This window comes from Streptomyces sp. NPDC051183 (assembly GCF_040682455.1).
In the GTDB taxonomy this organism is placed as follows: Bacteria; Actinomycetota; Actinomycetes; order Streptomycetales; family Streptomycetaceae; genus Streptomyces.
Genome location: NZ_JBFBBA010000029.1, coordinates 1 through 56364, shown reverse-complemented (window position 1 = coordinate 56364; position 56364 = coordinate 1). Strand labels below are relative to the sequence as shown.

The following is a 56364-nucleotide window of genomic DNA, read 5'->3' as shown; positions in this document are numbered from 1 at the left end:
CATGGACGGCAGCACCCGGGCCCGCTGCTCCGCCGTCGCGTGGTCGAAGAGGGTCGGCGCGAGCAGGTTGATGCCGTTCTGGGAGACCCGGCCCGGCGCGCCCGCCGCCCAGTACTCCTCCTCGAAGACCAGCCACCGCTCGATGTCCGCGCCCCGGCCCCCGTACTCCTCGGGCCAGGACACCACCGACCAGCGGTCGGCGTGCAGCAGGGCCTCCCATTCCCGGTGGGCCGCGAAGCCCTCCGCGGTCTCCAGGGAGGGCAGGGGCGTGGCGGGCACGTGCGCGGCCAGCCAGGCCCGCGCCTGCTCCCGGAAGGCCTCCACTTCCGCCGAATGGGTGAGGTCCATCAGGTGTTCGCCTCCTTCAGGGCGGCGATGCCGACGCCGCCGAGCGAGTCCGCGGCCGTCTCCGCGTTGTGCGCGTGCGCCAGGTGGTGCAGGGCGAACACCGAGTCCATGCCGGTGTGCATCCCCTGGAGGTCCTCGGCCTGGTTGACGGCCCGCTTGGTCAGCGCCAGCCCGAAGTCCGAGTGGTCCCACCACAGCCCGGCCCGCCGCTCGAAGGGCAGGTGGGCGTCGCGCGCGGGAGTGCCGATGTCGTGGCCCGCCGAGAAGTGCCCGCCGGCCCCGGCGAGGACGGCCACCTTCACCTCGGGGTCGCCGGCGGCCCGGTAGAAGGCGTCGTCCAGGGCGTAGGTCATCGCGCCGTTCTGCGCGTTGCGGTAGCGCGGCCGGTTCATGGTCACGTACGCGACCGGCCCGCGGCGCTCGTAGAGCACCACGGGGGCCTCGTCGTCGGCGGGGGGAGCGGGCATGCGCACATCCTTCCCTAACAAGTGTTTGGTAGGTTAACGTACGGCCATGAGCAGCGTCGAGGACCAAGGAGGTACGGGCATGAACCCGCCCGAGTACACCGCCGGGCACGGCCTGCTGACGGGCCGCGCGGCCGTCGTCACCGCCGCCGCCGGCGCCGGGATCGGCGGAGCCACCGCCCGCCGATTCCTGGAGGAGGGCGCCCGCATCGTCATCGGCGACGCGCACGCCCGGCGCCTGAAGGAGACCGAGGACGCGCTCGCCGCGGAATTCGGCGCCGACCGCGTCACCTCCCTGCCCTGCGACGTCACCGACGAGGAACAGGTGCGGGCCCTGTTCGCACTCGCCGAACAGACCCACGGCGGCCTCGACATCGTCGTCAACAACGCCGGACTCGGCGGGACCGCCGACCTCGTCGACATGACCGACGAACAGTGGGGCAAGGTCCTCGACGTCACCCTGAACGGCACCTTCCGCTGCACCCGCGCCGCACTGCGCTCCCTGAAGGCGTCCGGCCGGGGCGGAGTCGTCGTCAACAACGCCTCCGTCGTCGGCTGGCGCGCCCAGACTGGCCAGGCCCACTACGCGGCCGCCAAGGCCGGGGTGATGGCACTGACCCGCTGCGCGGCGCTGGAGGCGGCCGAGTTCGGCGTACGGGTCAACGCCGTCGCCCCGAGCCTGGCCATGCACCCGCACCTGGTGAAGGTCACCAGCGAGGAACTGCTGCGCGAACTGACCGCCCGTGAGGCCTTCGGCAGGTACGCCGAACCCTGGGAGGTCGCCAACGTCATCGTCTTCCTGGCCAGCGGCTACTCGTCGTACATGACGGGCGAGACCGTGTCGGTCAGCAGCCAGCGCGCGTAGGCCGAGAATGGACGCGTGCCAACCAACGAGCCGATGCAGAAGAAGAAGCCGCAGGTGACGGCCTCGCCCGAGCGCCGTCGAGAACTCCTCGCCACCGCCGCCGAGGTCTTCGCCGCGCAGGGCTACAACGCCACCACCGTCCGCAAGATCGCAGACGCCGCCGGCATGCTCGCCGGCAGCCTCTACTACCACTTCGATTCCAAGGAATCGATGCTCGACGAGATCCTCTCGGCCTTCCTGAACGAGCTGTGGCAGGGCTACGACACCGTCCTCGCCGCGGGCCTCGGCCCCAGGGAGACCATCGAGGCCCTCGTCACCGAGTCCTTCCGGGAGATCGACCGGCACCGCGCCGCCGTCGCGATCTACCAGAAGGAGTCCCGGCACCTGTCGGTCCAGCCCCGCTTCCACTACCTCTCCGACTCGCAGCAGAAGTTCGAGAAGGCGTGGCTGGGGACGCTGGAGCGAGGGGTCGCCGCCCAGGTCTTCCGCGCCGACCTCGACATCCGCCTCACCTACCGCTTCGTGCGCGACACGGTGTGGGTGGCGGCGTCCTGGTACCGGCCGGGCGGCCGGCACAGCCCCGAGGAGATCGCCCGCCAGTACCTGTCGATGGTGCTGGACGGGATCGCCGTACGCACCTGACCCGGAAACCCCGAGGAGTCCCGATGCCCGAGGCCTACATAGTCGAAGCGGTACGCACCCCCGTGGGGCGGCGCAAGGGGGGCCTGTCGGCGGTCCACCCGGCCGACCTCGGCGCGCACGTCATGAAGGCGCTGGTCGAGCGGTCCGGAGTGGACCCGGCCGCGGTGGAGGACGTGGTCTTCGGCTGCCTCGACACGGTGGGACCGCAGGCGGGCGACATCGCCCGCACGGCCTGGCTGGCGGCGGGCCTGCCGGAGGAGGTGCCCGGGGTCACCATCGACCGGCAGTGCGGGTCCTCGCAGCAGGCGGTGCACTTCGCGGCGCAGGGCGTCATGTCCGGCACGCAGGACCTGGTGGTCGCGGGCGGCACCCAGAACATGTCGATGATCCCGATCGCCTTCGCGTCGAGGCAGGCGGCGGAGCCGCTGGGCTTCACGCAGGGCCCGTACGCGGGGTCGGCGGGCTGGCGGGAGCGGTATGGCGACGCCCCGGTGAACCAGTTCCACGGCGCGCAGCTCATCGCCGAGAAGTGGGGGATCACCCGGCAGGACATGGAGCGGTTCGCGCTCTCCAGCCACCGGCGGGCGATCCGCGCGATCGACGAGGGCCGTTTCGAGCGGGAGATCGTGCCGTACGGGGACATGACGGCGGACGAGGGCCCGCGCCGGGACACCACCCTCGAAAAGATGGCGACCCTGAAGCCGGTCCTCGAAGGCGGCACCATCACGGCGGCGGTCTCCTCCCAGGTCTCGGACGGCGCGGCGGCCATGCTGCTGGCCTCCGAGCGGGCGGTACGGGAGCACGGCCTGCGCCCGCGCGCCCGCATCCACCACCTCTCGGTGCGCGGCGAGGACCCGATCCGCATGCTGTCGGCGCCGATCCCGGCCACGGCGTACGCGCTGAAGAAGACGGGCCTGTCCCTGGCCGACATCGACCTGGTGGAGATCAACGAGGCCTTCGCCCCGGTGGTCCTGGCCTGGCTGAAGGAGACCGGCGCGGACCCGGAGCGGGTGAACGTCAACGGCGGCGCGATCGCACTCGGCCATCCGCTGGGCGCGACGGGGGTGAAGCTGATGACGACGCTGCTGCACGAACTGGAACGCACGGGCGGCCGCTACGGCCTCCAGACCATGTGCGAGGGCGGCGGCCAGGCCAACGTGACGATCATCGAGCGCCTGTAGCCCCCGGCGGGAGCGACGCCCGGCGGGCGGCGGCCGGAAGCCGCCGCAGGTCGACGAAGCCCGTGAGGCCCCCGGGCCGAGTGGTGCGAGTGGCCCGCCGCCGCGCCCGCTGCGGTCAGGGGAGCAGGGCGAAGCCGAGCAGGACGGCGGCCTCGACGCGGACCGAGCCCGGGGAGAGGGTGCCGTCCTCCTCGGGATCCCCGCCCGTGCGGCGGCCGTGGCTGCGGCTGCCCATCGACTCCGGGTCGACGTCCTCGATGTGGATCACCGGGCCCAGCCGGATCCCGCACGCCTCCGCGTAGACCTCGGCCTTGCGCCGCGCGGCCCCGACCGCCCGGCGCCGGGCCTCGTCGCGCATCGCGGGCTTGTCCTCGACCTCGAATCGCACGGCGTCGACGCGGTTCGCGCCGGCCGCGACCGCGTCCTCGATCAGCAGGTCGAGCCGGCCGAGGGCCGCCGTCTGCACGGTGTAGGTGGCCTCGCAGCCGTAGCCGCGGAAGGTGCGATCCGCGCCATATCCGTTGTACTGCGACGTCAGCGCCAGCCGTGAGCCGGAAACGTCCGAGTCGGGTATGCCGTGCTCCCGCAGGGTGGCCCGCAGCCGGGCCACCGCCGCGCCCGCTTCGGCGAAGGCCTCCTTCGGGGTCGGGGCGACGAGGTCGACCGCCAGGTCCACGTGGGCGAGTCTGGGTTCGGCGGACACACTGCCCGCCCCGAGCACACTGAGCCCCCAGGGCTCCTTGATCGCTGCCATGCGCGGATTCAATCACCCGTTCCCGGCGGCCGACGGGCGGCTGCTGCGTCGGATCGCCCGCGAGGGCCTCGCGAACGCCGCCACATACGCCCCCGGCTCCGCCGTCCGGGTGAATCTGCACACCGATGACGGGGAGGCGGCTGGACGTGGTGAACACCGCCCCGGAGGGGGAGCGGATCGTCCTCGACCCGGGCGGGACGGGCCTCCCCGGGCTCCGCGCCGCCCTCGCCGAGGTGGGGGGCACGTTGCGGGCCGGAGCCGCTGGGGACGGAGGTCACATACTCGCCGCCACCCTCCCCGACCGACGTGTGCTAGCTTAGAGGCGTTGCAGTTGTGGTACCCATGAACTTTATGTGCGCCTGACGGGAATGTTCCTCAGGCGCTTTTATTGTTTTGCCGGAATCTCCGGATGGGGCCCTTTGCCGCCTATTCAGGAGATTTAAAATGGCACTTGGCACCGTGAAGTGGTTCAACTCGGAAAAGGGCTTCGGCTTCATCGAGCAGGACGGCGGCGGCCCGGACGTCTTCGCCCACTACTCGAACATCGCCACCCAGGGCTTCCGTGAGCTCAACGAGGGCCAGCGCGTGTCCTTCGACGTCACCCAGGGCCAGAAGGGCCCCCAGGCGGAGAACATCCTCCCCGCCTAAGGCATTCCACACGCCGGGGTCCGCACCGAACAGGTGCGGGCCCCGGCGTGTCTGCTGTTTCGACCACTTGTTTTACCTGCCGGTTTCAGGAGGGCTTTCTCGCATGACCAGCTCCAGCTCCGCACGACCCAGCCGCCGCCCCACCCGGGGTCGAGGTGCGGCCCAGGGGCGTCCGAAGGCTGGCGCGGGACGGCAGAAGTCCGCGCCCGTGGCCAGGCCCCAAGAATTCACCATGCCCGAACCGCTGACCCCGGCCCTGCCGCCGGTCGCCGCGTTCGAGGACATGGACATGCCCGAGGCGCTGCTGAAGACCCTCGCCGCCCAGGGCGTCACCGAGCCGTTCCCGATCCAGGCCGCGACGCTGCCGAACTCGCTCGCCGGCCGTGACCTGCTCGGCCGCGGCCGTACCGGCTCCGGCAAGACCCTGGCCTTCGGACTGGCCCTGCTGGCCCGTACCGCCGGCCGCCGCGCGCAGCCCAAGCAGCCCCTCGCGCTGGTCCTCGTACCGACCCGCGAGCTCGCGCAGCAGGTCACCGACGCCCTGGCCCCCTACGCCACGTCCGTCAACCTGCGCATCGCGACCGTCGTCGGCGGCATGTCGATCAACCGGCAGTCCGGCGCCCTGCGCCGCGGCGCCGAGGTGCTCGTCGCCACCCCCGGCCGCCTGAAGGACCTCATCGACCGCGGTGACGCCGACCTCTCCCAGGTCGCCATCACGGTCCTCGACGAGGCCGACCAGATGACCGACATGGGCTTCATGCCGCAGGTCACGGCGCTGCTCAAGCAGGTCGAGGCCGACGGCCAGACCATGCTGTTCTCGGCGACCCTCGACAAGAACATCGACAAGCTCGTCAAGATGTTCCTGACCGACCCGGTCGGCCACTCCGTCGACCCCTCGGCCGGCGCGGTCACCACCATGGAGCACCACGTCCTGTACGTCATGGACGAGACCGACAAGAAGGCCGTGGCGACGCGTATAGCCGCTCGCGACGGCCGGGTGATCATGTTCGTCGACACCAAGCGCGGGGTCGACCGCATGGTCAAGAAGCTCCTCGCGGACGGCGTCCGCGCCTCCGGCCTGCACGGCGGGCGCTCGCAGCCGCAGCGCAACCGCACGCTGGACTGGTTCAAGACGGGCGAGGTCACCGCGCTGGTCGCCACCAACGTGGCCGCCCGCGGCATCCACATCGACGACCTCGACCTCGTCGTCAACGTGGACCCGCCCACCGACCACAAGGACTACCTGCACCGCGGCGGCCGTACCGCCCGCGCCGGCGAGTCCGGCAGCGTGGTCACCCTGGTGCTGCCCGACCAGAAGCGCGACATGACCCGTCTGATGTCGGACGCCGGGATCTCCCCGCGCACCGCGCAGATCAAGTCCTCCGACGAGGAGCTGTCCCGGCTGACCGGCGCCAAGGAGCCCTCGGGCATCCCCGTGGTCCTGGACGTGCCGCAGCCGACCCCGCCGCGCCAGCGCTCCGCCGGCCAGGCCGGTGGCGGCTCCGGCGGCGGCGCCCGCCGCCGCTCGGGCGGTCCGCGTACGGGCTCCGGTACGGGCGCCGCCCCGGCCGCCGGCGGTGGCCGCGGCCGCCGCTCCGGTGGCGGCAGCGCCGGGCAGGCCCCCGCGTCCGGGTCGGGCCAGGCCCGCCGGGGCCAGGCCGGCCAGGGTGGCGGGGCCGCGGGCTCCGGCGAGCGCGGCCGGCGTACCGGTGGCGCCCCCTCCGGCGGTGCGGCCGGGGCTTCGGCCCGCAGCCGCGTCGGCCAGGCCGGCCAGGGCCGCCGCCGCTCGGCCTGACGGCACGCGGCCGTAGCGGCCAGTAGCAGACACGGAGGACGCCGGGCAGCGCACATGCGCCGCCCGGCGTCCTCGTGTGTGCGGGGACGGTCAGCGGACCATCTTGTCCTGGAGCTTCGCCAGGGTCCGCAGGTCCAGGCCGAGGCCGTTCGTCAGGTAGCCGTAGAAGCTGCCGTAATCGGCCTCGATCTGCGCGGTCGCCGCGTTCAGGTAGTCCTGGCGGACCTCCTGGAGCGGGATCAGCAGGTCCGGGTTCTGCATCCGGCCGGACTGCTTCAGCCCGGCCCGCACCTGGGCGTCGTAGGCGGCGCGGAAGGTGTTCGACGCCAGGTAGTCGCCCGCGGCCGCGCTCTCGGGGACGGCCAGGGAGCGCAGCAGTACGTAGCTCATCCACCCGGTCCGGTCCTTGCCGGAGGTGCAGTGGTAGAGGAGCGGCCCCTGCCGGCCGTCCGCGGCCTCCCGCACGGTGGCCGCGAACTGCGCCCGGTTCTCGGGGCTGGTCACGAAGGTGCGGTAGATGTCGCGCATGTAGGCCTCGGCGCGGCCGCCGCCGAGCATCTGCTCCTGCTTCACGGGGTCGGCGCTGGAGATCGCCCCGACCAGGGTCCCGTACAGGCCGAGGTCGCTGATCGGGCGGGAGGCGGGGGCCAGGCCGGCCGGCAGCCGGTCGGCGCCGTCGTACTGGAGCTCCATCGGGATGCGGAAGTCGACGACCTTCGTGAGGCCCAGACCGGAGACGGCTGTGATGTCCGCCGGGGTCAGCTTGCTCAGCGCGTCGGAGCGGTAGACCAGCCCCTGGCGGACCTGACCGCCGGTCCAGGTGCGGTATCCGCCCAGGTCGCGGACGTTGACCGCGCCTTGGAGGGGGATCTGGCGAATCGTTTCTGCTTGCTGGTGGTACCGGGCGGCGGGCACGGCCGCGGGCGCGGGCGCGGCGGACGCGGCGGCGGGCAGCGCCCCGATGGCGAGGGCGGAAGCGAGCACCGCGGTCGCCAGGCGGATTCGGACACGGCTCATCGGTGGCAACTCCTGTGGCGGAGAAGGGGGATCACCCTGCTGGTGGCAGGGTGCGGAACGCGTGCAGTGCTTCGAGTGCCTGTTGTGCCTCGGCCATGACGCGGCTGACGAGCTCCGCACAGGAAGGCAGATCCTCGATCACCCCCGCGACCTGGCCCGATGCCATGACGCCGAGGTCCGTACGGCCCTCGACCATGGACGCCTTGAGGAGCATCGGGGTGTTCGCGGCAAGCAGCACCTGGCTCCACGACAGGTCCTTGCCGTGCTTCATCGCCAGCCCCTCGCGGACCATCCGCGACCAGGTCAGCCCGGAGATCCGGCGGAAGCCGGACGCGTGCCGCACCGCGCGCAGCAGCGCCCGGGCGCGGCCCGCCCGCTCCAGCGACTCGACCAGTTCGCTGCGCAGCATCCGGTGCGGCAGCCCGTCCACGGCCGTCGTCACCATCACGTCCTTGACCGTGGCCCTGAGGTACTCGGCCTTGACCGACTCCGGGACGGTGGAGTCGGAGGTCAGCAGGAACCGCGTGCCCATCGCGATGCCGGCGGCCCCGTACGCGAGCGCCGCCACCAGGCCGCGCCCGTCGCAGAACCCGCCGGCCGCGACCACCGGGATGTCCACCGCGTCCACCACCTGGGGCAGCAGCACGGTCGTGGCCACGTCCCCGGTGTGGCCGCCGCCCTCGCCGCCCTGCACGATCACCGCGTCGGCGCCCCAGGCCGCGACCTTCTCCGCGTGCCGCCGGGCCCCGATGGACGGGATCACGACCACGCCCGCGTCCTTGAGCCGTGCGATCAGCTCCCTGGACGGGGCCAGGGCGAAGGAGGCGACCCGTACGCCCTCGTCGATGATCAACTGCGCCCGCTCGGCCGCGTCCCCGGCGTCCGCGCGCAGATTGACCCCGAAGGGGGCGTCCGTACGGGACTTGACCTCCCGGACCGCCGAGCGCAGCTGCTCCGTGGTCATCGTGGCCGAGGCCAGGATGCCGAGCGCGCCCGCGCCCGCCGCCGCGGACACCAGCCGGGGGCCGGCGACCCAGCCCATGCCCGTCTGCACGATCGGGTAGCGGGTCCCGACCAGCTCGGTGAATGCCGTCTCCATGGCCTCAGACCCGCACTTCGCGCTCGCGCAGGCCCTTGGGGTCGATGACCTCGCGGATCAGCCGCAGCTCCTCGGCGGTCGGCTCGCGGGTGTACGGGACCTCCTCCGCGACGGCCAGTTCGAAACCGGTGGCCGCCCGGACCTGCTCGACCGTGACCCCCGGATGCACGGACGCGAGCCGCATGCAGTGGCCGGGGCCGGAGAAGTCGAAGACGCCCAGATCGCTGACCACCCGCGGCAGCCGGTGGAAGCGGGTCACCCCGGCCGTCTCGGCGCGGTCGTGGCCCACCCCGCTGACCATGTCGACGCGCTCGACGAAGACCCGGGTGGAGTGCTTGGGGATCCAGTAGCTCACCGGGTTGTTGAGGGTGTTCACCGGAGCCCCGCGCACCCCCAGGAGCTGACGGGCCGGCCGCTCCCAGTCCCCGATGCAGGAGATGTTCTGGTTGCCGAACCGGTCGATCTGGCTGGCGCCCATCATCACGTGCCGCCGCCCGCCGGTGACCATCGTCAGGTGCCGCCGGTACGGGAGCCAGCCCTCGGCCGTACCGTCGAGCCCGACCAGCATGGCCTCGCCGTCGGTCAGCAGCAGGTCGGGGGAGAAGGTCCGCTTGGCCAGCCGCGCCCCGAAGGAGGGCACCAGGCCCATCGGGCTGGCCAGCACCTCGCCGTTGTCGCGCCAGGCCTCGGCGCAGGCGATCACGCAGTACTCCGCACGGCTGGTCACTGCTGCTCCTCGTGCCAGGCCCGGACGGCCTGTTGGTAGTCGTGCTCGCCCGCGCCGGAGAGGAAGCGCCCGGCGAACTCGGGCCAGGGGGTGGTCGCGTACAGCTTCTGGAAGGCCTCGTCGCGCTCGTAGTCGGGGACGCAGGAGGTGAAGTGCGCCCCGTTCGGGGTCTCCACGACGCCGGTGACGGTGTGCCGGCTGACCAGGAGGGACTGCGGGGGGCCGGACTTGGAGAGCTCGGCGGTCTCCACGAGCTGCTCGCAGGAGACGTACGCGGCATCGGCGGCCTCGCAGAACAGGTCGTCGAAGTAGGGGTCCGGGCCCAGGTACTGGGCGTTGCCGAGCCGGTCGGCGCGGTTGAGGTGGACCAGGGCGGCGTCCAGGCGCAGGGCCGGGACCGCGACGAACTCCTCGCCGTCGGCGTAGGGGGAGGTGACGGTGCGCAGTTCGGGGTTGACCCGCATGACGTCGGAGCCGAGGCCGGCGCGGACGGGGAGGAAGGGGAGCCGGTTCGCGGCGGCGTGCAGGCCCCACATGAACATGGCCTCGTCGAACTCGGTGAGGGTGAAGGCGGCGCGCTCGCGCGCGGCCCGGAAGTGCGGCTCCAGGGGGATGGAATCGAGCGTCGCGAAGGGGGCGACGAGCTTTCGGATCCGGCCCGCGGCGGCGAGCAGCCCGACGTCGGGGCCGCCGTAGGAGACCACGGTGAGATCGGTGATCTCGGAGCGGAGCAGTGCCCGCACCAGGGCCATGGGCTTGCGCCGGGACCCCCAGCCGCCGATGCCGATGGTCATGCCGCTGCGCAACTGGCCGACCACCTCTTCGGGGGTCATGGTCTTGTCCGTCATGCCGTGTCTCCCTGTCCCTTCCCGAAGGTGTCGCGGACCCGGTCGGCGACACCGCTGAGGTTGGCCTCGAAGGTGAAGCCCTGCTCGAAGCGGTAGCTGCGGCGTACGTCGACGGGGTCGATGCCGTTGATGGCCGCCTTGGCCAGCCTCAGCAGGTAGCCGTCCTTCTTCGCGATCTCGGCGGCGAGTTCCAGGGCGGCGGGGCGCAGTTCCGCGCGCGGGACCACCTTCCACACCGAGCCGTGGGCGTGCAGTTCGGCGGCGGTCGCGGTGCGCGAGGTGTAGTAGAGGGTGCGCATCAGGTGCTGGGGGACAAGGCGGGCCAGGTGGGTGGCGGCGCCGAGCGCGCCCCGGTCCAGCTCGGGCAGCCCGAAGGTCGCGTCGTCGGAGGCCACGATGGCGTCGGCGTTGCCGACCAGGCCGATGCCGCCGCCCAGGCAGAACCCGTTCACGGCCGCGACGACCGGCACCTCGCACTCGTAGACGGCGGCGAAGGCCTCGTAGCAGCCCCGGTTGGCGCCGATGAGCGAGGCGTGGCCGGTGTCGCGCTGCATCTCCTTGATGTCGACGCCGGCGTTGAATCCGCGGCCCTCGGCTGCCAGGACGACGCACCGGGTCTCGGGGTCGCGGCCGGCGGCGCGCAGTGCGTCGGCGAGGTCGTACCAGCCCTGTACGGGGAGCGCGTTGACGGGCGGGAAGTCGACTGTGACGAGGGCGATGCCCTTGTCGGGGCTTGAGGTGGAGACACCCATGAGAGGATCAGCTACCTTTCCACCAAACATTTGTTAGGTGAGGAAGGTAGCAGCCGATGGAGCTCAACGGGAGGGTTGTCGTCGTCACCGGCGGAACCCGGGGCGTCGGCGCCGGGATCGCGAAGTCGTTCCTCGCGGCGGGGGCCCGGGTCGTGGTCTGCGCCCGGCGGCCACCGGAGGCGCCGGTGGCCGCCGAGGGCCGCGAAGCCTCCTTCGCGGCCGTCGACCTGCGCGATCCGGCCGCCGTGCAGGGGTTCTTCGAGGGGGTCGCGGCCCGGTACGGGCGGCTCGACTGCCTGGTGAACAACGCGGGCGGGACCCCGTACCGACTGCTGGGGGAGGGCGGGGCCGAGCGGCACGCACGGGTCGTCGAGCTCAACCTGCTCGCCCCGATGACGGCCTCGCTGGCCGCCTACCCCTGGCTGCGCGGGGCCGGCGGCTCGGTGGTGATGATCGGCAGCGTCAGCGGCACCCGGCCCTCGCCGGGCACGGCGGCGTACGGGGCGGCCAAGGCGGCCCTGGAGAACCTGGCCCGCTCCATGGCCGTGGAGTGGGCCCCCGAGGTACGGGTGAACTCGCTGGTCCTGGGCATGGTGCGGACCGAGCTGTCCCACCTGCACTACGGGGACGAGGCGGGCGTCGCGGCGGTCGGTGCGACCGTCCCGCTGGGGCGGCTGGCCGAGCCCTCGGACATCGGCGCCGCGGCGGTGTTCCTCGCCTCCGACCGGGCGGCGTACGTGAGCGGGGCGAGCCTGCTGGTGCACGGGGGCGGGGAGCGCCCGGCGTTTCTGGATGCGGCAACTGTGAACAGGGAGAGCTGACATGGGCATTGCTGAAGGCCGGGTGGTCGTCGTGACGGGCGCGGGGCGGGGGCTGGGCCGGGCCCACGCCCTGGCCTTCGCGGCGCAGGGGGCGCGGGTCGTCGTCAACGACCTCGGGGTCGGCCTCGACGGGCTTCCGGGCCCGGACGGCCCGGCGGCGCAGGTCGCCGCCGAGATCCGGGCGCTGGGCGGCGAGGCGGTGGCGCACGGCGGGGACATCGCGACCACCGAGGGTGCGGCCTCCCTCGTGGCGGCCGCCCTCGACGCCTACGGCCGGCTCGACACCCTGGTCAACAACGCGGGCTTCCTGCGCGACCGGATGCTCGTCAACCTCGACGAGGACGACTGGGACGCGGTGATGCGGGTCCACCTCAAGGGGCACTTCCTGCCGCTGAAGCACGCGGCGGCCTGGTGGCGGGCGGAGGCGAAGGCGGGCCGCCGGGCGGCGGCCCGGGTCGTCAACACTTCCTCCGGGGCCGGACTGCTGGGCTCCGTGGGGCAGGGCAACTACAGCGCGGCCAAGGCCGGCATCCTCGGCATGACCCTGGTCGCCGCCGCCGAGATGGGCCACTACGGGGTCCAGGTCAACGCCATCGCCCCGGCGGCGCGGACCCGGATGACCGAGCGGACCTTCGCGGAGACGATGGCGGCGCCGGCCCCGGGCGCGTTCGACGCGATGGCCCCGGAGAACGTGTCCCCGCTGGTGGTCTGGCTCGGCTCCGACGCCTCGGCCGGGGTCACCGGCCGGGTCTTCGAGGCGGAGGGCGGCCGGATCACGGTGATGGAGGGCTGGCGCCCGGGCCCCACCACCGACCGGGGCGCGCGGTGGACCCCGGCGGAGGCGGGGGAGGCGGCGGCGAAACTCCTCGCGGCGGCCGAGCCTCCGCACCCGGTGTACGGGGCGCGCTGATGCCCTGACCGGGGAAAGGCGCCGGGCCCGGCCCCCTGGCGAGGGGTCGGGCCCGGATCCCTGACTCGTGCGATGGGGTATCACTACCCACTGCGTGCACTCGCTGAACCGCAGTAACCCGGCCGCGTCTGCGGAGGAGTGCGTTCCGCCCCGCCGCGCCGGGCGTACGAGCCGGGCACACGGGCCCGGCATGCGAGCCGGGCGCACGCACGAGCCGGTTCGCTCAGGAGAGCTTGCCGCCGTAGTCCGGGAGCTTGACGGTGCGTTCGGCGTGGCCGCCGACGAGGTCGCTCTCGTTGTTGCCGATGTTCGCGATGATCGTGTAGCCGCGCGCCTCGATCTCGGCCCGCTTGGCCGTCTTGTACGCGCTGACCTGGCCGAACAGCGCGGGCAGGTCCCGGACGTAGAGCCCCGAGACCGGGTAGCCGACGGCCTTGAGGTTGCGCTCGGTCAGGGAGTACACGATCCCGGGCCGGGCGGTGACGAAGAAGATCGCCACCCCGCGGTCGTTCGCGTACCGGGTCAGCTCGCGCACCTTGGCGATGGCGGGGGTCGGGAAGGTCCAGAACCAGTGGAAGTCCGTCTCAAGCGACGAGTTGTCGATGTCGAGGACGATGGCGGGCCGCTCGCCGGCCGGCGCGGCGGCGATGCGCGCCTCGATCGCGGGGCGGGCCGCGTCGATGACGGTCGCGACGTCGCGCTGCCAGGTGGCGTAGTCGATGCCGAGTATCGCGGCATTGCCGCCGGGGGCGGACGCGCTCGCGCTCACCCCGGCGGACGTGGCGGCGGGGGCTGCGGCGGGTGCGGCCTGGGCGGCGGCGGCCGGGACCAGCGCCAGGACGGCGGCCGCGGTGGCCACGGCGGTGGCGGTACGGGTCGAACGGGTGCGGCGGGTGCTGCGCATGGGGGGACGCTCCTCGGTCACGTATTGGCATGTACGCGACCAGACTGGGCAATGGCCGACCCTATGTCTACTGGCTGGTAAGTAACTTTTCGTGGCCGGGTGGTGAACCCCCGCTACCGGGACTAGTCGCAGTGCATCGGGCTTTGGCCCGGTGGTGAAGCGATTCTCAGGACTGCTCTGACCCGCGCGTCACGGCGGGCGATTCTGCTGCTCGATGTACTGATGGACCATCGACAACGGGGCCCCGCCGACTGACCCGGCAAAGTACGAGCCGGACCAGAGTCGTTGTGCCCGCCAGTAGTGGCGGACGAGGTCGGGGAACTCCTGGCGGAGTCGGCGGGAGCTGACGCCCTTCAAGCTGTTGACCAGCTTGGACAGGGCGACCTTCGGCGGGAGGTTCACCAGGAGGTGGACGTGGTTGTTCTCGCCGTTGAACTCGACCAGCTCGACCTCGAAGTCTGCGCAGACGCTGCGCATGATCTCTTCGCACCGTGTGAGGTGCTGGTCGTTGAAGACCTCGTGCCGGTACTTCGTCACGAAAACCAAGTGGGCGTGGAGGATGAAAGTGCAGTGCCGACCTGTGCGAATGTTCTGATACTCAGTCATAAACCAACCGTAGTACGATCGTTGGTATGCAGCTGCGGTACTCCTTCCGCGTGTACCCGCACGCCACCCAGCGCACGGCGTCGGCAAGGGCGTTCGGGTGCGCCCGCGTGGTCTGGAACGACGGGCTGCGTCTGCGGCAGGACGCCTACAAGCAGGGCCTTGACCGGCCGAAGGCGGCACAGCTGTCGAAGCGGTTCGTCACCGAGGTGAAGAAGACCGAGGGACGTGCCTGGCTGTCCGAGGTGTCGGCCGTGGTCCTCCAGCAGTCCCTGCGGGACCTGGAGACCGCGTACTCCAACTTCTTCGCCTCGAAGAACGGCACCCGCAAGGGCCCGAAGACGGGGCCGCCGAAGTTCAAGAAGAAGTCCAGCCGCCAGGCGGTCCGCTTCACCATGAACGCCCGGTTCTCCATCACCGCCGACCGCAAGCTCCGGCTCCCGAAGATCGGCGATGTCAAGGTCCGCTGGTCCCGTGAGCTTCCCTGCGCCTCGTCGTGCGTGACCGTGATCAAGGACGCCTCGGGCCGGTACTTCGCCTCGTTCGTGGTGGAGGCCGAGGACGAGTCGTTGCCCGAGCTGGACCTGGACACGACCGAGACCGGTATCGACCTGGGCCTGTCCACGTATGCGGTCCTGCGCGGCCGGAAGATCAGCTCGCCGAAGTTCTTCCGCCGCCAGGCCAAGAAGCTCAAGCGGGCGCAGCGCAAGCTGTCCCGTGCCAAGAAGGGCTCGAACAACCGGCGCAAGGCCAAGCTCGCCGTAGCGAAGGTCCATGCCCGCGTCGCTGATCAGCGACGCGACTTCATCGAGCAGGAAACCACCCGGATCACGCGCGAGAGCCAAGCCGTGTACGTGGAGGACCTGAACGTGAAGGGCATGGGGGGCGCATCGTGGCCGAGGGACGCCCGGACACGTAAAACGCCTGCGGAGCCCACGTAAGACCCGGCATGCCGGGCAGCGGGTGATGAAACAGGAACCACCACGCACCCGCTGGAAACAGCGGCGGCACGGTGGGAATCTCCCGCCTTCAGGCGGGATGAGCGTCAAGTATCGCATTCCAGGACGGTGCGGCACAGCCCGCACCGGGCCCGGACGGGGCCGCGCACCGGCAGGCGCAGCCGCTGCTCGCACACCGGGCAGCAGAAACTCACCCGCAGCCCGGGGCCGTGCCCCTCGAAGCGGTACGCCGCCCCGCCCCCCGGGGCGGATGCGGCGGACGCCTCGGGCGCCACGGTCGCGGCCGCCCGACGGTCCCTGGCGTAGCGGCGGCGCTCGATGCGGCCCGCCGCGGCCAGCGGAGCCCGGCGCAGGTCCCGGGCGGCCAGTGCGCGGCCGCGCACGTAGGCCTCGTACGCCTGCGGGCTGGTGAACCAGGCGGAGAGGTCCTCGCCGAACAGGCTTCCGCGCTTGGCCAGGACGTAGCCGAACTCCTCCGGGGTGAGGTAGCCGAGCTTCTGGTGGGTGAGCGCGTCCTCGCGGTACGCGTCGAGCAGCAGCCAGCCGACGCCGAGGTAGGCGGCGGCGGTGTCGGTGAGGATCTCGTCGGCCGCGGTCGTGGGCAAGCGCAGATCCAGCCGGTGCAGCAGGACGTGCGTGGCCTCGTGGGCCAGGGCGGCGGCCAGGTCGCGGCGGTGGGTGCGGAAGCGGTTGTTGACCTCGACGAAGTACTCCGGCCCGGCGGCCAGTTCCACGGTCGCCGCCTCCGCCATCGGCCGGAAGCCGACCACCATGCGGGCGTCGGGCAGCCGTAGCGCGCGGACCATCGCGGAGGCCACCCGGTGCGCGCCGAGGTGGAGGTCCTCGGTGTCGTCGAAGGCCGCGTCGGCGGGGGCGAAGGGGGTCGCGTAGGCGAGGACGCCCTCGTAGGAGAGCCGCCGCAGCAGCGTGGTGATCGAGGTGCGCACGGCGTCCAGGTGCGGAAATCCGTGCTGGATCGGGCTGCCCTGCCTGCCGTTCTCCGTCATGCGAGCCTCCTCGCGGCAAACCCTGGCGCCGGCGCCCGAAGTTGTCCGAAAACGCGTTCTTGTTCTCCCGTGCGCGGGCGGTGTGACATGGACGCGTCATTTACCCGATGACGCGCACGGCCCAACCCCCCACGAAAGGCAGTGTGTCGACTGTGTCCACCCTTGCCCGATTCCTCAAGCGCACCCTCGCCGTCGGAGCGGTCGCCCTCGCAGCCGTCAGCCTCCAGCCCGCGGGCGCCACGGCCTCCCCGGTACCCGTCGTCGGCGGCACCCGCGCCGCCCAGGGCGAGTTCCCCTTCATGGTCAGGCTCTCCATGGGCTGCGGCGGCGCCCTCTACACCCAGCAGATCGTCCTCACCGCCGCGCACTGCGTCAGCCGCTCCGGCAACAACACCTCCATCACCGCCACCGCCGGAGTCGTCGACCTCCAGAGCTCCAGCGCCATCAAGGTCAAGTCCACCAAGGTGCTCCAGGCCCCCGGCTACAACGGCACCGGCAAGGACTGGGCCCTGATCAAGCTCGCCAAGCCCATCAACCTGCCCACCCTCAAGATCGCCGAGACCAAGCAGTTCGACAACGGAACCTTCACCGTCGCAGGCTGGGGCGCCACCCGCGAGGGCGGCGGCCAGCAGCGGTACCTGCAGAAGGCCACCGTCCCCTTCGTCTCGGACGCCGACTGCCAGGCCGCGTACGGCAGCTCCCTCGTCCCCGGCGAGGAGATCTGCGCCGGCTTCCTGGACCAGGGCGGCGTCGACACCTGCCAGGGCGACTCCGGCGGCCCGATGTTCCGCCGCGACAGCACCAACGCCTGGATCCAGGTCGGCATAGTCAGCTGGGGCGAGGGCTGCGCCCGGCCCGACTACCCCGGCGTCTACACCGAGGTCTCCACCTTCGCCGCCGCGATCAAGAGCGCGGCCGCCGGGCTCTGAGCCCGTCTCGTCCTTCCGGCCCACGCGATCCGGGCCGGAAGGACGAGGTGCCGTGCCCCGAATGTACGTAAGGTCTGATGCAGTACCGCGAGGCTGGAACACCGCTGTCCCCGCCTCGCAACACCCCTCCGACGGCCCGCGGTGCGGTTGCGGGCCGACGCGCGCGCAGGTCCCATGGGAAGAACCCACCGGGTGGGGAAGCGCAGGCAGCGGGCGACAGTGGGGCAGGCAGCGCATGACGATCAGAGTGGTCATCGCGGACGACCAGGAAATGGTCAGGACCGGATTCCGGATGATCCTCGAAAGCCAGCCGGACATCGAGGTCGTCGCCGACGTGATCGACGGCGAAGCCGCGCTCGCGGCCGTCGCCGCGCACCGGCCGGACGTACTCCTCCTCGACATCCGCATGCCGAAGCTCGACGGACTCGAAGTCACCCGGCGACTGTCCGGGCAGGAAAGCCCGCGCATCGTCATCGTCACCACCTTCGACCTCGACGAGTACGTCCACGCCGCACTCCACGGTGGCGCGTCCGGCTTCCTCCTGAAAGACGCGAGCCCGGCCATGCTGGTTGAAGCGGTCCGGGCGGCGGCCGTCGGCGACTCGCTCGTCTCTCCCGCCATCACGGTCCGGCTGCTGCGCGAGATGGCACCCCGCATCCCCGCCGCCCAGGCCGCCCGCCGGCCCGTCGAACCCCTGACCGACCGGGAACGCGAGGTCGTACGCTGCCTCGCGCGCGGCCTGACCAACGCGGAGATCGCCGGCGAGCTCTTCGTCTCCCTCTCCACCGTCAAGACCCACCTGGCCAACGTCCAGGCCAAGCTGGACGCCCGCAACCGCGTCGAAATCGCCGCCTGGGCCTGGGAAAGCGGCCTGGCCGCCAGCCCGGCGTGACCCCCACCCCCGACGCCGCCGCCGCCGGCCGGGCCCGGCCCCGCCGCCGCGCCCGCGCGATTGGCGGCGCCCGCCGGATCCGGCCCCGCGGGGGTGTCGGCCCCGCCGCGGGTCCCCCTGCGGGGGGCTGTGCGGGCACGGGCCACCGCTGCGCGGGCCGCACCCGCGGGGGCCGAGCCTGGTGGGGCCGCTGCGCGCACGCTTCCTGGGGCTCCGCCCCAGACCCCGCGCCTCAAACGCCGGCGGGGCTGGATTCGGCTGATGCCACCGAGTGCGCGGGTGCCGCCCGCGCCGCTGCGGCCGGTACCCGTACAGCCCCCCGCGGGGGCGCGGCCGGTATCCGCACAGCCCCCCGCGGGGGCGCGGCCGGTACCCGTACAGCCCCCCGCGGGGGCGCGGCCGGTATCCGCACAGCCCCCGGCAGGGGGACGGCCGGTATCCGCACAGCCCCCGGCAGGGGGAGCGGCGGGGCCGGCCTATGAGCCCCCTCGCGACATGGGCCCGCCGCCACCCCCAGGCCGCGGACTGGATCCGCCTCCTCCTCTCCCTCGTCCTCCTCGCCCTCGTCACCTTCGAAGGCGTCGTCCTGGCGCGCCAGCCCAGCGCGCCCCACGCCGCCGTGTGGGTCTCCGGCATCCTCGTCTGCCTCAGCGCAGCGCCCTGGCCCGGCATCCCCCTCCTCGGCCGCGCCTGGTTCGCCGCCGCCGTCACCTGGACCGTCACCCTCCTCCTCGTCTTCAGCAACCACCCGGTCGTCGTCTGGGGCGGCGGCGAAGCCATCGCCCTCCTCGTCCTGCTCTCCCAGGTCCTGCTCCGCGCCCCCGCCCGCACCGCCGCCGTCCTCGGCCCGCTGCTCGGGCTCGGCTGCATGGCCGTACCCGTCCGGGACACCGACCCCGGCCGGTTCACGCTGCTCTTCTCCGTGCTGACCGTCGTCGTCGCCGCGTACTCGCTGCTCCTGCGCCTCCAGTCCGTCCAGCGCGTCCGCGACCTGCGCGCCGTACGCACCGCGGAACGCCTGGAACTGGCCCGCGAGCTCCACGACCTCGTCGCCCACCACGTCACCGGCATCGTCGTCGAGGCACGCGCCGCCCGCTTCACCAAGGTCTCCGCCGAGCGCGCCGAGGAGATCTTCGGCCGCATCGAGACCGCCGGCGACGAGGCCCTCGGCTCCATGCGCCGCCTCGTCAAGATCCTCCGCGAGGACGACGGCGCCGGCGCCGCAACCGCCCCCGTCGCCGGCCTCGCCGACATCCGCGTACTCACCCAGCGCTTCGCCGTCACCGGGCCGCCCGTCGTCCTCTACATCCAGGAAGACCTCGCCGAACGGCTCCCCGCCCACGTCGCCGCCACCGCCCACCGCATCGTCCTCGAAGCCCTCACCAACATCGGCAAGCACGCCGCCACCGCCACCGCCGTACGGATCGGCCTGCGCACCGTCCCCGTCGGCCTGGAGGTCCGCATCGCCGACGACGGCGGCCGCCCCGCCAAACTCTCCGACCAGGCCCGCGGCGGCGGCTACGGCCTCGCCGGCATGGCCGAACGCGCCGAGGCCCTCGGCGGCTCCCTCACCGCCGGCCCGGCCCCCGAAGGCGGCTGGCTCATCACGGCGATCCTGCCGCTGTAACCGGCCGACCGGCGGCGCGGGAGGAGGAAGCACAGGCTCCGGGGCGGGTTCCGGCCAGGTTCCCGTCTCACTGGCCGACTGGCCGAAGAACCATCGCGGACCTCCGCGTATTCTCGGGGACCATGAACAACAGCGACATCGACGAGAACGCCGCCGCCGAGCTGGTACGTCTGCGGGACAGCATCGACAACATCGACGCGGCCGTGATCCACATGCTCGCCGAGCGCTTCAAGTGCACGCAGCAGGTCGGCTACCTCAAGGCCCAGCACCACCTGCCCGCCGCCGACCCGAGCCGCGAGGCCCGGCAGATCGCCCGGCTGCGCGAGCTCGCCGAGAACGCCAAGCTCGACCCCGCATTCGCCGAGAAGCTCCTCAACTTCATCATCGCCGAGGTCATCCGCCACCACGAGACGATCGCTGCCGGCGAAGAGTAGGCCCCTGGGGCCCCGCGCCGTTTTCCGGCAGCATGAGCCCCATGTCCGCACTGACGCGCAACGAAGCGCAGCTCCGAGCCCAGTTCCTCGACGTCCGGCACTACGCCGTCGCCCTCGACCTCACCGGCGGTGAGGAGACCTTCGACTCCACCACCGTCATCCGGTTCGCCACGCGCACCGCCGGAGACACCTTCGTCGAACTGAAGCCGGACGAACTGCACTCCGCGGAACTCGACGGCAACCCCGTCGACCCGGCCACCCTCACCGGGAACCGCCTCCCGCTCACGGGCCTCACCGAAGGCACCCACGAGCTGCGGATCCACGCCCGCATGCACTACTCCCGCACCGGCGAAGGACTGCACCGCTTCACCGACCCCGCGGACGGGGAGGCGTACGTCTACACCCAGATGTTCATGGACGACGTCCAGCGGGTCTTCCCGGCCTTCGACCAGCCCGACCTCAAGGCCGTCTTCGAGTTCACCGTCACCGCCCCCGCCCACTGGACCGTCCTCGCCAACGGCGTCACCACGCGCACCGGCGACCGCGACAGCGACGGCGCCGGCATCTGGCGGTCCGCCGCCACCCCCGTCATCTCCACCTACCTCGCCGCCGTCGCCGCCGGCCCCTGGCACAGCATCCGCACCGAACACGCCGGACTGCCCTTCGGCATCCACTGCCGGCAGTCCCTCGCCCCCCACATGGACGCCGACGCCCAGGAGATCCTCTCCATCACCACCGACTGCTTCGACCGGTACCACGAGAAGTTCACCGAGCCCTACCCCTTCGACTCCTACGACCAGGCGTTCGTCCCCGAGTTCAACGCCGGCGCCATGGAGAACCCGGGCCTGGTCACCTTCCGCGACGAGTTCATCTACCGCTCCGCCGTCACCGACACCGAGCGCCAGACCCGCGCCATGGTCATCGCCCACGAAATGGCCCACATGTGGTTCGGCGACCTCGTCACCCTGCGCTGGTGGGACGACATCTGGCTCAACGAGTCCTTCGCCGAATACATGGGCTACCAGACCCTCACCGAAGCCACCCGCTTCACCGAGACCTGGACCGACTTCGCCGTCACCCGCAAATCCTGGGGCTACGACGCCGACCAGCGCCCCTCCACCCACCCCGTCGCGCCCGACCCCGACGCCGTGCCCGACACCGCCTCCGCCCTCCTCAACTTCGACGGCATCTCCTACGCCAAGGGCGCCTCCGCCCTGCGCCAGCTCGTCGCCTGGCTCGGCGAGAAGGACTTCCTCGCGGGCATCAACACCCACTTCGCCCGCCACAAGTTCGCCAACGCCTCCCTCGCCGACTTCGTCGACTCCCTCGCCGCGCACACCGACCGCGACGTCCACGCCTGGGCCGACAGCTGGCTGCGCACCACCGGCATCGACACCCTCACCCCCCGGATCGAGGAGAGCACGGCCGACACCGAAGCCGCCGCCGGCTGGACCCTCACCGTCGACCGCCGCGGCAGCCGCCCCCACCGCATCGCCGCCAGCCTCCACGACCACGCCCCCGACGGCGCCCTCGAACTGCGCGAGACCCTCGAACTCGACGTCCCGAGCGACGAGGTCCTCTCGGTGAGCGGCCCCCGCCCCTCCCTCCTCGTCCTCAACGACGGCGACCTCACCTACGCCAAGGTCCGCCTCGACGGGGAATCCCTCGAAACCGCCCTGCGCTCCCTCTCCCGCATCGCCGACCCGCTCACCCGCGCCGTCGTCTGGAACTCCCTGCGCGACATGGTCCGCGACGGCGAACTCGCCCCCGAGGAGTACCTGGCCACCGCCCAGGCCCACGTACCCGCCGAGGCCGACCTCGCCATCGTCCAGGGCGTACTCACCTTCGCCCGCACCCAGGTCGCCGACCGCTACGTGACCCCCGGCCAGCGGACCGCGGCGCTCGCCGTCATCACCTCCATCGCCCGGGACCTGATGCGGCGCACCGAGGACGGCTCGGACCCGGGCATGCGGCTCGCCGCCGTACGCGTCTTCATCGACAGCGCCACCCAGCCCGACACCCTCACCGCCTGGCTCGCCGACGGCGCCGTCACCGGCGGCCCCGAACTCGACCCCGAACTGCGCTGGCGCATCCTCGCCCGGCTCGCCGTCCTCGGCGCCGTCGGGGAGCGCGAGATCGACGCCGCCCTCGCCGCCGACCCCAGCGCCACCGGCGAGGAAGGAGCCGCCCGCTGCCGCGCCGCGCTCCCCACCGCCCGGGCCAAGGAAGCCGCCTGGCAGCGGCTGTTCCACGACGACTCCCTGTCCAACTACCTCTTCACCGCCACCGCCCAGGGCTTCTGGCAGCCCGAACAGGCCGACCTCGTACGGGACTACGTCGCCCGGTACTACCCCGAGGCCGTCTCCCTCGCCGCCCGCCGCGGCCCCGCGATCGGCGAGGCCGCGGGCCGCTGGGCCTTCCCGGGCCACGCGGTGGACGAGGCCAACCTCCGGGCCGGCCACGCCTGTCTGGCCACCCCAGACCTCACCCCGTCCCTGCGCCGCAAGCTCGCCGACCACCTGGACGACCTGTCCCGAGCCCTCCGCGTCCGCACCCCCTGATCCGACGGCCCCCGGCGTCACCCCGCCCCCGCCCCGCGGGCCTCCGCCGCACGGGACGGGGGCGGCCCGGCCGCCGGGGGAGCGGCGGAGCGCCCGCGCCCGGTGCCGCGGTCCGGCCCTCGGCCCAGCCGCGCTGCGACCGGGCCGGTGGTCCGTAGTCCCGGACTGGGCGCGGGCGCTCCGCCGTGCCCCGGGGGAGCCCGGGCGGCGGGCCCAGTGCCCGTCAGCCACGCCGACCGCCGGGGTCATCACCACCCGTGCCCGCAGACCGCGGGCTCCGCCGCGCCCGGCGCGGTCCGCGCACAGCGAATCGGACAAACCCCGGCGGTTACCCCATTCGGGTCTGATCGTTGTACCGGTCGGGTGCCCGCCCCCTCGGCGGAGCGAGGCCCGCCACCAGGCGGCACCGCGCCGCCACCCCGTTCCCGTGAGGACACCGCATGACCGCGCCGCCGCCCGGCCCAGGCACGCCGCCCCCGCTCGCCGGCGGCCGCGCAGGCGCCCACGCCCTGCGCCCCCTGCTCGACACCGTGCTCGACGCACTGCACAGCGGAGCCAACGCCCGCCGCGGACCCCTCCCGGCCGGCGGCCCCGACGCCCTCACCGCCCGCATCCAGGCCGAACTGGGCACCGTACTCCCCGACCACGGACACGGCGACCACGAGGCACTGCGCACCCTCGTGCACACCCTCGCCGCAGGCGCCGCCGACCCCGCCGACCCCCTGTGCGCAGCACACCTGCACTGCCCACCCCTCGCCGTCGCAGCCGCCGCCGACCTCGCCGCCAGCGCCCTCAACCCCTCCCTCGACTCCTGGGACCAGGCCCCCGCCGCCTCCGCCATCGAAGCCATGGTCACCCGCGCACTGGCCGCCGAGTTCTACGCCACCCCCCACGCCGACGCCGTACTCACCACCGGCGGCACCGAAGCCAACCAACTGGCCCTCCTGCTCGCCCGCGAACGCCACGGCCCCCGCCTCACCGTCCTGCACGGAACCAACGCCCACCACTCCATCGCCCGCGCCGCCTGGCTCCTCGGCCTGCCCCCCGCCCGCGCCGTCGCAGCCCCCGCCGGCACCCTCGACCCCGCCGCCCTCGCCCAAGCCCTCGCCACCACCCCCGGCCCCACCCTCGTCACCGCCACCGCCGGCACCACCGACGCCGGACTCATCGACCCGCTCACCGACATCGCCGACCTCTGTGACCGCCACGGCAACGCCGACCTCCACATCGACGCCGCATACGGCGGCCTCCTCGCCCTCAGCCCCCGCCACCGCACCAAACTCACCGGCCTCACCCGCGCCCGGTCCATCACCCTCGACCTGCACAAACTCGGCTGGCAACCCGTCGCCGCCGGACTCCTCGCCGTCCCCGACACCGCCCTGCTGGCCCCCCTCGCCCACCAGGCCGACTACCTCAACGCCCCCGACGACACCGAAGCCGGCCTACCCGACCTCCTCGGCCGCTCCCTGCGCACCACCCGCCGCGCCGACGCCTTCAAAATCGCAGCCACCCTGCGCTCCCTCGGCCGTGACGGCCTCACCGACCTCATCGACCGCACCTGCGACCTGGCCGACCAGCTCGCCCGCCTCCTCGAAGCACACCCCGCCTTCGAACTCCACGCGGCGCCCACCATCAGCACCGTGCTCTTCCGCCCCACCCGCGCCGACGACACCCGGCTCGCCGCCCTGCGCCGCACTCTCCTCCTCGACGGCAGCGCCGTCCTGGGCCGGGCCACCGCAGACGGCCGCCTGTGGCTCAAAGCAACCCTGCTCAACCCCCACACCACGGCCGGGGACCTGGACACCCTCGTGAACCTCCTGGAAGGCAGCGCCCACCGATGACCGCCCAGCTCGATGCACCCCACGACCTCGTCGGAATCGGCATCGGCCCCTTCAACCTCTCCCTCGCAGCCCTCGCCCACGGACTGCCCCAACAAGGAGCCGGCGAACTCGCCACCGCCTTCTACGACCAGCGCCGCGACTTCCGCTGGCACCCCGGACTCCTCATCGAAGGAGCCACCCTCCAAGTCCCCTTCCTCGCCGACCTCGTCACCCTCGCCGACCCCGCCAGCCCCTGGACCTTCCTCAGCTACCTCAAGCACAAGGAACGACTCTTCCCCTTCTACTTCGCCGAGCAGTTCCACATCCAGCGCGCCGAATACGACGCCTACTGCCGCTGGGTCGCCGGCCGCCTCCCCGGACTCCACTTCGGCCACCAGGTCGACGCCGTCCGCTGGAACCCCGAACGCGACCTCTTCGAAGTCGACTTCACCCAACTCGACGCCGACGGCGAAGCCGAAGCCCTCGGCCGCACCCACACCCGCCACCTCGCCCTCGGCGTCGGCACCCAGCCCTACATCCCCGAACCCCTGCGCCCCCTCGCCGAAGCCCCCACCGTCCCGGTGATCCACTCCGCCGAATACCTGGACAACCGCCCGCGCATCCTCGGCGCCGACCACGTCACCGTCATCGGCTCCGGCCAGTCAGGCGCCGAAGTCTTCCTCGACCTGCTCCGCTCCCGCCCCGCCGGCCGCGAACGCCTCACCTGGCTCGCCCGCACCCCCTCCTTCGCCCCCATGGAGTACTCCAAGCTCGGCCTGGAACACTTCACCCCCGACTACACCCGCTACTTCCACTCCCTGCCCGAACCCGTCCGCGACCGGCTCGTCCCCGCCCAATGGCAACTCCACAAAGGCATCGACGCCGACACCATCGCCGCCATCCACGACGAGCTCTACCGCCGCACCCTCGACGGCGGCTGGCCCGACGCCGTCCTCACCCCCGGAGTCAGCGTCCGCACCGCCGGCCGCGTCGCCACCACCAAAGTCGAACTCCACCTCGAACACGTCGAACAGGGCACCCGCTCCCGCCTCACCACCGACGCCGTCATCCTCGCCACCGGCTACCAGGAACGCCCCCTCGGCAGCCTCCTCGCGGGCCTCGACCCGTACCTGCGCAAGGACTCCTCCGGCCGCCCCCGCATCGACGACCGCTACCGGATGATCACCGACCCAGCCGTCACCGGCAGCATCTTCGTCCAGAACGGCGAACGCCACACCCACGGCGTCGGAACCCCCGACCTCGGCCTCGCCGCCTGGCGCAGCGCCGCCATCCTGAACACCCTCACGGGCAAGGAGCCCTACCCCCAGCCCACCCGCACCGCCTTCACCACCTTCGGCCTCGAACAGCGGGAACACACCCGGCCCCGGCCGGCCGGCGAACTGCTCCCGCTGGTCGAGCACCCGTAACAACGCGACCGTCCGACGCGCCTAGAACACCGGAACCCCGGCCCGCGTCAGACGCCAGTCCACCGACGCGAACTGCGCCGGATCGATCGTCCCCTTCGCCTTCACCCACTGGATGATCGTGTTGCGTATCTCGTCCGAGTTCGCCCACACCTGCCGGGCCTGAGGCACATGCGGGAAGTTCCCGCCACCCGAAGCCCGGTAGTTGTTCACCGCCAGCACGAACTGCGCCGCCGGATCCACCGCCTTCCCCTGGAAGGACAGCCCGGTGATCCGCGAACCCACCGGCTGCGCGATGTCGACGTCGTACGTCAGCCCGTACACGGCGTCGTAGTTGTAGTCCGGCGTGCCCTCCGCGTTCGTCAGCTTCGCCGGATCCACCGCGTCACCCGGCGCGGTCCGCACGTAGTACCTCGCCGAGTACTCCAGATACGCCTTCACCTGCGCGCCCGTCAGCAGCCGCGCCTCCAGCGTGTTCTCGAACGGGTACAGCCCCGCCGCGTCCTTGAGGGTCACCCGGCCGGCCGGGATCGCCGCCGTTCGCGAGAAGCACGACGCCTGAGACAGCACCGGAAGCGCCGCCCACTCCGTACCCGCCAGCGCGCCCCGGACCGTCTCCGCCTGGACATGGTTGATCAGGTCGATGATCGCCACGTCCTTCACCGGACCGTCGGCAGAGGTCATCGCCTGCGTCGACGTCCCGATCACCTGGTTGACGTACGCCACGACCTTGCCGTGCTCGTCCGACAACAGCCGCGTGATCTTCGGGTCCTCGGCCGCGGTGTTCGAGTTCAGCACCCGCGCCGACACCTTCGCCACCGACCAGGAGCCCTTGGCCCACGTCAGCTCGAAGTCGAACAGCGTCAGACGCTGACCCCACTTCAGCGGCTCCGACAGGACCACGTCCTTGCCCGTCGCCTTGTTCTTCACCCGGTACTCCGGGATCTCCGTGTGCGCGTGACCCACCAGGATCGCGTCGATCCCCGGAACCTGCTCCGCCACCAGAGCCGCCGCGTTCTCGATGTACGGCAGCTGATCCCCGTACGAGGACGTCCCGCTCGACCCCGAATGCGCCGACACGATCACCACGTCCGCACCCATCGAACGCAGCCGCGGAACGTACTTCGCCGCCTGCTCCTCCAGCCCCGGGAACGTCATCTTCCCCTGCACGTTGGCCTTGTCCCAGATCGCGATCCCGGGATTCGTCAGCCCCAGCACCGCCACCTTCACATCCCGCCCGTGCGGGGTGCGCAGCCGGTGCATGCTGTAGGGCGCGAACGCCGGCCGCTGCGTCTTCGCATCCAGCGCATTGGCCCCCAGCAACGGGAAGTCGCACTGCTCCTCGAACTTCCGCAGCACCGGAATGCCGTAATTGAACTCGTGATTGCCCAGCGCCGCCGCGTCATAACCGATCGCGTTCATCGCCTGGGCCATCGGATGCACCGGGCCCCGACGCGCGGTGATCGGGTCCACCTTCGCGTAGTAGTACGACAACTGCGTGCCCTGAATGGTGTCACCGGCATCGATCAGCAGCGTGTTGCACCGCCCCTTCTCCGCCCGCACCTCATTCACCAGGGTCGAGATCTTCGCCAGACCGACGTCGTTGTGCGCCTTGTCGTCGAACTCCTTGTCCGTGAAATAGTCCCAGTTAAAGACATTTCCGTGCAGATCGGTCGTCCCCATCACCGTGAACGCGTACGTACGCGACCCGGCAGCACCCGACACCGGCTGCGCGGCGGCCGGGGTGCTCGTGGCCCCCGCCAACGCCACTGCCGCCCCGGTCGCAGCCGAGGTGCCCAGAAAAGTCCTACGGTCGAACGCCATGCCATCTCCCCTTTTGAGGCGTGAACAACGCGCGTAGATTCTGACCCACGGGTAACAACCGGCAACACCCCCGTCAGGTTTCGATCCGATGACCACACCCGAACGAGCGACGGTGCGAGAGTGAAACCATGACCCAGGACGCACCGCACCACGACGCACAGCACCACGACGCACCCCACCAGCCCTACGGAACCCCCGAAGTACCCCGCGTCGCAGTCCGCGGCGAAGCACGCCTCGAAGTCGACCCCGAAATCGCCCGCATCGGCATCGCCGTCAGCGCCCGCGGCACCGACCGCCGCACCGCACTGGAAGACCTCACCCGCCGCAACAACACCGTCCTCGACCTCATCAAGAGCTACGGCGACCCCGTGGAAAAGATCGAAACCGGCGCCTTCTCCATCACCCCCGAACTCACCCGCCACGGCCGCGGCGAACGCATCCGCGCCTACCACGGACGCGTCCACATCACCGCCGAACTCAACGACTTCACCACCCTCGGCGAGCTCACCACACGCCTCGCCGACCTCGAACTCACCCAGGTCGACGGCCCCTGGTGGGCCCTGCGCCCCACCTCGCCCGCCCACGGCGAAGCCCGCCGCCAAGCCGTACTCGAAGCCGTCCAACGCGCCCGCGAATACGCCGCCGCCCTCGGCGCCGACCTCGCCGCCCTCGTCGAACTCGCCGACCTCGGCGCCGAGAACGCCCTCCCCTTCCAAGCAGCCCCCGCCGGCGCAATGCGCACCATGGCCTTCACCGCCGCCGAGGGCGCCGGCCCCCCGCCCCTCGACCTGGAACCCCAGCGTCAGACCGTCTACGCCCAGGTCAACGCCCGCTTCACGATGACCCCGCCCACACTCTGAGAAACCCGCACCATCAGCACCCCGGGGGTGCTCATCAGAGCACCCCCATGCACATTCAACAATTGTCAACAACCTTTTTCCCAAAGGTTGTTGAGCGGACACCCGGAACCAATTTCCTACCGCCTGGTAGGGGCATACCCTCGCCCCATGCGACGAGCGAAAATCGTATGTACCCTGGGCCCCGCCACCGACTCATACGACCAGATCAAAGCCCTGGTCGAAGCCGGAATGGACATCGCCCGCTTCAACCTCAGCCACGGCACCTACGCCGAACACGAGGAGCGCTACCAGCGCGTACGCAAAGCCTCCGACGAAACCGGCCGCAGCGTCGGCATCCTCGCAGACCTTCAAGGCCCGAAGATCCGCCTCGGCCGCTTCCGCGAAGGACCCGTACTCCTTGAACGCGGCGACGAGTTCACCATCACCGTCGAAGACCACGAAGGCGACCGCCACACCTGCGGCACCACCTACAAAGGCCTCGCCGCAGACGTCACCACAGGCGAACGCATCCTCGTCGACGACGGACGCGTCACCCTCCAAGTCGTAGCGGTCGACGGCCCCCGCGTCCGCACCGTCGTCGTCGAAGGCGGCATGGTCTCCGACAACAAGGGCCTCAACCTCCCCGGCGTCGCGGTCTCCGTACCCGCACTCTCCGAAAAGGACATCGAGGACCTCCGCTGGGCCCTGCGCACCGGCGCCGACGTCATCGCCCTCTCCTTCGTCCGCAGCGGCAACGACATCCAAGACGTCCACCGCATCATGGACGAAGAAGGCCGCCGCCTCCCCGTCATCGCCAAGATCGAAAAGCCCCAAGCCGTCGAAAACATCGACGACATCGTCGCCGCCTTCGACGGCATCATGGTCGCCCGCGGCGACCTCGGCGTCGAAATGCCCCTGGAACAAGTCCCCATCGTCCAGAAGCGCGCCGTCAAACTCGCCAAGCGCAACGCCAAACCCGTCATCGTCGCCACCCAGATGCTCGACTCGATGATCGACAACTCCCGACCCACCCGCGCCGAAGCCTCCGACGTCGCCAACGCCGTCATCGACGGCACCGACGCCGTCATGCTCTCCGGCGAAACCAGCGTCGGCAAATACCCCGTCGAAACCGTCCGCACCATGGCCCGCATCGTCGAAGCCGCCGAAGAAGACATCCTCGCCAAGGGCCTCCCACCCCTCACCGACCGCAACAAGCCCCGCACCCAAGGCGGAGCCGTCGCCCGCGCCGCCGCCGAAATGGGCGACTTCCTCGGCGCCAAATTCCTCGTCGCCTTCACCCAGAGCGGAGACACCGTCCGCCGACTCTCCCGCTACCGCTCACCCATCCCCCTCCTCGCCTTCACCCCCGACCCCTCCACCCGCTCCCAGCTCAACCTCACCTGGGGCGTCGAAACCTTCCTCGGCCCCCACGTCGACTCCACCGACGCCATGGTCGACCAAGTCGAAGAAGAACTCCTGCGCATCGGCCGCTGCATCCCCGGCGACATCGTCGTCATCACCGCCGGCTCACCCCCCGGCGTCACCGGATCCACCAACCTCGTCCGCGTCCACCACATCGGCGACGCCGTCCGCTGACCCACCCGCCGCCACCGCACCACCAGACGTACGAGACGCACCGCGTCGGGCAACCCGGACCAGCCCGACGCGGTCACCCACACCCCCCACACCCACTACCAGCCGAAACGCCGATCGACCACGGCCGCGAACTCCTCGAAGGTCAACACCGCATCCCCATTCGCATCAGCCGCATCGAACAACGCCGACGACGCATCCACGTCCCCCACACCCCAGAACGGCAAATCCCCACGCGCAGCCAACGTCGGCCCCTTCGACCGCAGCGCAGAAATCACCTCCACCCGAGTCAGCTCACCGTCCTCATTCAGATCGAGCGCATCGAACAGCTTCCGGGCCTTCTCACTCATCACGCAGTCCCCACTTCCTCTTCGGCCTTCACCGCAACCTAACCTGAGGCCAACCGGTCATCGCACGATGATCGAGGAACACCCCCAGGACGGACCAGATGACCGACCAGGCACACCGACCGGCCACAGAACCCGGCCACACCTGCGAACACCGCCCGGGCACCTGCCGACTGCCCGACCCCTGGATGTGCGACGTCTTCTACGTCGACGGAAGCCTCCGCGACATCACCGTCCAGGACACCGACGACACCCGCTGGAACCAGGTCCTGCGCCACCTCGGCGACGCCGCCGACGCACTCACCTGGTACGACGGCGACACGGGGCAGGACGTCGACGGGAGCGGCGCCGTGGCTGCGCTGGACGCGCTGGACGCGGGCACGACGGCGAGCCTCTCCGTCCGCTTCGGCCGGACCAGGATCACGGCCAGCCTGCCGGTCGACTGGATCGAATTCTCCCTCTGGCCCGACGACATCGAGGACGCGGACCACGTCGCCGACGTGCTGCGCTTCCTGACGGAACTGGGCACGGCCTGCGGCCGCCCGGCCGTCCTCACCGCCGAGACCGTCACCGGCCACCACCAGCTGCCGCCGCTGATCACCTACGACCCCGCCACCGGGACCGTCACCCACTTCTGACCTAGTACTTCGGGCCGATGTGGGCGTCCATGAGGGCGACGGACGCCTTCCGCGCGATGGACACGTTCAGGGGGTCACTGCCGCGCGCGAGGATCGTCCACTGGACGCCGACCTTGGCGAGCGTGTCGGTGCAGAGCTTCCGAATGTCGTCCGACTTGTTGGTGAAGAAGTAGCGCGGGTACTCGTAGCGCTTGCCGTTGCGGACGGTCCAGTTGATGATCCGGCACCCGTCGGAGTGGATCAGCCCTCGGAGGAACTCCCAGGGGTGATCGTCCACGATCTCCTGCTGCCAATCGTGGAGGACGATGCGCCGCTCGTGCTTCCTTCCCGCCCCGTGCTGCGGGAACAGGCACGTCCAGTGCCGACCGTAGCTGGTGACGTTGACGCAGCCCTGGCGCTGCAACACGTAGACCTTGTCGGACGGGCGCACCGCCAAGATGGCGGCTCGGCACTGCTCGATGAGGCCCGGCCATGCGTCCGCACAGGCGATGCGGAGATAGTGGCCACCTCGCGGGTGCGAGCTGATGCACCCGTCACCGAGATAGAGGCCGAGAAGGTAGGAGTATGCAGCTGGGTCGCCCGGGCCGGAGCAGGGCGATCGTTCGGCCCGGGGCAGCGGGTTGATGCGAACCTGCCATGCGCGGATGGCAGCCCGGGATATCCCCGTTTCCTTGCTGACTGAGTTCATGCTGCGGCCGCTGCTCAAGAGCTCAAGCGTGCGGTTGCGGGTGTCCATGTCGTACATGCGCTCGACGTTGCCGCGGGCATTCTGCCCACGTTGCGCATTTTGGGTCTGCGCCGCTGAAAAGAGTGAAGGTCACGCATTCTCGCGTGACCTTGGAAAATAAGGAAAAGTGCCCCGGGTCGGACTCGAACCGACACTGAATGGGTTTTGAATCCATCGCCTGCTGCCAATTGGGCTACCGGGGCCCCGCGAATCGAAGGTTAACCCCGACCCGCTGCGAGTCCACCTTACCGTAGCTAGGTAGGCTCGGGGGAGCAGTAACGCCCCGTATCAAGGAGCCCTCCGTGACCGCCGAGCACGAGTCGACGCCCACGCCCGACGCCGACCAGTCGCACGTTCCGCCGCTGACGACCCGGGTCGTCATCGCCGAGGACGAGGCGCTCATCCGTCTCGACCTCAAGGAGATGCTCGAAGAAGAGGGGTACTCCGTCGTCGGCGAGGCCGGAGACGGGCAGAAGGCCGTCGAGCTCGCTCGTGAGCACCGGCCCGACCTGGTCATCCTCGACGTGAAGATGCCGGTCCTGGACGGCATCTCCGCGGCCGAGAAGATCGCGGAGGAGTCCATCGCCCCCGTGCTCATGCTGACCGCGTTCTCGCAGCGCGACCTGGTCGAGCGGGCGAGGGACGCCGGGGCCATGGCGTACCTGGTGAAGCCGTTCTCCAAGAGTGACGTGGTGCCGGCGATCGAGATGGCCGTGTCCCGGTTCGCGGAGCTGAAGGCGCTGGAGAAGGAGGTCGCGGACCTCTCGCTGCGGCTGGAGACGCGCAAGCTGGTGGACCGGGCCAAGAGCATTCTGCAGACGCAGTACGGGCTGACGGAGCCGGCCGCGTTCCGGTGGATCCAGAAGTCTTCGATGGACCGCCGGATGTCGATGCAGCAGGTCGCCGAGGTGGTCATCGAGGACGCCGAGGCGAAGAAGAAGGACGGCGGCAAGTAGGCCGTAGGTCTCTTCCGGACGTGCGTGAGGCCCGCCTCCCCCCGAGGGGAGGCGGGCCTCACACGTTTGTGCCGGGTGCTAGTCCTCGCCGAGGTACGCCTTGCGGACGTCCTCGTTGTGGAGGAGTTCCTGGCCGGTGCCGGAGAGGACGATCTTGCCGATCTCCATCACGTGGGCCTGGTCGGCCAGCGAGAGCGCTGCCTGGGCGTTCTGCTCGACGAGCAGGATCGTGGTGCCGGTCGCCTTCAGTTCGGCGATGGTTGCCATGATCTTCTGCATCATCAGCGGGGAGAGGCCCATGGAGGGCTCGTCCAGCATGAGCAGCTTGGGCTGGCACATGAGGGCGCGGCCCATGGCGAGCATCTGCTGCTCGCCGCCCGAGAGGGTGCCGGCGGCCTGCTTGCGGCGCTCTCCCAGGATGGGGAAGAGGTCGTAGGCGCGCTGGATGTCCTTCTCGATGCCTTCCTTGTCGGTGCGCAGGAAGGCGCCGAGCTGGAGGTTTTCGGCGATCGTCAGCCGGGGGAAGATGTGGCGTCCCTCGGGGGAGTGGGCCAGCTTCATGGCGACGATGCGGTGTGCGGGTACGCCGGCGAGGGGCTGGCCGTCGAAGGTGATGTTGCCCGCGCTGGGCTTGAGGAGCCCGGAGAGGGTGCGGAGGGTGGTTGTCTTGCCGGCGCCGTTGGTGCCGACGAGGCAGACGATTTCGCCTTCGTTGACTTCGAAGGAGATGCCCTTGACGGCTTCGATCTTGCCGTAGGCGACTTTGAGGTCTTCGACCTTGAGCAGTGCGGTCACTTGGCCTCTCCTTCCGTGCTGGTGGTGCTGTCCGTCGGGGCTTCCGCTTCGGCTTCGGTTTCGGTTTCGGCCTCTGCGTGGGCTTCGGCGGCCTCGACTTCGGCGACTTCTTCGTCGCCGGGGGCGCCTTCGAAGGGGGTGCCGAGGTAGGCGGCGATGACGCGTTCGTCGCCCTGGACTTCGGCGGCGGTGCCTTCGATGAGCTTTTCGCCCTGGACGAGGCAGGCGACGCGGTCGCAGAGGTTGAAGATGAAGCGCATGTCGTGCTCGATGACGAGTACGGCGATGCCCATGTCGCGGATGGCGAAGATGAGTTCTTCGGCGGCGCGGGTTTCCTGCGGGTTCATGCCGGCGGTGGGCTCGTCCAGGAGGATGAGGCCGGGGTCGCTGGCGAGGGCGCGGGCGATTTCGAGCTTGCGCTGTTCGCCGTAGGGGAGGTTCTTGGCGAGGTGGCCGGCCTTGTGCTTGAGGCCGATGAACTCCAGGAGTTCCATGGCTCGTGCTTCGCTGGCGGCTTCGGCCTTCTTGAAGCCGGGGCCGCGCAGGAGGGCGGACCAGAGGCCTTCCTTGGTGCGGGTGTGGCGTCCGACGAGGACGTTTTCCAGCACGGTCATGTTGTGGAAGAGCCGGATGTTCTGGAAGGTGCGGGCGACGCCTGCTGCGGTGACCTTGTGGGGTGTGGGCGGCAGGACGGTGCCCTTGTAGCTGACGGTGCCCTCGGTGGGGACGTACAGCCCGGTGAGGCAGTTGAAGAAGGTGGTCTTGCCGGCGCCGTTGGGGCCGATGAGGCCGACGATTTCGCCGGCGTTGACCTTGAGGTCGACGCCCTTGACGGCGGTGAGGCCGCCGAAGCGCATGGTGACGCCGCTGGCTTCGAGGACGGTGGTCGTGGTGGTGGTGTCTGTGGTGGTCATGGTGTTCACGCCCCCGCCTTGGCGGTGGCCAGGTCCGTGGGGGCCTGGTCAGTCGTCTCTTCGTCGTGGTACTCGAGCTGCGCCCGCTTGTTGGCGATGAGGCCTTCGGGGCGGAAGCGCATGAGCAGGATGAGGGCGATGCCGAAGGCGAGGAGCTGGTAGTCCTGGAGGAAGGCCAGCTTCGCCGGGATCAGGAAGAGGAGTGCGGCGCCGAGGATGGGGCCGCGGATGGTGCCCATGCCGCCGAGGATGACGGCGGCGAGGAGGAACGCGGAGTTCGGCGGGACGGGTCCGGCGAAGACGTAGTTCTCGGGGACGACCGTGCTGTTGACGTGTGCCTGGACGGTGCCGGCGAGGCCGGCGAGGGTGGCGCCGAGGGCGAAGGCGATGAGCTTGACCTTGAAGCCGTTGATGCCCATGGCTTCGGCGGCGGTCTCGTCTTCCCGGATGGCGACCCAGGCGCGGCCGATGCGGCTGTTGCCGGCTCGGGCGAAGACCAGGACGACGAAGGCCATGACGAGCAGCATCAGGAAGTAGTAGTTGGCGTAGGCGCCGAGGGTGATGCCGCCGACGTCGTGGGACTCCCCGAAGTTCCACCCGAAGATTTCGAGGTGGGGGATGTTGGGGATGCCGTTGGGGCCGTTGGTGATGTCGGGGCCGGAGTCGCCGTCGAGGTTGCCCATGGCGATGCGGAAGATTTCTCCGAAGCCGAGGGTGACGATGGCGAGGTAGTCGCCGCGCAGGCGCAGGGTGGGTGCGCCGATGACCACGCCGAAGATGAGTGAGGCGAGGGCGCCGACGATCATTGCCGCCCAGAAGGGGAGGCGGATGTCGAAGGCGGAGGCGGTGCTTCCGGAGACGAGGGCGGCGGTGTAGGCGCCGACGCCGAGGAAGGCGACGTAGCCGAGGTCGAGGAGGCCGGCGAGGCCGACGACGACGTTGAGGCCGAGGGCGACGGTCGCGAAGATCAGGATGTTGACCGCGATGAGCGTGTAGGTGTCGCCGCTCTGCTGGATGAAGGGGAAGGCGATCGCGGCGGCCGCGGTCCCGAGGAGGGTGACCTGGCGGTTGTTCGCGGTGATGGTGCTGAAGCGGTCCAGGAGGCCGGACTTGAGCAGGGCGAAGGCCGCGAAGCCGACGACGAGCAGGTAGGTGACGAAGAGCTGCGGTTCCTTGTCATCGGTGTCGATGCCGAAGGTGATGACGTAGAGGCCGAGGGCGAAGACGCCGGTGACGATGAGGATCTCGGCCCAGGAGGGCAGCTTCTTGGCGGGGGCCGCCTTGTGGCTGTCGTCGGGGAGCTTGTACGCGGCCAGGGCCGCGATGAGCGAGCCGACGAGGGCGACGTAGGCGCCGGGCTCCAGGTGGACCACGCCGTCGAGGACGATGGCGATGGCGATGACGGTGAACCAGGTGCCGGCGAGGGTGCCGAGCGCGAGGATCCATACGGGCTTGCGGGCGCCGGTGGGGGTGAGCCAGCGGAAGCCCTTGATGCCGAGTGCGGAGAGCGCGTGGGCGGTGGTGAGGAGGGCGGCCAGCAGACTGAGGGCCTGGATGGGCGCGGGGCTGCCGTAGTAGGTCAGGTCGCCGGGGAAGTCGGGGGTCCATGTCCAGGCGAGGAACGCGCTGATCATGGTGATGAGGCTGCCGCCGATGACCGCGTAGAGGAGTGCGGCGGGGGCGGGGCCCTGCTTGGCCGGGGTGGTGTTGGTGGTCATGGTTCTCACGCCCGATCCGCGACGCGCTCGCCGAGCAGGCCTTGTGGCCGCACGAGGAGGACGACGATGAGGAGTACGAACGCCCAGACGTTGGACCAGGCTCCACCGCCGAGCTGCTGCATGCCGGGGATCTCTTCGATGTAGGCGATCGAGAGGGCTTCGGCGAGGCCGAGGACGACGCCGCCGACCATGGCGCCGTAGATGTTTCCGATGCCGCCGAGGACGGCTGCGGTGAAGGCCTTGAGGCCGAGGATGAAGCCCATTTCGAAGTTGATCTGGCCCTTGTCGACGCCGTAGGCGACGGCGGCGACGGCAGCGAACGCGGCACCGATGGCGAAGGCCATGACGATGATGCGGTCGGTGTTGATGCCCATCAGCTTCGCGGTGTCCGGGTCCTGCGCGGTGGCCTGCATGGCGCGGCCGCTGCGGCTCTTCGAGACGAAGATGCCGAGGGCGAGCATGCAGAGCGGGGCGAGGACGAGGACGAAGGCGTCGGCGCGCTGGATGGCGAGGCTGTCGGTGATCTTGAAGGCTTCGCCCTTGAACTCGGGGAAGCTGACGGCCTTCTTGGCGTCCGGGTAGAACTGCCAGACGAGTTGCTGGAGCGCGATCGAGAGGCCGATTGCGGTGATGAGGGGGGCGAGCCGGGGTGCGCTGCGCAGCGGGCGGTATGCGAAGCGTTCGGCTGCGGTGGCTACGGCGACGGAGGCGAGTGCGCCTCCGACGATCATGACGGGGATCGCGATCAGCAGGGAGGTGCCGGTCGGGAGGGCGGTGTAGGCGGTGAGCGCGCCGAAGCCGCCGATCATGAAGATCTCGCCGTGGGCGAAGTTGATGAGCTGGACGATGCCGTAGACCATGGTGTACCCGATGGCGATGAGGCCATACAGGGCACCGAGGGCCAGGCCGTTGGCCAGCTGTTGCGGCAGTTCGTGCACCGCAGGGCCTCCGATGAGCGTGTCGGATAAGACTCCGCGCGAGGGCGCTGTTTGCGCCCTCGCGCGGTGTGGTTCAGGTGTTTCGGGTGTTGCTCGGTACTACTGGGGTCTTACTGGTTGAAGGTGTCGCTCTTGACGTCGACCCACTTGCCGTTCTCGACCTTGTAGACGGTGAGCTGCTTGTTGGTGGTGTCGCCGTACTGGTCGAAGGCGACCTTGCCGGTCACGCCTTCGAAGGAAACCTTGCCGAGGGCCTCGACGACTGCGGCGCGGCCGCCGTCGGCGGGGAGCTTGCCGTTGTTGGCGGCGACGACGGCCTTGACGGCCTGGATGACGGCCCAGCCGGCGTCGTAGGAGTAGCCGCCGTAGGCCGCGTACGGGTCCTTGTAGCCGCCGGCCTGGTAGTCCGTGATGAACTGCTTGGCGGTGGGCAGCTTCTCGACCGGGTAGCCGATCGAGGTGGAGAGGTCGCCCTCGTTGGCCTCGCCGGAGGCGCTGATGAAGGCGGGGTCCTGGATGCCGTCGCCGCCCATGAGCGGGATCTTGGCGCCGGTCTTCTTGATCTGGTCGGCGAGGAGGCCGCCCTCGGGGTACTGGCCGCCGAAGTAGACGGAGTCGGCGCCGGAGGTCTTGACCTTGTCGGCGGTGGAGGAGAAGTCGGTCTCCTTCACGGTGACGTGGTCGGTGCCGACGACCTCGCCGCCGAGCTTCTTGAACTCGTCGGAGAAGATCGCGGCCAGGCCGGCGCCGTAGGTCTGCTTGTCGTCGACGACGAAGACCTTCTTCTTGCCGGCGTCCTTGAAGAGGTACTGGGCGGCGAACTTGCCCTGGACCACGTCGGTGGCGGCGGTGCGGAAGTAGGTCTTGAAGGGGCGCTTGTACTCGCCCTTGCCCCAGTTGTCGCCCTGGCTGAGCGAGGGGTTGGTGTTGGCGGGCGAGACCTGCGCCAGGTTGGCGGAGGCGAAGACGCCCTGCATCTGCTGGGCGACGCCGGAGTTCAGCGGGCCGACGACGCCGATGACGTCCTTGTTGCCGACGAGCTTGGTGGCGTTGGCCTGGCCGGAGGCCGGGACGGCCTGGTCGTCGAGGGCTTCGACCTTGAACTCGATGCCGGGGACCTCGTTGTTCTTGTTGGCCGTCTTGGCCGCGAGGTCGACGGAGTTCTTGATGCCCTGGCCGAGCGCGGAGAGCGAGCCGGTGAGGGGGGCGTCCACGCCGATGACGACGACGGTCTTGGCTCCGTCGGTCTTGTCCCCCGGCTTCGCCTCGTCGCGCGAACCGCAGGCGGTGAGGGTCAGTGCACCGGTGGTGATCACGGTGGTGAGGACGAGCAAAGAACGGTGTCGCACGATTCTTCCTTTCCCTGGCGCGGCACGCCTCAGGTGAGGTGCCGATAGTTCGCCGGGCCGCACTGGGAGGTCCACGGCCGTGCTGGGTCGCACCTTGCGGCGCGGTGACTGGCCGTGACTCTAGGCCCGAGGTGGTGAATGCGGGGAGCAGGGAAAGGAGGATGTGACGCTCTTGTTATGCCAAGGCCAAGAATGTGTGGCGGGAGTGCGGACAGATCGGGCTTTTAGCGACCTAGCGGGATTGACCACATGCTGAGAAATCACCGCTCCTCTAAGGGGCTTGAGGCCCTCATGGTCCTGTCATTGATCGAAGTGGGCAAAATGTCGCAGGGCGTGTCCGAGGGAACCCGGCGGGTGGCATTCCACCTGGGAAGGAGCGGATTCCGTCCGGCATCGACATTACTGAGGGTAATTTTTTCCCTTGATCCACCACGCCGTGGTGGATCTTGTTTTGCCACGAAAGGGCCCGCGACCTGCGGCTGGGCCGTACGCCGGCAGGTGCCCGGAAGCCGGACACCGTGCATCCGATTCCGGTCACCGGGCTCACTGCGGCGGCCGCCAGTTCTCGGAGCTCCAGGTGGCGCCGTCCTGCTCGGCGCAGCGCTGCGCCACGAGCCGGTCGATCACCTCAAGTCCCTTGTCCTGTCCGTTGGTTCGCTCCTCGGCCCGGCCGGCGGCGACGGCTTCCTCGTGGATCGCGTACTGCTGGTTGGACAGGCCCTTCTGCTCCCAGTCCAGTCCGGACCACTTGGTGCCCTTGAGGGTCTCTTTGGCCCAGTACGAGACCAGGCTCGTGCAGATCTGTGCAGGTGAGGAGGGGGTGGGCGTGGAGGCCGAAGGGGCCGGGGAGGCGTGCGGGGCGGAGTTGGAGCATCCGGGAAGGGTGAGCGCGGCGAGGAGGGCGGCGGTGCCGTACCGGATCGCGGCGCGTGGCGTGGTCCCCATGGGGGGACGGTAGGCGGTCACCATCGGTGACACAACAGCCCTGGCGGAGCGCGCTGCGGACTGGCGGATTCCGGGCGGTTGGCGTGCCGGGGCCACAGGGGACGGCGCAGGGAACGGCGCAGGCCCGGCCCTGCCCCCTGGGGGCGGGTCCGGGCCTGCGGAGGGTGTGGCCGGGCCTGCGGCGGTGCGGTGCGGGTCAGGCCCCGGCGGCGGTGTCGGCGTCGCGCAGCAGGCAGGTGAGGCGGGCCGTGCACAGGCGTCGGTCCTGCTCGTCGGTGATGACGACCTCGTAGGTGGCGGTGGAGCGGCCCCGGTGGACGGGGGTCGCGACGCCGGTGACGAGTCCGGAGGTGGCGCCCCGGTGGTGGGTGCAGTTCAGGTCCACGCCAACGGCGATCTTGGTGATGCCGCCGTGCATCATGGCGCCGACCGACCCGAGGGTTTCGGCCAGTACGGCGGAGGCCCCGCCGTGCAGCAGTCCGTAGGGCTGGGTGTTGCCCTTGACGGGCATGGTGGCCACGACCCGGTCGGCCGAGGCCTCCAGGACGCGGATCTCCATCCGCTCGCCGAGGGCGCCCGCCGAGAACAGCGCGGGCAGGTCGATGCCCATGGCCGTGTACTCGTCGAGTACCTCCTGCGGGAACTTCACAGCGTGCTCCTGACCCATGGGCCGGCTCCGTTCGTCAACGATCGTTAACCTGATTGTCCTGAGGTCGTTCTATCAGGCCGGTTCGAAGCGCACGACGACGGACTTGCTCGCCGGGGTATTGCTGGTGTCGGCGGTGGAGTCCAGGGGGACCAGCACGTTGGTCTCCGGGTAGTACGCGGCCGCGCAGCCGCGCGCCGTCGGGTAGTGCACGACGCGGAAGCCGGGGGCGCGCCGCTCCACGCCGTCCTTCCACTCGCTGACGAGGTCGGTGTACGAGCCGTCGGCGAGCCCGAGCTCCGCCGCGTCCTCGGGGTTGACCATGACGACCCGGCGGCCGCCGGTGATGCCGCGGTAGCGGTCGTCGAGGCCGTAGATCGTGGTGTTGTACTGGTCGTGGCTGCGCAGGGTCTGGAGGAGCAGCCGGCCCTCGGGGATCCGGGGGTACTCCACGGGCGCGGCGGTGAAGTTCGCCTTGCCCGTCTTCGTGGGGAAGCGGCGCTCGTCGCGCGGGCCGTGCGGGAGCTGGAAGCCGCCGGGGCGGGCGACGCGGGCGTTGAAGTCCTCGAAGCCGGGGACGACGCGGGAGATCCGGTCGCGGATGGCCGCGTAGTCCCGCTCGAACTCCTCCCACGGGGTGGCGGAGGCGGCGCCGAGCACGGCGCGGGCCATGCGGGCCACGATCGCGGGCTCGGAGAGCAGGTGGGGGCTTGCGGGGGCGAGGTTGCCGCGGGAGGCGTGGACCATGCCCATGGAGTCCTCGACGGTGACGAACTGCTTGCCGGAGGCCTGGACGTCCTTGTCGGTGCGGCCGAGGGTGGGCAGGATCAGGGCGCGCCGGCCGGTGACCGCGTGCGAGCGGTTGAGCTTGGTGGAGACGTGCACGGTCAGGCGGGCGCGGCGGATGGCGGCCTCGGTGACCTCGGTGTCGGGGGTGGCGCCGACGAAGTTGCCGCCCATGGCGAAGAGCACCTTGGCCTCGCCGTCGCGCAGGGCCTGGATGGAGCGGACGACGTCGAAGCCGTGCCCGCGCGGCGAGGAGATCTTGAACTCGCGGTCGAGGGCGTCGAGGAACGCGGGGGCGGGGCGCTCGAAGATGCCCATGGTGCGGTCGCCCTGGACGTTGGAGTGGCCTCGGACGGGGCAGACGCCGGCGCCGGGGCGGCCGATGTTGCCGCGCAGCAGCAGGAGGTTGACCACCTCGCGGATGGTGGCGACGGCGTGCTTGTGCTGGGTGAGGCCCATGGCCCAGCAGACGATGGTGCGCTTCGAGGCCAGGACCATGGCCAGGGCGCGCTCGATCTCGGGGCGGGTCAGGCCGGTCGCGGTGAGGGTGTCGGCCCAGTCGGCGTCCTTGGCGGCCGCCGCGAACTCCTCGTATCCGTGGGTGTGCTCGCGGATGAAGGCCTCGTCGGTGGCGCCGGCCTCCAGGACGAGCTTGTTCAGGAGGCGGAAGAGGGCCTGGTCGCCGCCGATGCGGATCTGCAGGAAGAGGTCGTTGAGGGCGGTGCCCTTGAGCATGCCGAGGGGGGTCTGCGGGTTCTTGAACCGCTCCATGCCGGCCTCGGGCAGCGGGTTCACCGAGATGATCTTCGCGCCGGCGGACTTGGCCTGCTCCAGCGCGGAGAGCATGCGGGGGTGGTTGGTGCCCGGGTTCTGTCCGGCGACGATGATCAGGTCGGCCTGGTGGAGGTCTTCGAGGGAGACGCTGCCCTTGCCGATGCCGATCGTCTCGGTCAGGGCGGAGCCCGAGGACTCGTGGCACATGTTCGAGCAGTCGGGGAGATTGTTGGTGCCGAACTCCCGGGCGAACAGCTGGAAGAGGAACGCCGCTTCGTTGCTGGTGCGGCCCGAGGTGTAGAAGAGGGCCTCGTCGGGGGAGCCGAGCGCGCGCAACTCCTCCGCGATGACCTCGAAGGCCCGCTCCCAGCTCACCGCCTCGTACCGGTCGGCGCCCTCGGGCAGGTACATGGGCTGTGTGATCCGGCCCTGCTGCCCCAGCCAGTACCCGGAGCGCGCGGCCAGGTCGGCGAGCGGGTGCGCGGCGAAGAACTCCGGGGTGACCCGGCGCAGCGTGGCCTCCTCGGCGACGGCCTTGGCGCCGTTCTCGCAGAACTCGGCGGTGTGCCGCTTGTCGCCCTCGGGCCAGGCGCAGCCCGGACAGTCGAAGCCGTCCTTCTGGTTGACCTTGAGGAGGGTCCGGGTGGCACGGACCAGGCCCATCTGCTCCTGCGCGATCTTCAACGTGTGCCCGATGGCGGGCAGGCCCGCCGCCGCGTGCTTGGGGGGCGCGACCTGCGGCGCGTCCTGTACGGGATCACCTGCGGGCGGCTTGGCGGCCATGTCGCTCCCCTTCGGGCTTCGCAGCTGCGGTGCTGCGCGTATTCGCGTTCACGTCCGATCCTGTCACGCTCCGCGGACATCGCCGACGCCGGAATTGTCAGTGGGGCCGCCTAGGATCGGGGACGTGGCAGATTCAGCATCGAAGAAGACCGACCAGACGACCGCAGCGGACCGCCCCCGCCTGATGCTCATGGACGGGCACTCCCTGGCGTACCGGGCGTTCTTCGCGCTGCCCGCGGAGAACTTCACGACCGCGACCGGCCAGCCGACCAACGCCATCTACGGCTTCGCGTCGATGCTGGCGAACACGCTGCGCGACGAGGCGCCCACGCACTTCGCGGTGGCGTTCGACGTGTCCCGCAAGACGTGGCGGTCGACCGAGTTCCCGGAGTACAAGGCGAACCGCTCCAAGACCCCCGACGAGTTCAAGGGGCAGGTCGAGCTGATCGGCGAGCTCCTGGACGCGATGAGCGTGCCGCGATTCGCGGTCGACGGCTTCGAGGCCGACGACGTGATCGCGACGCTGGCGACGCAGGCGGAGGCGCTCGGCTTCGACGTGCTGATCGTCACCGGCGACCGCGACTCCTTCCAGCTCGTCTCCGAGCACACCACCGTGCTGTACCCGACCAAGGGCGTCTCCGAGCTGACCCGCTTCACCCCGGAGAAGGTCGAGGAGAAGTACGGCCTCACCCCGCAGCAGTACCCGGACTTCGCGGCGCTGCGCGGCGACCCGTCGGACAACCTGCCGGGCATCCCGGGCGTCGGCGAGAAGACCGCCGCCAAGTGGATCACCCAGTTCGGGTCGTTCGCCGAGCTCGTCGAGCGGGCCGAAGAGGTCAAGGGCAAGGCCGGGCAGAACTTCCGCGACCACCTGGAGGCCGTGAAGCTCAACCGCGTCCTGACCGAGATGGTCAAGGACGTCGAGCTGCCCAAGACCCCCGCCGACCTGGAGCGCGCCCCGTACGACCGCTCCGCCGTCACCGGCGTGCTGGACGTGCTGGAGATCCGCAATGCCTCGCTGCGCGAGCGGCTGCTGGCCGTGGACCCGGGCGCGGCCGAGGAGGCGGCCCCGGCTCCGGCGGCGGCCGCCGTCGAGCTCGACGCGTCCGTGCTGGGCGCCGGCGAGCTGGCGCCGTGGCTCGCCGCCCACGCGGGCGCCCCGCTGGGCATCTCCACCGTCGACAGCTGGGCGCTGGGCCAGGGCAATGTCAGCGAGATCGCGCTGGCCTCCGCCGCCGGACCGGCCGCCTGGTTCGAGCCCTCCGCGCTGGACGAGGCCGACGACCGGGCCTTCGCGGCCTGGGCCGCCGACCCGGCGAAGCCGAAGGTGGTTCACAACGCCAAGGGCCTGATGCGGGTCTTCCCCGAGCACGGCTGGTCCCTCGACGGCGTCACCATGGACACGGCGCTCGCCGCCTACCTCGTCAAGCCGGGCCGCCGCTCCTTCGACCTGGACGTCCTGTCCATGGAGTACCTGCACCGGGAGCTGGCGCCCGCCGCGGCCGACGGCCAGCTCGCCTTCGGCGCCGACGACACCGCCGAGGCGGAGGCGCTGATGGCGCAGGCCCGCGCGGTCCTGGACCTCGGCGACGCGTTCGCGGTCAAGCTGCCCGAGGTCGGCGCCGCCGAGCTGCTGCACGACATGGAGCTGCCGACCTCCGAACTGCTGGCCAGGCTGGAGCGGGCCGGCATCGCCGTCGACCGCGACCACCTGGAAGGCATGGAGCAGCAGTTCGCGGGCGCCGTGCAGCAGGCGGTCAAGGAAGCGCACGCGGCCGTCGGCCACGAGTTCAACCTCGGCTCGCCCAAGCAGCTCCAGGAGGTGTTCTTCGGCGAGCTGGACCTGCCGAAGACGAAGAAGACCAAGACCGGCTACACCACGGACGCGGACGCGCTGGCCTGGCTGGCCACGCAGACCGACCACGAACTGCCGGTGATCATGCTCCGGCACCGTGAGCAGGCCAAGCTGCGCGTCACCGTCGAGGGCCTGGTCAAGACGATCGCCGCCGACGGCCGGGTGCACACCAGCTTCAGCCAGACCGTCGCCGCGACCGGACGCCTGTCCTCCACCGACCCCAACCTGCAGAACGTGCCGGTGCGCACCGACGAGGGCCGCGCCATCCGCCGCGGGTTCGTCGTCGGCGAGGGCTTCGAGTCCCTCATGACCGCCGACTACAGCCAGATCGAGCTGCGCGTCATGGCCCACCTCTCCGAGGACGAGGGCCTGATCGAGGCCTTCCTGTCCGGCGAGGACCTGCACACCACCGTCGCCTCCCAGGTGTTCGGGGTCGAGCGGTCCGCGGTCGATGCGGAGATGCGCCGCAAGATCAAGGCCATGTCCTACGGCCTGGCGTACGGGCTGTCCGCCTTCGGTCTCGCCCAGCAGTTGAACATCGAGCCCGCCGAGGCGCGCGGCCTCATGGAGACCTTCTTCGAGCGGTTCGGCGGGGTCCGGGACTACCTGGGCCGCGTGGTGGAAGAGGCCAGGGCCACCGGCTACACGGCGACGGTCTTCGGCCGCCGCCGCTACCTGCCCGACCTCAACAGCGACAACCGCCAGCGCCGCGAGGCCGCCGAACGGATGGCGCTGAACGCCCCGATCCAGGGCACCGCCGCCGACATCGTCAAGGTCGCGATGCTGCGCGTCGACAAGGCCATCGCCGAGGCCGGGCTGAAGTCGCGGATGCTGCTCCAGGTCCACGACGAAATCGTGCTGGAGATCGCCCCGGGCGAGCGCAAGAAGGTGGAGGAGCTGGTGCGCCGCGAGATGGGCGCCGCCGTCGAACTCCGGGCCCCGCTGGACGTCTCCGTCGGCGTCGGCCCCGACTGGGAGTCCGCCGCGCACTGATCCCCGTATCCCCATAGGCACGGCTCACGCAGCGCCCGTTCCCGCTACGCGGTGGGGACGGGCGTTCGCGCGTCGTCGTCCGTACGGCGGCGGTCGTGCCGGTGGCGCAGCCGTACGAGGACCCCGTACAGCAGCAGTGCCACGCACAGGCCGCCGCCCGCGCCGAAGCAGACCGTCGGGACGAGGTCGAGCGGGCTGTCGGCCCGGTCGAAGAACGTGAAGAAGCGGAGCACCCGCATCGTGACCCCGGCCCCCACGCACACGACGGCCAGCGCCAGCGCACCCCACAGCTCGGCCCGGCTGAGCACGGGGACGGACCCGGGGGCGTCCGTGACGGGCCGACGGCGCAGCGCGGTCGCGGTGAACCACAGCAGGACACCGGCGGCCAGGGCGGAACTGCCGTACTGGAGGTAGGTGTAGAGGGGGAAGCCCCCGTAGTACGCGGACAGCTCCGGCACCGCGTCCGTCCCGTACCGGTCCAGGTGCGTGAAGCTGTCCCACACCACGTGGGTGAGGGAGCCCACGACCGCGGAGAGGTAGAACCAGAGCGCCAGCGAGGGCAGTTGCCGCTCGCGCCGCCAGTCCTCGCCGCGGACGAAGCCGTACACCCTGCCCCGCCAGGACCTCGGCAGCAGCGCGGTCAGCGGTTCGCGCAGCAGCAGCCAGAAGGCCACGAGCGCCGCGGTCAGCAGCGCGTCGGCGGTGACGATGCCGACGAGGGAGTGCGTGAACTCCCCGTAGTGCATGACGCCCGAGACCACGGAGTCCAGGAAGTAGAACGAGTCCGGCGCGAAGGAGCCCATCACCAGGGCCGAGGCCACCAGCACCCCGCGGCCGCGGCCGGTGCGCCGGATCCCGGGCAGCACGGCGGCCGCGTGACTCAGTGTGAAGGGCATGGTCCGTCTCCTCGCTCTGTGTGCGGGCCCAGTATGCGTGACCTGCGCAAGACGTGCGGAAGTGGTGAATTCCGCGACGCGTTCGGTGTGGTGTGCAGGGAGCTGACGTAGGGTCACGCGGACGTCGAGGGGAGGGGGTCCGGCTCATGTCGGCTCGGACATCGGCTCGGACATCGGTACGGATACCGGCGGGGATGCCGGCCCGGCTCGGACGCGGGCTGCGCAGGGCCGGGGCGGTCGCCCTGCTGTCGGCCCTGGTGGTCGCGGCGGCGGGCGCCTCGCAGGGCCCCGGCGGCGGACGCGGGGAACGGCTGTCGGCGGCCGGCGGGGACGGCGCCCGGTCCGGGCCGACCGGCGCGCCGACGCCGCCCGGGGGGTCCGGAGGGGACTCCTCCTACTTCACCGCGCTTCCGCCGCCGGCCAGCCCCGAACCGCCGGTCGCACTGCTGCCGGAGGACGGGGCGCAGCCGCAGCCGGCGCAGGCCGCCGCCGAGGCCGCCACCGGTCCGGCGGCGGACAACGAACCCGTGGCCATGGGCTTACCGGAGGGCGCGCAGGGGATACCGGCGAGCGTCCTCGCGGCGTACCGCCGGGCCGAGCGGACGGTCGGGGCGAGCGACCCGGGATGCGGGCTGCGCTGGCAACTGCTCGCGGCGATCGGCAGGGTCGAGTCGGGGCAGGCCCGCGGCGGCCGGGTGGACGCCGCGGGCACCACGCTGCGGCCGATCCTGGGACCCGTGCTCGACGGCAACGGCTTCGCGAACATCCCGGACACCGACGGCGGCGAGTACGACGGCGACGCCAGGTACGACCGGGCGGTCGGGCCGATGCAGTTCATCCCGTCGACGTGGGCGGCCTGGGGCCAGGACGGGAACGGCGACGGCCGCCGCGACCCGAACAACGTGCACGACGCGGCGCTGGCGGCCGGCCGGTACCTCTGCGCGGGCAGCCGCGACCTGGGGGTGGATGCGGACCTGGACCGGGCCGTGCTGTCGTACAACCACTCCGGCGCGTACCTGAGGACGGTACGGGCCTGGTTCACGTACTACCTGAAGGGGACGCACGAGGTCCCGGACGGCGGCGGCACGGGCGCCCCGGCGGCGCAGCCCGCGAAGCCGGCCCCCACCCCGGAGCCGAGGCCGACGCCGAAGCCGATCCCGGTTCCTTCACCCGAGCCGACACCGACCCCGACCCCGACACCGACCCCGAGCCCGACTCCCACGCCCGCCCCGACCCCCACCCCCGAGCCGACACCGACCCCGACGCCCACGCCCAGCCCGACCCCCACCCCCACCCCCAGCCCGACCACGACTCCCATCCCCGAGCCGTCGCCGACGTCCACGCCGACCCCCACCCCCACCCCCAGCTCGGCCGCGACCCCCGAGCCCGGCCCGACGCCCACACCCACACCCACACCCACACCCGCGGCCGCGCCCACCCCCTCGGCCTCGGCCCCGGCGGGCATCCGGCCCGCCACCTCCCCGTCCCCGACGGAAACCCCGTAGTCGAACGGTTCTCATCTCACCCGCGCATTGCTACGGTGCCTCCTCCCTGACACCCCATCAGATATCGGAGGCCCCGGCATGCGCGCACTCGTCGCCGCCGCCATCGGGCTGGCCGCCGCGCTGGCCCTCGTCTTCGCCATCACGGCGTTCGGGGTGCCGGAAGGCAAGACCTCGCCCAAGCCGCTGCTCACCACCGCGCCCGCCGCGCCCGGAAAGTAGAGGAGGCCCGGCCATGCGACGCAGAGCGAGCCTCGTCCTGCTTGCCGCAGCCGTGTTCTGCGCAGCCCTCGCACCGCTGCTGCGCTGGTACGCGTACCCGCGACTGGCGAAGATCCCGCCGAGCCAGTACCAGGAGATGGTCCTGGAGGCCAAGGACGCCACCCTCCTCGACTACACCGCCGGCATGGAGCCGAAGAAGGTCGACAAGGTCACCATCGTCCAGACCCTCAAGGGCAACGTCGAGGCGTCGAAGGAGATCGAGGCCAGCGCCGGCAAGGACGTCGTCGTCTGGGACACGCTGTCCCACATCATGGGGCCCGACGGGAAGATGGTCTCCCAGATACCCGAGCGCTACATCTTCGACGCCCACACCCAGGACCCGGTGCACGCCACCGGCGAGATGGTGGACGGCGACCCGGTCAAGCGCGAGGGCATCGAGTTCAAGTGGCCGTTCTTCACCGAACCGCGCGACTACCTCTACTTCGACGCGCAGACCCGCACCTCCCTGCCCATCCACTTCGTGGGGCCGCGCGACTTCAAGGGCATGGAGGTCTACTACTTCGAGCAGACCGTCCCCTGGACCAAGGTCTCGCTGCCCAAGAAGATGCCGATCGAGGGCATCGACGCGAAGACCTTCGAGCAGACGACCGGCACCAGCCTCTGGTACACGGTCAAGGCGATGTTCTGGGTCGACCCGGTCACCGGAGCGCCCGTCAACGCCGAGCAGGTCATCCAGCAGGAGATGCGCGGCGGAATCGCCTCCGGGGGACCCGACGGCAAGCTCACCGTCTTCGCCGGGCACGTGAAGATGCGCGAGGACTACGCCAAGTACACCCTCGACCTGGTCAAGTCGAACCGTACGAAGGTCCTCGCACTGCACACCTACGCACCCATCGGCCTCGCCGCGGGCGGGCTCGTGCTCCTCGGCCTCGCCCTGTGGCTGGAAGCGCGCGGCCGACGGCCCGCGCCCGGCGAGGGCGAGGGCGACGGCGGGACGGTGTTCAGCGCCTGAGCCTGGCGTTGGTGTGCCGGGTGGGCTCGGCGGTCGCCGGGTCCTCCGGCCACGGGTGCTTGGGGTAGCGGCCGCGCAGCTCGGCCCGCACCGCGCGGTACCCGCCCTGCCAGAACGAGGCGAGGTCCGCGGTGACGGCCGCGGGCCGCCCGGCGGGCGACAGCAGGTGCACGAGTACGGGCACCCCCGCCACCCGCGGGGTTTCGGCCAGCCCGAACAGCTCCTGCAGCTTCACCGCGAGCACCGGCTGCTCGGCGGTGTAGTCCACCCGGATCCGGGAGCCGCTGGGCACCTCCAGCCGTTCCGGAGCCAGCTCGTCGAGGCGGGCCGCCTCGCCGGTGGCCCACGGCAGCAGCCGGTTCAGGGCCTGCCCGGCATCGATCCGCCCGAGGTCGGCGCGGCGCCGCGCCCGGGAGAGCTCGGGCTCCAGCCAGTCGTCCGCGCGCTCCAGCAGCGCCCGGTCGTCCTGTACGTCGGGCCACGCGCCGCCGAGCGTGCGGTGCAGGAACCCCAGCCGGGCCCGCAGCGCCTGCGCGTCGGGGGACCAGCGCAGCAGGCCGAGCCCTTCGGCGCGCAGCCCGTCGAGCAGGGCGGCCCGGACCAGCGCCGGGTCGGGGTCGCGCAGCGGGCGCACGGCGAGCTCGACGGCCCCGAGGCGCTCCACGGAACGGGCGACGAGGTCCCCGTCCTCCCAGTGCACCTCCTCGCCCCGGCTCCGCAGGTGGGCGGCTGCCGTCAGGGCGGTGTCCTCGTCGATGACGCAGGCCAGCCGGATCCTCGCGGAGGCGGAGTGCGGGGGCCTGTCGGCCACGGCCACGGCCAGCCAGGGCGCGTGGCGCAGGGACGACCCGTCGGCGAGCTCGGCCCCCGTTCCGGAGGCCATGAGGAAAGCCCCCCGGCCCTTGGCCCTGGCGACCCGCTCGGGGAATGCCAGGGCGGCGACGAGCCCTGCGGCGCCGTCGTCGGGCACAGCACCCGGAGGGGCTGGATCTTGGCCGATGCCGGCTGTCGACACCCGGCGAGGATCAGCCTCGCCGGTGTTTGAGGCGCGGGGGCTCGGGGGCGGAGCCCCCGCAGGGTCCTGGGCGGCGGCCCGCTCCAGCCGGCGGGCCTCCGCGTGCCAGCGCGACGCATAGGGGTCCGACCCCCGGCGGGCGGCGCGCCAGGCCGCGGCCAGGTCGTCGCCGTACTCCCGCGGCGGCTCCTCGCTCAGCAGGGCCACCACCTCGGCCGCCCGGCGCGCGCCCAGCGCCCCGGCGCCGTCCAGCAGCGCACGCGCCAGCCGCGGGTGCAGCCCGAGCCGGGCCATGCGCAGCCCGCGCGGGGTGGGACGGCCGGTCGGGTCGACCGCGCCGACGGCCACCAGCACCTCCCGGGCGGCGGCCATCGCCCCGGCCGGCGGCGGGTCGAGCAGCGCCAGCCCGGCCGCGTCCGGGTCGCCCCAGCAGGCGGCCTGGAGTGCGAACCGGGCCAGGTCGGCGATGCGGATCTCCGGGGAGGGGAAGGAGGGGAGCCGCTGGTCCTCGGCCTCGCTCCAGCAGCGGTACACCGCCCCCGGCGCCTCGCGCCCGGCGCGGCCGGCCCGCTGGCGTCCGGCCGCGCGGGACGCCCGTACGGTCGCGAGCGCACCGAGCCCCCGGGCGTGGTCGACCCGGGGTTCGCGCGCGAGCCCCGAGTCCACGACGACCCGTACGCCCGGCACGGTCAGGCTCGACTCCGCGACGGCCGTCGCCAGGATCACCCGCCGGTGTGCGGCCGCGGACAGCGCGGCATCCTGAACCGCTGCCGGGGCGCGGCCGTGCACCTGGAGCACTTCCGCGTCGGTCCCGCCCAGCTGCCCGGCGACGCGGGCGATCTCGCCGACCCCGGGCAGGAAGCACAGGACGTCGCCGGAACGTTCCGCCAGCGCCCGCCGCACCACCGACGCCACGTGCGTCAGCTGCGCCGGATCCACCCGCATGCCGTGCGGGGGCCGCACCGGCCGGGCCGGCGGGGCCCAGACCGTCTCCACGGGGTACGAGACCCCCGCGGCCTCCACCACCGGCGCGCCGCCCAGGACCCGGGCCCATCCGGCGGCGTCGGTCGTCGCCGAAGCGGCCACGAGGCGCAGCTCCGGGCGCAGGGTCTCCCGTACGTCCAGCAGGAAGGCGGCCACCGTGTCGGCGTCGAGGTGCCGCTCGTGGCACTCGTCCAGGACCACCACGTCCACGCCGGCGAGCTCCTGGTCGCGCTGGAGCCGCTGGAGCAGGACACCGGTGGTGACCACCTCCACGACCGTGCCGGGGCCCGCCACCCGCTCCCCGCGCACGGTGAAGCCCACCGAGGCGCCCACCTGCTCGCCCAGCAGCCAGGCCATCCGCCGCGCCGCGGCCCGGGCGGCGATCCGCCGGGGCTCGGCGACGACGACCCGGCGGCGCGGCCCGCCGCCCACCAGCCCCGCCAGGACCAGCGGCACCAGCGTGGTCTTGCCGGTGCCGGGCGGTGCGCACAGCACCGCGGTGCCGTGCCCGTCCAGCGCCGTGACCAGCGCGGGCACGGCTGTCCGTACGGGAAGTGCGTCGAGGGCGGCCTGGCGGATCAAGGGCTCAGTCCCTCTCGCAGACGAAGATCGCGGTGCCGGGGATCAGGTTGCCGCGCAGCGGGGACCAGCCGCCCCACTCCTGGCTGTTCCACTCGGGCCATTCCGGCTCGACCAGGTCGAGCAGGCGGAAACCGCCGGCCACCACGTCGCGGACCCGGTCGCCGAGGGTGCGGTGGTGCTCGACGTAGACCGCGCGGCCCTGCTCGTCCTGCTCCACGTACGGGGTGCGGTCGAAGTAGGACGCGGCGACGGACAGCCCCTCGGGACCCGGCTCGTCGGGGAAGGCCCAGCGGATGGGGTGGGTGACGGAGAAGACCCAGCGGCCGCCGGGACGCAGTACGCGGTGCACCTCGCGCATGACGTTGACCGGGTCGGAGACGAAGGGGACGGCGCCGTACGCGGAGCAGGCGAGGTCGAAGGAGCCGTCACGGAAGGGCAGCCGGCCGGCGTCGGCCTCGACCAGCGGGACGTCATCGCCGATGCGCAGGGCGTGCTGGAGTTGGCGGTGGGAGAGGTCCAGGGCCACCGGGCGGGCACCCCGGGCCGCCAGCCAGCGCGAGCACTGGGCGGCGCCGGCACCGATCTCCAGGACGTCCTTGTCCTTGAGGGAGGCGGCGGGGCCGAGGAGGGCCGCGTCCTCCTCGTCCAGGCCCTCGGGGCCCCACACGAAGCGGTCGTCGCCGAGGAAGGCGCCGTGCTCGCTCTGGTACTCGTCGGCGTTGCGGTCCCACCAGCCCCGGCTGGCGCGACTGCTCTCCGCTTCCCCCGCGTCACGGCGCGTGGCCTCGGCGTCGTCCGCGGCGGCGCCTGCGGCTTCGTACGCGTCTTCGGGGGCGTAGTCCTCTTGGTTCATGGGGCCCGTCGTCGTAGTCTGCGAATGTCTGCGGAAGTGGGCCGGAGGGGCCATCAAGGCTTCCCCGCCCACGAATTGTGCCGGGTATGCGGAGATCCGCCCGGGGTGTGCGCCTTCGCGCATTGACCCTGTCCGGCTGCCCCCGTATGCTACAAGTTGCGCTGCGAGCCTGTGCTCCTCAGACCTAGCAGGCTGCGCTTGCATCTGTTGATGTCCCCTCGGTTTTCGAGGCCCCTCTGCGTTGCGCGGATGGGGGCCTCCTTGGCTGTCCGGTCTTCGGTGGATGCCGATAAGGGCTCCCGGCGTAGCAGTACCTACGACTTTCTGTCCGTAACCGGAGCCCTTTCCCACATGACGAGCAGCACCGAGACCACCGCCACCACCCCGCAGGTTGCGGTCAACGACATCGGCGACGCGGACGCGTTCCTCGCGGCGATCGACGAGACGATCAAGTACTTCAACGATGGCGACATCGTCGACGGCGTCATCGTCAAGGTTGACCGGGACGAGGTTCTCCTCGACATCGGTTACAAGACCGAAGGCGTCATCCCCAGCCGCGAGCTCTCGATCAAGCACGACGTCGACCCGAACGAGGTCGTCAAGGTCGGCGACGAGATCGAGGCCCTGGTTCTCCAGAAGGAGGACAAGGAAGGCCGCCTGATCCTCTCGAAGAAGCGCGCTCAGTACGAGCGTGCCTGGGGCACCATCGAGAAGATCAAGGAAGAGGACGGCATCGTCACCGGTACCGTCATCGAGGTCGTCAAGGGTGGTCTCATCCTCGACATCGGCCTCCGTGGCTTCCTGCCGGCCTCTCTCGTCGAGATGCGTCGCGTCCGCGACCTCCAGCCCTACGTGGGCAAGGAGCTCGAGGCGAAGATCATCGAGCTGGACAAGAACCGCAACAACGTGGTCCTGTCCCGCCGCGCCTGGCTCGAGCAGACCCAGTCCGAGGTTCGCCAGACGTTCCTCACCACCCTGCAGAAGGGTCAGGTCCGCTCCGGCGTCGTTTCCTCGATCGTCAACTTCGGTGCCTTCGTGGACCTGGGTGGCGTCGACGGTCTCGTCCACGTCTCCGAGCTGTCCTGGAAGCACATCGACCACCCGTCCGAGGTTGTCGAGGTCGGCCAGGAGGTCACCGTCGAGGTTCTCGACGTTGACATGGACCGCGAGCGCGTCTCCCTGTCGCTGAAGGCGACGCAGGAGGACCCGTGGCAGCAGTTCGCCCGGACCCACCAGATCGGTCAGGTCGTCCCGGGTAAGGTCACCAAGCTGGTTCCGTTCGGTGCGTTCGTCCGCGTGGACGAGGGCATCGAGGGCCTGGTCCACATCTCCGAGCTGGCCGAGCGCCACGTGGAGATCCCGGAGCAGGTCGTCCAGGTCAACGACGAGATCTTCGTCAAGGTCATCGACATCGACCTTGAGCGTCGCCGGATCTCGCTGTCGCTGAAGCAGGCCAACGAGTCCTTCGGTGCCGACCCGGCGTCGGTCGAGTTCGACCCGACCCTGTACGGCATGGCCGCGTCCTACGACGACCAGGGCAACTACATCTACCCCGAGGGCTTCGACCCCGAGACCAACGACTGGCTCGAGGGCTTCGACAAGCAGCGCGAGGCCTGGGAGACCCAGTACGCCGAGGCGCAGCAGCGCTTCGAGCAGCACCAGGCGCAGGTCATCAAGAGCCGCGAGGCCGACGAGGCCGCTGCCGCCGAGGGTGCTGCCGCCCCGGCCGCCGGTGGCAACGCCGGTGCGGGCATCTCGGGTGGTTCGTACTCCTCGGAGTCGGACGAGACCTCCGGCGCCCTGGCGTCGGACGAGGCCCTGGCCGCGCTCCGCGAGAAGCTGGCCGGCGGCCAGAGCTGATCGCAGCGCGCATCACACTCCGGTGTGAGCCGAGCTGAGCTGAGTTGAACGGTAAGGCCCGTCCCCTTCGGGGGGCGGGCCTTACCGCGTTCTCCGGGCCGGCCGTCCTGTCGGGGGCTTCGGGGGCCGCTCCCGCCATCGCGTTCCGGTGAAAGCGGCCAACTGGGGAATGGTGGCGCCGTCTTGGACGTTCTTGGCAGAGAACGCGGCGAGGAGGAGTGGTGACGGTGCTTGATCCACAGGGTTTGTACGAATGGGACGCCAAGGGCCTGGCGGTGGCCGACCTGGCGCTGGCCCAGGACTCGGCCGGTCTGGTCATGCTCTACCACTTCGAGGGGTACATCGACGCAGGTGAGGCCGGGGAGCAGATCGTCGAGCGGCTGCTCGACACGCTGCCCCACCAGGTCGTGGCCCGCTTCGACGCGGACCGGCTCGTGGACTACCGGGCCCGGCGCCCGCTGCTGACCTTCCAGCGCGACCACTGGACCGAGTTCGAGGAGCCCCTCCTGGAGGTGCGCCTCGTACAGGACGCCACCGGAGCGCCCTTCCTGCTGCTGTCCGGCCCCGAGCCGGACGTGGAGTGGGAGCGGTTCGCCGTCGCCGTCCGGCAGATCGTCGAGCGCCTCGGCGTCCGGCTCTCGGTCAACTTCCACGGCATCCCGATGGGCGTCCCGCACACCCGGCCCGTCGGGATCACCCCGCACGGCAACCGGACCGACCTCATGCCGGGGCACCGCAGCCCGTTCGACGAGGCGCAGGTCCCGGGCAGCGCGGAATCGCTGGTCGAGTTCCGCCTCGGCCAGGCCGGGCACGACGTGCTGGGCGTCGCCGCGCACGTACCGCACTACGTGGCCCGCTCGCCGTACCCGGACGCGGCTCTGACCGTGCTGGAGGCGATCACCGCGGCGACCGGGCTGGTCCTGCCGGCGGTGGCGCACGCGCTGCGGACCGAGGCGCACCGGACCCAGACGGAGATCGACCGGCAGATCCGCGAGGGCGACGAGGAGCTCGTCAGCCTGGTCCAGGGACTGGAGCACCAGTACGACGCCGCGGCCGGCGCCGAGACCCGGGGCAACATGATCGCGGAGCCCGCGGAGATCCCCTCGGCGGACGAGATCGGCCGCGAGTTCGAGCGGTTCCTGGCGGAGCGCGAGGGCGAGGGCTGAGCGTTCCCCGTCGGGCGCTGTGAACGCTTGTGCTGATAGCACTAGGCTGCGGGCCATGCTGAAAGTGGGCCTGACAGGCGGAATCGGTGCCGGCAAGAGCGAGGTCTCGCGGCTGCTGGCCGGGTACGGAGCGGTGGTCGTGGACGCCGACCGCATCGCGCGGGAGGTCGTGGAGCCGGGCACGCCCGGGCTGGCGGCGGTCGTGGAGGCCTTCGGCGAGTCCGTGCTGACCCCGGAGGGGACGCTGGACCGGCCGAAGCTGGGGTCCGTGGTCTTCGCCGACCCGGCGAAGCTTCAGACCCTCAACGCGATCGTGCACCCGCTGGTCGGGGCGCGCTCCGCCGAGCTGGAGGCGGCCGCCGGGGCCGGGGCGATCGTGGTGCACGACGTACCGCTGCTCGCCGAGAACGGGCTGGCGCCGCTGTACGACCTGGTGGTCGTGGTGGACGCGGCCCCCGAAACCCAGCTGGCGCGGCTGACGGCGCTGCGCGGCATGGCCGAGGAGGAGGCGCGGGCCCGGATGGCCGCGCAGGCCACGCGGGAGCAGCGGCTGGCCGTGGCCACGGTCGTGATCGACAACGACGGGCCGCTGGCGGCGCTGGAACCCCAGGTGCGCAAGGTGTGGGCGGAGCTCACGGAGCGTGCCCGTGCCCAGGGGGCCGCCGGGGCCTGACGTGCACATGGAATAGCGGGCCGGGTGGGGGGCGTTGAACGCGCCTGTAGAGGGAAGGAACATCCCAATGCTGAAGTCAAGCGGCTGCCGTGACGGGAAGTGACCCGTGGTAGCACTGTCCGTCACGGATCATCGCCCAGAGGACATT

General features: G+C 71.2%; 51 protein-coding genes and 1 tRNA gene (1 of these 52 only partly in view). 26 read left to right on the top strand and 26 right to left on the bottom strand.

Features of this window, described 5'->3' with window-relative positions:
• Both AB0M99_RS24430 and AB0M99_RS24425 read right to left on the bottom strand, forming a co-directional pair.
• Positions 1–348 carry the start of an acyl-CoA dehydrogenase family protein gene (locus tag AB0M99_RS24430; RefSeq protein WP_365923796.1) on the bottom strand. 798 nt of this gene lie to the left of the window's left edge, so the window shows 348 of its 1146 coding nt (coding positions 1–348); it begins with the start codon at positions 346–348; its stop codon lies beyond the left edge, outside the window.
• Positions 348–815, bottom strand: coding sequence for an enoyl-CoA hydratase-related protein (locus AB0M99_RS24425; RefSeq protein ID WP_365923794.1), 468 nt, complete (start codon positions 813–815; stop codon positions 348–350). Before AB0M99_RS24425 ends, AB0M99_RS24430 begins: the two co-directional genes overlap by 1 nt.
• Before the next feature lie 79 nt (positions 816–894).
• Between AB0M99_RS24425 and AB0M99_RS24420 the strand changes: the two genes are divergently transcribed.
• The 3 genes from AB0M99_RS24420 to AB0M99_RS24410 are packed head-to-tail and all read left to right on the top strand — an operon-like array spanning position 895 to position 3500.
• Positions 895–1677, top strand: a complete 783-nt coding sequence (locus tag AB0M99_RS24420) for an SDR family oxidoreductase (protein ID WP_365923906.1) — start codon at positions 895–897, stop codon at positions 1675–1677.
• A 33-nt stretch (positions 1678–1710) separates the two neighbouring features.
• On the top strand, positions 1711–2319 hold the full coding sequence (locus tag AB0M99_RS24415; protein WP_365923904.1) for a TetR/AcrR family transcriptional regulator: 609 nt from the start codon (positions 1711–1713) through the stop codon (positions 2317–2319).
• Between the two features lie 23 nt (positions 2320–2342).
• A complete protein-coding gene (locus AB0M99_RS24410; RefSeq protein WP_365923792.1) occupies positions 2343–3500 on the top strand; it encodes an acetyl-CoA C-acetyltransferase in 1158 nt (385 codons plus the stop codon).
• Positions 3501–3615: 115 nt separating this feature from the next.
• Here AB0M99_RS24410 and AB0M99_RS24405 read toward each other — a convergent pair whose 3' ends face one another.
• Positions 3616–4254, bottom strand: coding sequence for an SIMPL domain-containing protein (locus tag AB0M99_RS24405; protein WP_365923790.1), 639 nt, complete (start codon positions 4252–4254; stop codon positions 3616–3618).
• 444 nt (positions 4255–4698) lie between these two features.
• Here AB0M99_RS24405 and AB0M99_RS24400 point away from each other — a divergent pair, with 444 nt between their 5' ends.
• Positions 4699–4902, top strand: coding sequence for a cold-shock protein (locus tag AB0M99_RS24400; protein WP_112447913.1), 204 nt, complete (start codon positions 4699–4701; stop codon positions 4900–4902).
• Between the two features lie 232 nt (positions 4903–5134).
• The gene (locus tag AB0M99_RS24395; protein WP_365923788.1) at positions 5135–6697 is read left to right on the top strand and encodes a DEAD/DEAH box helicase; all 1563 of its coding nucleotides are present in this window, start codon (positions 5135–5137) and stop codon (positions 6695–6697) included.
• A gap of 90 nt (positions 6698–6787) precedes the next feature.
• Here the strand turns inward: AB0M99_RS24395 and AB0M99_RS24390 are convergent, their stop codons facing one another.
• The 5 genes from AB0M99_RS24390 to AB0M99_RS24370 are packed head-to-tail and all read right to left on the bottom strand — an operon-like array spanning position 6788 to position 11140.
• On the bottom strand, positions 6788–7714 hold the full coding sequence (locus tag AB0M99_RS24390) for a tyrosine-protein phosphatase (RefSeq protein WP_365923786.1): 927 nt from the start codon (positions 7712–7714) through the stop codon (positions 6788–6790).
• A 31-nt stretch (positions 7715–7745) separates the two neighbouring features.
• Positions 7746–8813, bottom strand: a complete 1068-nt coding sequence (locus AB0M99_RS24385; protein WP_365923784.1) for a nitronate monooxygenase — start codon at positions 8811–8813, stop codon at positions 7746–7748.
• 4 nt (positions 8814–8817) lie between these two features.
• Positions 8818–9540 carry a CoA-transferase gene (locus AB0M99_RS24380; protein ID WP_365923782.1) on the bottom strand — a complete coding sequence of 241 codons (723 nt, stop codon included), beginning with the start codon at positions 9538–9540 and terminating at the stop codon, positions 8818–8820.
• Positions 9537–10388, bottom strand: a complete 852-nt coding sequence (locus AB0M99_RS24375) for a CoA-transferase (protein WP_365923780.1) — start codon at positions 10386–10388, stop codon at positions 9537–9539. The genes AB0M99_RS24380 and AB0M99_RS24375 overlap by 4 nt, the downstream gene beginning before the upstream one ends.
• Positions 10385–11140 (bottom strand): enoyl-CoA hydratase family protein, encoded by a 756-nt coding sequence (locus AB0M99_RS24370; protein WP_365923778.1) that lies wholly within the window; start codon positions 11138–11140, stop codon positions 10385–10387. Before AB0M99_RS24370 ends, AB0M99_RS24375 begins: the two co-directional genes overlap by 4 nt.
• 56 nt (positions 11141–11196) lie before the next feature.
• Here AB0M99_RS24370 and AB0M99_RS24365 point away from each other — a divergent pair, with 56 nt between their 5' ends.
• Together AB0M99_RS24365 and AB0M99_RS24360 are read left to right on the top strand one after the other, a co-directional pair.
• Entirely contained in the window at positions 11197–11961 is a 765-nt protein-coding gene (locus AB0M99_RS24365; RefSeq protein WP_365923776.1) for an SDR family oxidoreductase, read from the top strand.
• 1 nt (position 11962) lies between these two features.
• Positions 11963–12871 (top strand): SDR family oxidoreductase, encoded by a 909-nt coding sequence (locus AB0M99_RS24360; protein WP_365923774.1) that lies wholly within the window; start codon positions 11963–11965, stop codon positions 12869–12871.
• A 223-nt stretch (positions 12872–13094) separates the two neighbouring features.
• On the opposite strand, the gene AB0M99_RS24355 is transcribed toward AB0M99_RS24360, so the two are convergent.
• Positions 13095–13775, bottom strand: a complete 681-nt coding sequence (locus tag AB0M99_RS24355) for an HAD family acid phosphatase (protein WP_365923772.1) — start codon at positions 13773–13775, stop codon at positions 13095–13097.
• A gap of 189 nt (positions 13776–13964) precedes the next feature.
• Positions 13965–14381 carry an IS200/IS605 family transposase gene (gene tnpA, locus AB0M99_RS24350; RefSeq protein WP_365923770.1) on the bottom strand — a complete coding sequence of 139 codons (417 nt, stop codon included), beginning with the start codon at positions 14379–14381 and terminating at the stop codon, positions 13965–13967.
• A gap of 26 nt (positions 14382–14407) precedes the next feature.
• On the opposite strand from tnpA, the gene AB0M99_RS24345 reads away from it, so the two are divergent.
• Positions 14408–15319, top strand: a complete 912-nt coding sequence (locus AB0M99_RS24345) for a transposase (protein ID WP_365923768.1) — start codon at positions 14408–14410, stop codon at positions 15317–15319.
• Positions 15320–15423: 104 nt separating this feature from the next.
• On the opposite strand, the gene AB0M99_RS24340 is transcribed toward AB0M99_RS24345, so the two are convergent.
• Positions 15424–16344 carry a hypothetical protein gene (locus AB0M99_RS24340; RefSeq protein ID WP_365923766.1) on the bottom strand — a complete coding sequence of 307 codons (921 nt, stop codon included), beginning with the start codon at positions 16342–16344 and terminating at the stop codon, positions 15424–15426.
• A 152-nt stretch (positions 16345–16496) separates the two neighbouring features.
• Here AB0M99_RS24340 and AB0M99_RS24335 point away from each other — a divergent pair, with 152 nt between their 5' ends.
• From AB0M99_RS24335 to AB0M99_RS24305, 7 genes are all read left to right on the top strand, one after another.
• Positions 16497–17273, top strand: a complete 777-nt coding sequence (locus tag AB0M99_RS24335) for a serine protease (protein ID WP_365923764.1) — start codon at positions 16497–16499, stop codon at positions 17271–17273.
• Between the two features lie 235 nt (positions 17274–17508).
• Entirely contained in the window at positions 17509–18165 is a 657-nt protein-coding gene (locus tag AB0M99_RS24330; protein WP_365923762.1) for a response regulator transcription factor, read from the top strand.
• A gap of 478 nt (positions 18166–18643) precedes the next feature.
• Entirely contained in the window at positions 18644–19792 is a 1149-nt protein-coding gene (locus AB0M99_RS24325; protein WP_365923760.1) for a histidine kinase, read from the top strand.
• A gap of 122 nt (positions 19793–19914) precedes the next feature.
• Positions 19915–20226: a chorismate mutase gene (locus tag AB0M99_RS24320; RefSeq protein WP_365923758.1), complete on the top strand. Its 312-nt coding sequence runs from the start codon at positions 19915–19917 to the stop codon at positions 20224–20226.
• A 41-nt stretch (positions 20227–20267) separates the two neighbouring features.
• Positions 20268–22787: an aminopeptidase N gene (gene pepN / locus AB0M99_RS24315; RefSeq protein WP_365923756.1), complete on the top strand. Its 2520-nt coding sequence runs from the start codon at positions 20268–20270 to the stop codon at positions 22785–22787.
• A gap of 440 nt (positions 22788–23227) precedes the next feature.
• Complete coding sequence (locus AB0M99_RS24310; RefSeq protein ID WP_365923754.1) at positions 23228–24628, top strand: aminotransferase class V-fold PLP-dependent enzyme; 1401 nt, start codon at positions 23228–23230, stop codon at positions 24626–24628.
• Complete coding sequence (locus AB0M99_RS24305; protein ID WP_365923752.1) at positions 24625–26034, top strand: SidA/IucD/PvdA family monooxygenase; 1410 nt, start codon at positions 24625–24627, stop codon at positions 26032–26034. Before AB0M99_RS24310 ends, AB0M99_RS24305 begins: the two co-directional genes overlap by 4 nt.
• A 21-nt stretch (positions 26035–26055) precedes the next feature.
• Here the strand turns inward: AB0M99_RS24305 and AB0M99_RS24300 are convergent, their stop codons facing one another.
• Positions 26056–27855 (bottom strand): 5'-nucleotidase C-terminal domain-containing protein, encoded by a 1800-nt coding sequence (locus tag AB0M99_RS24300; protein WP_365923750.1) that lies wholly within the window; start codon positions 27853–27855, stop codon positions 26056–26058.
• A gap of 128 nt (positions 27856–27983) precedes the next feature.
• Here AB0M99_RS24300 and AB0M99_RS24295 point away from each other — a divergent pair, with 128 nt between their 5' ends.
• Together AB0M99_RS24295 and pyk are read left to right on the top strand one after the other, a co-directional pair.
• The gene (locus AB0M99_RS24295; RefSeq protein ID WP_365923748.1) at positions 27984–28715 is read left to right on the top strand and encodes an SIMPL domain-containing protein; all 732 of its coding nucleotides are present in this window, start codon (positions 27984–27986) and stop codon (positions 28713–28715) included.
• A 147-nt stretch (positions 28716–28862) separates the two neighbouring features.
• Complete coding sequence (gene pyk, locus AB0M99_RS24290; protein WP_365923746.1) at positions 28863–30290, top strand: pyruvate kinase; 1428 nt, start codon at positions 28863–28865, stop codon at positions 30288–30290.
• 95 nt (positions 30291–30385) lie between these two features.
• On the opposite strand, the gene AB0M99_RS24285 is transcribed toward pyk, so the two are convergent.
• Entirely contained in the window at positions 30386–30637 is a 252-nt protein-coding gene (locus AB0M99_RS24285) for an EF-hand domain-containing protein (RefSeq protein ID WP_365923744.1), read from the bottom strand.
• Between the two features lie 98 nt (positions 30638–30735).
• On the opposite strand from AB0M99_RS24285, the gene AB0M99_RS24280 reads away from it, so the two are divergent.
• On the top strand, positions 30736–31272 hold the full coding sequence (locus tag AB0M99_RS24280; RefSeq protein WP_365923742.1) for a hypothetical protein: 537 nt from the start codon (positions 30736–30738) through the stop codon (positions 31270–31272).
• A gap of 1 nt (position 31273) precedes the next feature.
• On the opposite strand, the gene AB0M99_RS24275 is transcribed toward AB0M99_RS24280, so the two are convergent.
• Positions 31274–32017 carry a transcriptional regulator gene (locus AB0M99_RS24275; RefSeq protein ID WP_365923740.1) on the bottom strand — a complete coding sequence of 248 codons (744 nt, stop codon included), beginning with the start codon at positions 32015–32017 and terminating at the stop codon, positions 31274–31276.
• A 110-nt stretch (positions 32018–32127) separates the two neighbouring features.
• Positions 32128–32202 (bottom strand) — tRNA-Leu (locus tag AB0M99_RS24270).
• Positions 32203–32301: 99 nt separating this feature from the next.
• Here AB0M99_RS24270 and AB0M99_RS24265 point away from each other — a divergent pair.
• A complete protein-coding gene (locus tag AB0M99_RS24265; protein ID WP_365923738.1) occupies positions 32302–32955 on the top strand; it encodes a response regulator in 654 nt (217 codons plus the stop codon).
• A 78-nt stretch (positions 32956–33033) separates the two neighbouring features.
• Here the strand turns inward: AB0M99_RS24265 and AB0M99_RS24260 are convergent, their stop codons facing one another.
• The 8 genes from AB0M99_RS24260 to AB0M99_RS24225 all read right to left on the bottom strand — a co-directional run bounded on the left by AB0M99_RS24260 (position 33034) and on the right by AB0M99_RS24225 (position 42603).
• Positions 33034–33750 (bottom strand): ABC transporter ATP-binding protein, encoded by a 717-nt coding sequence (locus AB0M99_RS24260; protein ID WP_365923736.1) that lies wholly within the window; start codon positions 33748–33750, stop codon positions 33034–33036.
• On the bottom strand, positions 33747–34673 hold the full coding sequence (locus AB0M99_RS24255; RefSeq protein WP_365923734.1) for an ABC transporter ATP-binding protein: 927 nt from the start codon (positions 34671–34673) through the stop codon (positions 33747–33749). Before AB0M99_RS24255 ends, AB0M99_RS24260 begins: the two co-directional genes overlap by 4 nt.
• Positions 34670–36382, bottom strand: a complete 1713-nt coding sequence (locus AB0M99_RS24250) for a branched-chain amino acid ABC transporter permease (protein WP_365923902.1) — start codon at positions 36380–36382, stop codon at positions 34670–34672. The genes AB0M99_RS24255 and AB0M99_RS24250 overlap by 4 nt, the downstream gene beginning before the upstream one ends.
• Before the next feature lie 5 nt (positions 36383–36387).
• Positions 36388–37320, bottom strand: a complete 933-nt coding sequence (locus AB0M99_RS24245) for a branched-chain amino acid ABC transporter permease (RefSeq protein WP_365923732.1) — start codon at positions 37318–37320, stop codon at positions 36388–36390.
• A 110-nt stretch (positions 37321–37430) separates the two neighbouring features.
• Entirely contained in the window at positions 37431–38669 is a 1239-nt protein-coding gene (locus tag AB0M99_RS24240) for a branched-chain amino acid ABC transporter substrate-binding protein (protein WP_365923730.1), read from the bottom strand.
• A gap of 543 nt (positions 38670–39212) precedes the next feature.
• Positions 39213–39614 (bottom strand): hypothetical protein, encoded by a 402-nt coding sequence (locus AB0M99_RS24235; protein ID WP_365923728.1) that lies wholly within the window; start codon positions 39612–39614, stop codon positions 39213–39215.
• Between the two features lie 196 nt (positions 39615–39810).
• The gene (locus tag AB0M99_RS24230) at positions 39811–40281 is read right to left on the bottom strand and encodes a hotdog fold thioesterase (protein ID WP_365923726.1); all 471 of its coding nucleotides are present in this window, start codon (positions 40279–40281) and stop codon (positions 39811–39813) included.
• A 54-nt stretch (positions 40282–40335) separates the two neighbouring features.
• Positions 40336–42603, bottom strand: a complete 2268-nt coding sequence (locus tag AB0M99_RS24225; protein WP_365923724.1) for an FdhF/YdeP family oxidoreductase — start codon at positions 42601–42603, stop codon at positions 40336–40338.
• Positions 42604–42727: 124 nt separating this feature from the next.
• Between AB0M99_RS24225 and polA the strand changes: the two genes are divergently transcribed.
• A complete protein-coding gene (gene polA / locus AB0M99_RS24220; RefSeq protein ID WP_365923722.1) occupies positions 42728–45451 on the top strand; it encodes a DNA polymerase I in 2724 nt (907 codons plus the stop codon).
• Between the two features lie 44 nt (positions 45452–45495).
• Here polA and AB0M99_RS24215 read toward each other — a convergent pair whose 3' ends face one another.
• Entirely contained in the window at positions 45496–46347 is an 852-nt protein-coding gene (locus tag AB0M99_RS24215; protein ID WP_365923720.1) for a DUF4184 family protein, read from the bottom strand.
• Between the two features lie 194 nt (positions 46348–46541).
• Between AB0M99_RS24215 and AB0M99_RS24210 the strand changes: the two genes are divergently transcribed.
• From AB0M99_RS24210 to AB0M99_RS24200, 3 genes are all read left to right on the top strand, one after another.
• Positions 46542–47852 (top strand): lytic transglycosylase domain-containing protein, encoded by a 1311-nt coding sequence (locus AB0M99_RS24210; protein ID WP_365923718.1) that lies wholly within the window; start codon positions 46542–46544, stop codon positions 47850–47852.
• 78 nt (positions 47853–47930) lie between these two features.
• A complete protein-coding gene (locus tag AB0M99_RS24205) occupies positions 47931–48071 on the top strand; it encodes an SPW_0924 family protein (protein WP_365923716.1) in 141 nt (46 codons plus the stop codon).
• Between the two features lie 13 nt (positions 48072–48084).
• Entirely contained in the window at positions 48085–49083 is a 999-nt protein-coding gene (locus tag AB0M99_RS24200) for a DUF3068 domain-containing protein (RefSeq protein ID WP_365923714.1), read from the top strand.
• Here AB0M99_RS24200 and hrpB read toward each other — a convergent pair.
• Together hrpB and AB0M99_RS24190 are read right to left on the bottom strand one after the other, a co-directional pair.
• Positions 49073–51664: an ATP-dependent helicase HrpB gene (gene hrpB, locus AB0M99_RS24195; protein WP_365923712.1), complete on the bottom strand. Its 2592-nt coding sequence runs from the start codon at positions 51662–51664 to the stop codon at positions 49073–49075. The genes AB0M99_RS24200 and hrpB overlap by 11 nt on opposite strands.
• A 4-nt stretch (positions 51665–51668) precedes the next feature.
• The gene (locus tag AB0M99_RS24190; protein ID WP_365923710.1) at positions 51669–52517 is read right to left on the bottom strand and encodes a class I SAM-dependent methyltransferase; all 849 of its coding nucleotides are present in this window, start codon (positions 52515–52517) and stop codon (positions 51669–51671) included.
• A 351-nt stretch (positions 52518–52868) separates the two neighbouring features.
• Between AB0M99_RS24190 and rpsA the strand changes: the two genes are divergently transcribed.
• The 3 genes from rpsA to coaE all read left to right on the top strand — a co-directional run bounded on the left by rpsA (position 52869) and on the right by coaE (position 56216).
• Positions 52869–54377 carry a 30S ribosomal protein S1 gene (gene rpsA, locus AB0M99_RS24185; RefSeq protein ID WP_033222162.1) on the top strand — a complete coding sequence of 503 codons (1509 nt, stop codon included), beginning with the start codon at positions 52869–52871 and terminating at the stop codon, positions 54375–54377.
• A gap of 227 nt (positions 54378–54604) precedes the next feature.
• A complete protein-coding gene (locus tag AB0M99_RS24180) occupies positions 54605–55543 on the top strand; it encodes a PAC2 family protein (RefSeq protein WP_365923708.1) in 939 nt (312 codons plus the stop codon).
• A 55-nt stretch (positions 55544–55598) separates the two neighbouring features.
• Complete coding sequence (gene coaE, locus AB0M99_RS24175; protein WP_365923706.1) at positions 55599–56216, top strand: dephospho-CoA kinase; 618 nt, start codon at positions 55599–55601, stop codon at positions 56214–56216.
• The last annotated feature ends 148 nt before the right edge of the window (positions 56217–56364 follow it).

Excerpts from the sequence above, each read along its gene's own strand:
- AB0M99_RS24425 (WP_365923794.1), bottom strand. The coding sequence starts at position 815 with ATGCCCGCTCCCCCCGCCGACGACGAGGCCCCCGTGGTGCTCTACGAG.
- AB0M99_RS24420 (WP_365923906.1), top strand. The coding sequence starts at position 895 with ATGAACCCGCCCGAGTACACCGCCGGGCACGGCCTGCTGACGGGCCGC.
- AB0M99_RS24415 (WP_365923904.1), top strand. The coding sequence starts at position 1,711 with ATGCAGAAGAAGAAGCCGCAGGTGACGGCCTCGCCCGAGCGCCGTCGA.
- AB0M99_RS24410 (WP_365923792.1), top strand. The coding sequence starts at position 2,343 with ATGCCCGAGGCCTACATAGTCGAAGCGGTACGCACCCCCGTGGGGCGG.
- AB0M99_RS24405 (WP_365923790.1), bottom strand. The coding sequence starts at position 4,254 with ATGGCAGCGATCAAGGAGCCCTGGGGGCTCAGTGTGCTCGGGGCGGGC.
- AB0M99_RS24400 (WP_112447913.1), top strand. The coding sequence starts at position 4,699 with ATGGCACTTGGCACCGTGAAGTGGTTCAACTCGGAAAAGGGCTTCGGC.
- AB0M99_RS24395 (WP_365923788.1), top strand. The coding sequence starts at position 5,135 with ATGCCCGAACCGCTGACCCCGGCCCTGCCGCCGGTCGCCGCGTTCGAG.
- AB0M99_RS24390 (WP_365923786.1), bottom strand. The coding sequence starts at position 7,714 with ATGAGCCGTGTCCGAATCCGCCTGGCGACCGCGGTGCTCGCTTCCGCC.
- AB0M99_RS24385 (WP_365923784.1), bottom strand. The coding sequence starts at position 8,813 with ATGGAGACGGCATTCACCGAGCTGGTCGGGACCCGCTACCCGATCGTG.
- AB0M99_RS24375 (WP_365923780.1), bottom strand. The coding sequence starts at position 10,388 with ATGACGGACAAGACCATGACCCCCGAAGAGGTGGTCGGCCAGTTGCGC.
- AB0M99_RS24370 (WP_365923778.1), bottom strand. The coding sequence starts at position 11,140 with ATGGGTGTCTCCACCTCAAGCCCCGACAAGGGCATCGCCCTCGTCACA.
- AB0M99_RS24365 (WP_365923776.1), top strand. The coding sequence starts at position 11,197 with ATGGAGCTCAACGGGAGGGTTGTCGTCGTCACCGGCGGAACCCGGGGC.
- AB0M99_RS24360 (WP_365923774.1), top strand. The coding sequence starts at position 11,963 with ATGGGCATTGCTGAAGGCCGGGTGGTCGTCGTGACGGGCGCGGGGCGG.
- AB0M99_RS24355 (WP_365923772.1), bottom strand. The coding sequence starts at position 13,775 with ATGCGCAGCACCCGCCGCACCCGTTCGACCCGTACCGCCACCGCCGTG.
- tnpA (WP_365923770.1), bottom strand. The coding sequence starts at position 14,381 with ATGACTGAGTATCAGAACATTCGCACAGGTCGGCACTGCACTTTCATC.
- AB0M99_RS24345 (WP_365923768.1), top strand. The coding sequence starts at position 14,408 with ATGCAGCTGCGGTACTCCTTCCGCGTGTACCCGCACGCCACCCAGCGC.
- AB0M99_RS24340 (WP_365923766.1), bottom strand. The coding sequence starts at position 16,344 with ATGACGGAGAACGGCAGGCAGGGCAGCCCGATCCAGCACGGATTTCCG.
- AB0M99_RS24330 (WP_365923762.1), top strand. The coding sequence starts at position 17,509 with ATGACGATCAGAGTGGTCATCGCGGACGACCAGGAAATGGTCAGGACC.
- AB0M99_RS24325 (WP_365923760.1), top strand. The coding sequence starts at position 18,644 with ATGAGCCCCCTCGCGACATGGGCCCGCCGCCACCCCCAGGCCGCGGAC.
- AB0M99_RS24320 (WP_365923758.1), top strand. The coding sequence starts at position 19,915 with ATGAACAACAGCGACATCGACGAGAACGCCGCCGCCGAGCTGGTACGT.
- pepN (WP_365923756.1), top strand. The coding sequence starts at position 20,268 with ATGTCCGCACTGACGCGCAACGAAGCGCAGCTCCGAGCCCAGTTCCTC.
- AB0M99_RS24310 (WP_365923754.1), top strand. The coding sequence starts at position 23,228 with ATGACCGCGCCGCCGCCCGGCCCAGGCACGCCGCCCCCGCTCGCCGGC.
- AB0M99_RS24305 (WP_365923752.1), top strand. The coding sequence starts at position 24,625 with ATGACCGCCCAGCTCGATGCACCCCACGACCTCGTCGGAATCGGCATC.
- AB0M99_RS24300 (WP_365923750.1), bottom strand. The coding sequence starts at position 27,855 with ATGGCGTTCGACCGTAGGACTTTTCTGGGCACCTCGGCTGCGACCGGG.
- AB0M99_RS24295 (WP_365923748.1), top strand. The coding sequence starts at position 27,984 with ATGACCCAGGACGCACCGCACCACGACGCACAGCACCACGACGCACCC.
- pyk (WP_365923746.1), top strand. The coding sequence starts at position 28,863 with ATGCGACGAGCGAAAATCGTATGTACCCTGGGCCCCGCCACCGACTCA.
- AB0M99_RS24285 (WP_365923744.1), bottom strand. The coding sequence starts at position 30,637 with ATGAGTGAGAAGGCCCGGAAGCTGTTCGATGCGCTCGATCTGAATGAG.
- AB0M99_RS24280 (WP_365923742.1), top strand. The coding sequence starts at position 30,736 with ATGACCGACCAGGCACACCGACCGGCCACAGAACCCGGCCACACCTGC.
- AB0M99_RS24275 (WP_365923740.1), bottom strand. The coding sequence starts at position 32,017 with ATGTACGACATGGACACCCGCAACCGCACGCTTGAGCTCTTGAGCAGC.
- AB0M99_RS24250 (WP_365923902.1), bottom strand. The coding sequence starts at position 36,382 with ATGACCACCAACACCACCCCGGCCAAGCAGGGCCCCGCCCCCGCCGCA.
- AB0M99_RS24235 (WP_365923728.1), bottom strand. The coding sequence starts at position 39,614 with ATGGGGACCACGCCACGCGCCGCGATCCGGTACGGCACCGCCGCCCTC.
- AB0M99_RS24230 (WP_365923726.1), bottom strand. The coding sequence starts at position 40,281 with ATGGGTCAGGAGCACGCTGTGAAGTTCCCGCAGGAGGTACTCGACGAG.
- AB0M99_RS24225 (WP_365923724.1), bottom strand. The coding sequence starts at position 42,603 with ATGGCCGCCAAGCCGCCCGCAGGTGATCCCGTACAGGACGCGCCGCAG.
- AB0M99_RS24215 (WP_365923720.1), bottom strand. The coding sequence starts at position 46,347 with ATGCCCTTCACACTGAGTCACGCGGCCGCCGTGCTGCCCGGGATCCGG.
- AB0M99_RS24210 (WP_365923718.1), top strand. The coding sequence starts at position 46,542 with ATGCCGGCCCGGCTCGGACGCGGGCTGCGCAGGGCCGGGGCGGTCGCC.
- AB0M99_RS24205 (WP_365923716.1), top strand. The coding sequence starts at position 47,931 with ATGCGCGCACTCGTCGCCGCCGCCATCGGGCTGGCCGCCGCGCTGGCC.
- AB0M99_RS24200 (WP_365923714.1), top strand. The coding sequence starts at position 48,085 with ATGCGACGCAGAGCGAGCCTCGTCCTGCTTGCCGCAGCCGTGTTCTGC.
- AB0M99_RS24190 (WP_365923710.1), bottom strand. The coding sequence starts at position 52,517 with ATGAACCAAGAGGACTACGCCCCCGAAGACGCGTACGAAGCCGCAGGC.
- rpsA (WP_033222162.1), top strand. The coding sequence starts at position 52,869 with ATGACGAGCAGCACCGAGACCACCGCCACCACCCCGCAGGTTGCGGTC.
- coaE (WP_365923706.1), top strand. The coding sequence starts at position 55,599 with ATGCTGAAAGTGGGCCTGACAGGCGGAATCGGTGCCGGCAAGAGCGAG.